Source organism: Bradyrhizobium sp. CCBAU 11386 (genome assembly GCF_028128955.1).
In the GTDB taxonomy this organism is placed as follows: Bacteria; Pseudomonadota; Alphaproteobacteria; order Rhizobiales; family Xanthobacteraceae; genus Bradyrhizobium.
This window is the reverse complement of sequence record NZ_LBKA01000221.1, coordinates 1-57671: the sequence shown is the minus strand read 5'-3', so window position 1 is coordinate 57671 and position 57671 is coordinate 1. Positions and strand designations below refer to the sequence as shown.

Annotated in this window: 55 protein-coding genes (1 of these 55 running past the window's edge); 16 read left to right on the top strand and 39 right to left on the bottom strand. The window is 64.8% G+C overall.

Annotated elements, in window-relative coordinates; translation table 11 throughout:
- Positions 1-617, top strand: the 3' portion of a protein-coding gene (locus tag XI09_RS19435; protein WP_271568266.1) for a lytic murein transglycosylase. 208 nt of this gene lie to the left of the window's left edge; 617 of the gene's 825 nt are visible here — the last part of the coding sequence; its start codon lies off the left edge, out of view; the stop codon is at positions 615-617.
- A 59-nt stretch (positions 618-676) separates the two neighbouring features.
- Here the strand turns inward: XI09_RS19435 and XI09_RS19430 are convergent, their stop codons facing one another.
- Positions 677-940 carry a hypothetical protein gene (locus tag XI09_RS19430; protein WP_271568265.1) on the bottom strand — a complete coding sequence of 88 codons (264 nt, stop codon included), beginning with the start codon at positions 938-940 and terminating at the stop codon, positions 677-679.
- A 725-nt stretch (positions 941-1665) separates the two neighbouring features.
- Here XI09_RS19430 and XI09_RS19425 point away from each other — a divergent pair.
- From XI09_RS19425 to XI09_RS19390, 7 genes are all read left to right on the top strand, one after another.
- Positions 1666-1818 carry a DUF1127 domain-containing protein gene (locus XI09_RS19425; protein ID WP_007590701.1) on the top strand — a complete coding sequence of 51 codons (153 nt, stop codon included), beginning with the start codon at positions 1666-1668 and terminating at the stop codon, positions 1816-1818.
- Between the two features lie 126 nt (positions 1819-1944).
- A complete protein-coding gene (gene trmFO, locus XI09_RS19420; protein ID WP_271568264.1) occupies positions 1945-3372 on the top strand; it encodes a methylenetetrahydrofolate--tRNA-(uracil(54)-C(5))-methyltransferase (FADH(2)-oxidizing) TrmFO in 1428 nt (475 codons plus the stop codon).
- A 7-nt stretch (positions 3373-3379) separates the two neighbouring features.
- Entirely contained in the window at positions 3380-4474 is a 1095-nt protein-coding gene (locus tag XI09_RS19415) for a serine/threonine protein kinase (protein WP_271568263.1), read from the top strand.
- A gap of 73 nt (positions 4475-4547) precedes the next feature.
- Positions 4548-5129 (top strand): CAP domain-containing protein, encoded by a 582-nt coding sequence (locus XI09_RS19410; RefSeq protein WP_271568262.1) that lies wholly within the window; start codon positions 4548-4550, stop codon positions 5127-5129.
- 206 nt (positions 5130-5335) lie between these two features.
- On the top strand, positions 5336-8935 hold the full coding sequence (locus XI09_RS19400) for a GAF domain-containing protein (RefSeq protein WP_333939128.1): 3600 nt from the start codon (positions 5336-5338) through the stop codon (positions 8933-8935).
- Positions 8932-9321 carry a response regulator gene (locus tag XI09_RS19395; RefSeq protein WP_271568261.1) on the top strand — a complete coding sequence of 130 codons (390 nt, stop codon included), beginning with the start codon at positions 8932-8934 and terminating at the stop codon, positions 9319-9321. Before XI09_RS19400 ends, XI09_RS19395 begins: the two co-directional genes overlap by 4 nt.
- Positions 9322-9433: 112 nt before the next feature.
- Positions 9434-10612, top strand: coding sequence for an aminotransferase class V-fold PLP-dependent enzyme (locus XI09_RS19390; protein WP_271568260.1), 1179 nt, complete (start codon positions 9434-9436; stop codon positions 10610-10612).
- Positions 10613-10629: 17 nt separating this feature from the next.
- Here the strand turns inward: XI09_RS19390 and XI09_RS19385 are convergent, their stop codons facing one another.
- From XI09_RS19385 to yajC, 6 genes are read right to left on the bottom strand one after another with little or no spacing between them, the layout of a single operon-like run.
- Positions 10630-11874, bottom strand: coding sequence for a threonine ammonia-lyase (locus XI09_RS19385; RefSeq protein ID WP_271568259.1), 1245 nt, complete (start codon positions 11872-11874; stop codon positions 10630-10632).
- A 45-nt stretch (positions 11875-11919) separates the two neighbouring features.
- On the bottom strand, positions 11920-12783 hold the full coding sequence (locus XI09_RS19380) for a phytoene/squalene synthase family protein (protein ID WP_271568258.1): 864 nt from the start codon (positions 12781-12783) through the stop codon (positions 11920-11922).
- Positions 12780-13163, bottom strand: a complete 384-nt coding sequence (locus XI09_RS19375; protein WP_271568257.1) for an Mth938-like domain-containing protein — start codon at positions 13161-13163, stop codon at positions 12780-12782. The genes XI09_RS19380 and XI09_RS19375 overlap by 4 nt, the downstream gene beginning before the upstream one ends.
- 60 nt (positions 13164-13223) lie before the next feature.
- A complete protein-coding gene (secF, locus tag XI09_RS19370; RefSeq protein ID WP_271568256.1) occupies positions 13224-14243 on the bottom strand; it encodes a protein translocase subunit SecF in 1020 nt (339 codons plus the stop codon).
- 10 nt (positions 14244-14253) lie between these two features.
- Entirely contained in the window at positions 14254-15858 is a 1605-nt protein-coding gene (gene secD / locus XI09_RS19365; RefSeq protein ID WP_271568255.1) for a protein translocase subunit SecD, read from the bottom strand.
- A gap of 47 nt (positions 15859-15905) precedes the next feature.
- A complete protein-coding gene (gene yajC / locus XI09_RS19360; protein WP_092181341.1) occupies positions 15906-16274 on the bottom strand; it encodes a preprotein translocase subunit YajC in 369 nt (122 codons plus the stop codon).
- A 181-nt stretch (positions 16275-16455) separates the two neighbouring features.
- On the opposite strand from yajC, the gene XI09_RS19355 reads away from it, so the two are divergent.
- Positions 16456-17460: an ATP-binding protein gene (locus tag XI09_RS19355; protein WP_271568254.1), complete on the top strand. Its 1005-nt coding sequence runs from the start codon at positions 16456-16458 to the stop codon at positions 17458-17460.
- 162 nt (positions 17461-17622) lie between these two features.
- Here XI09_RS19355 and XI09_RS19350 read toward each other — a convergent pair whose 3' ends face one another.
- Both XI09_RS19350 and XI09_RS19345 read right to left on the bottom strand, forming a co-directional pair.
- Positions 17623-19020 carry a LysM peptidoglycan-binding domain-containing M23 family metallopeptidase gene (locus XI09_RS19350; RefSeq protein WP_271568253.1) on the bottom strand — a complete coding sequence of 466 codons (1398 nt, stop codon included), beginning with the start codon at positions 19018-19020 and terminating at the stop codon, positions 17623-17625.
- A gap of 109 nt (positions 19021-19129) precedes the next feature.
- A complete protein-coding gene (locus tag XI09_RS19345) occupies positions 19130-19780 on the bottom strand; it encodes a protein-L-isoaspartate(D-aspartate) O-methyltransferase (protein WP_271568252.1) in 651 nt (216 codons plus the stop codon).
- A gap of 239 nt (positions 19781-20019) precedes the next feature.
- On the opposite strand from XI09_RS19345, the gene XI09_RS19340 reads away from it, so the two are divergent.
- Positions 20020-20391 (top strand): response regulator, encoded by a 372-nt coding sequence (locus tag XI09_RS19340; RefSeq protein ID WP_027546599.1) that lies wholly within the window; start codon positions 20020-20022, stop codon positions 20389-20391.
- 181 nt (positions 20392-20572) lie between these two features.
- Here the strand turns inward: XI09_RS19340 and surE are convergent, their stop codons facing one another.
- The 12 genes from surE to XI09_RS19280 all read right to left on the bottom strand — a co-directional run bounded on the left by surE (position 20573) and on the right by XI09_RS19280 (position 32639).
- Positions 20573-21340: a 5'/3'-nucleotidase SurE gene (surE, locus tag XI09_RS19335; RefSeq protein WP_271568251.1), complete on the bottom strand. Its 768-nt coding sequence runs from the start codon at positions 21338-21340 to the stop codon at positions 20573-20575.
- A gap of 187 nt (positions 21341-21527) precedes the next feature.
- The gene (locus tag XI09_RS19330) at positions 21528-21890 is read right to left on the bottom strand and encodes a hypothetical protein (protein WP_271568250.1); all 363 of its coding nucleotides are present in this window, start codon (positions 21888-21890) and stop codon (positions 21528-21530) included.
- A 93-nt stretch (positions 21891-21983) separates the two neighbouring features.
- The gene (gene serS, locus XI09_RS19325) at positions 21984-23315 is read right to left on the bottom strand and encodes a serine--tRNA ligase (RefSeq protein WP_271568249.1); all 1332 of its coding nucleotides are present in this window, start codon (positions 23313-23315) and stop codon (positions 21984-21986) included.
- Between the two features lie 137 nt (positions 23316-23452).
- The gene (gene tatC, locus XI09_RS19320) at positions 23453-24265 is read right to left on the bottom strand and encodes a twin-arginine translocase subunit TatC (protein WP_271568248.1); all 813 of its coding nucleotides are present in this window, start codon (positions 24263-24265) and stop codon (positions 23453-23455) included.
- Entirely contained in the window at positions 24262-24759 is a 498-nt protein-coding gene (gene tatB / locus XI09_RS19315; protein WP_271568247.1) for a Sec-independent protein translocase protein TatB, read from the bottom strand. Before tatB ends, tatC begins: the two co-directional genes overlap by 4 nt.
- Positions 24760-24848: 89 nt before the next feature.
- Positions 24849-25082: a twin-arginine translocase TatA/TatE family subunit gene (locus XI09_RS19310; RefSeq protein WP_011087519.1), complete on the bottom strand. Its 234-nt coding sequence runs from the start codon at positions 25080-25082 to the stop codon at positions 24849-24851.
- A gap of 165 nt (positions 25083-25247) precedes the next feature.
- Complete coding sequence (scpB, locus tag XI09_RS19305; RefSeq protein ID WP_271568246.1) at positions 25248-25988, bottom strand: SMC-Scp complex subunit ScpB; 741 nt, start codon at positions 25986-25988, stop codon at positions 25248-25250.
- A gap of 21 nt (positions 25989-26009) precedes the next feature.
- Complete coding sequence (locus XI09_RS19300) at positions 26010-26849, bottom strand: segregation and condensation protein A (RefSeq protein WP_092181313.1); 840 nt, start codon at positions 26847-26849, stop codon at positions 26010-26012.
- Entirely contained in the window at positions 26846-27874 is a 1029-nt protein-coding gene (gene nagZ / locus XI09_RS19295; RefSeq protein ID WP_271568245.1) for a beta-N-acetylhexosaminidase, read from the bottom strand. Before nagZ ends, XI09_RS19300 begins: the two co-directional genes overlap by 4 nt.
- A 46-nt stretch (positions 27875-27920) precedes the next feature.
- Positions 27921-29489, bottom strand: coding sequence for an SPOR domain-containing protein (locus XI09_RS19290; protein ID WP_271568244.1), 1569 nt, complete (start codon positions 29487-29489; stop codon positions 27921-27923).
- 141 nt (positions 29490-29630) lie between these two features.
- Positions 29631-31421 carry an arginine--tRNA ligase gene (gene argS / locus XI09_RS19285; RefSeq protein ID WP_271568243.1) on the bottom strand — a complete coding sequence of 597 codons (1791 nt, stop codon included), beginning with the start codon at positions 31419-31421 and terminating at the stop codon, positions 29631-29633.
- A 9-nt stretch (positions 31422-31430) separates the two neighbouring features.
- Entirely contained in the window at positions 31431-32639 is a 1209-nt protein-coding gene (locus XI09_RS19280) for a deoxyguanosinetriphosphate triphosphohydrolase (RefSeq protein ID WP_271568242.1), read from the bottom strand.
- Positions 32640-32750: 111 nt separating this feature from the next.
- On the opposite strand from XI09_RS19280, the gene erpA reads away from it, so the two are divergent.
- The gene (gene erpA / locus XI09_RS19275; protein WP_011087527.1) at positions 32751-33080 is read left to right on the top strand and encodes an iron-sulfur cluster insertion protein ErpA; all 330 of its coding nucleotides are present in this window, start codon (positions 32751-32753) and stop codon (positions 33078-33080) included.
- A gap of 4 nt (positions 33081-33084) precedes the next feature.
- On the opposite strand, the gene XI09_RS19270 is transcribed toward erpA, so the two are convergent.
- Positions 33085-35412: an ATP-binding protein gene (locus XI09_RS19270; RefSeq protein ID WP_271568241.1), complete on the bottom strand. Its 2328-nt coding sequence runs from the start codon at positions 35410-35412 to the stop codon at positions 33085-33087.
- Between the two features lie 133 nt (positions 35413-35545).
- Here XI09_RS19270 and xth point away from each other — a divergent pair, with 133 nt between their 5' ends.
- Positions 35546-36343, top strand: coding sequence for an exodeoxyribonuclease III (xth, locus tag XI09_RS19265; RefSeq protein ID WP_177233939.1), 798 nt, complete (start codon positions 35546-35548; stop codon positions 36341-36343).
- Between the two features lie 16 nt (positions 36344-36359).
- Here the strand turns inward: xth and XI09_RS19260 are convergent, their stop codons facing one another.
- The 9 genes from XI09_RS19260 to XI09_RS19220 all read right to left on the bottom strand — a co-directional run bounded on the left by XI09_RS19260 (position 36360) and on the right by XI09_RS19220 (position 44449).
- Entirely contained in the window at positions 36360-37181 is an 822-nt protein-coding gene (locus tag XI09_RS19260; protein ID WP_271568240.1) for a tetratricopeptide repeat protein, read from the bottom strand.
- Entirely contained in the window at positions 37168-38892 is a 1725-nt protein-coding gene (ilvD, locus tag XI09_RS19255; protein ID WP_271568239.1) for a dihydroxy-acid dehydratase, read from the bottom strand. Before ilvD ends, XI09_RS19260 begins: the two co-directional genes overlap by 14 nt.
- Before the next feature lie 811 nt (positions 38893-39703).
- On the bottom strand, positions 39704-40285 hold the full coding sequence (locus XI09_RS19250; protein ID WP_271568238.1) for a hypothetical protein: 582 nt from the start codon (positions 40283-40285) through the stop codon (positions 39704-39706).
- Between the two features lie 339 nt (positions 40286-40624).
- Positions 40625-41206, bottom strand: a complete 582-nt coding sequence (locus tag XI09_RS19245) for a hypothetical protein (RefSeq protein ID WP_271568237.1) — start codon at positions 41204-41206, stop codon at positions 40625-40627.
- A 177-nt stretch (positions 41207-41383) separates the two neighbouring features.
- Positions 41384-41605, bottom strand: coding sequence for a hypothetical protein (locus XI09_RS19240; RefSeq protein WP_271568236.1), 222 nt, complete (start codon positions 41603-41605; stop codon positions 41384-41386).
- An 87-nt stretch (positions 41606-41692) separates the two neighbouring features.
- A complete protein-coding gene (locus XI09_RS19235; RefSeq protein WP_271568235.1) occupies positions 41693-41950 on the bottom strand; it encodes a hypothetical protein in 258 nt (85 codons plus the stop codon).
- A gap of 115 nt (positions 41951-42065) precedes the next feature.
- Positions 42066-42278, bottom strand: coding sequence for a hypothetical protein (locus XI09_RS19230; RefSeq protein ID WP_271568234.1), 213 nt, complete (start codon positions 42276-42278; stop codon positions 42066-42068).
- Positions 42279-42431: 153 nt separating this feature from the next.
- Entirely contained in the window at positions 42432-42608 is a 177-nt protein-coding gene (locus tag XI09_RS19225; protein ID WP_167770894.1) for a hypothetical protein, read from the bottom strand.
- A 104-nt stretch (positions 42609-42712) separates the two neighbouring features.
- On the bottom strand, positions 42713-44449 hold the full coding sequence (locus XI09_RS19220) for an adenylate/guanylate cyclase domain-containing protein (protein WP_271568233.1): 1737 nt from the start codon (positions 44447-44449) through the stop codon (positions 42713-42715).
- Positions 44450-44774: 325 nt separating this feature from the next.
- Between XI09_RS19220 and XI09_RS19215 the strand changes: the two genes are divergently transcribed.
- A complete protein-coding gene (locus XI09_RS19215; RefSeq protein ID WP_271568232.1) occupies positions 44775-46961 on the top strand; it encodes a lytic transglycosylase domain-containing protein in 2187 nt (728 codons plus the stop codon).
- Between the two features lie 84 nt (positions 46962-47045).
- Here XI09_RS19215 and XI09_RS19210 read toward each other — a convergent pair whose 3' ends face one another.
- Together XI09_RS19210 and XI09_RS19205 are read right to left on the bottom strand one after the other, a co-directional pair.
- A complete protein-coding gene (locus XI09_RS19210; RefSeq protein WP_271568231.1) occupies positions 47046-47444 on the bottom strand; it encodes a hypothetical protein in 399 nt (132 codons plus the stop codon).
- Positions 47445-47607: 163 nt separating this feature from the next.
- Positions 47608-47976, bottom strand: coding sequence for a hypothetical protein (locus tag XI09_RS19205; RefSeq protein ID WP_271568230.1), 369 nt, complete (start codon positions 47974-47976; stop codon positions 47608-47610).
- Between the two features lie 712 nt (positions 47977-48688).
- Here XI09_RS19205 and XI09_RS19200 point away from each other — a divergent pair.
- The 3 genes from XI09_RS19200 to XI09_RS19190 all read left to right on the top strand — a co-directional run bounded on the left by XI09_RS19200 (position 48689) and on the right by XI09_RS19190 (position 52257).
- Entirely contained in the window at positions 48689-51121 is a 2433-nt protein-coding gene (locus tag XI09_RS19200) for a PAS domain S-box protein (RefSeq protein ID WP_271568229.1), read from the top strand.
- Entirely contained in the window at positions 51118-51783 is a 666-nt protein-coding gene (locus tag XI09_RS19195) for a response regulator transcription factor (protein WP_271568228.1), read from the top strand. Before XI09_RS19200 ends, XI09_RS19195 begins: the two co-directional genes overlap by 4 nt.
- 87 nt (positions 51784-51870) lie before the next feature.
- Entirely contained in the window at positions 51871-52257 is a 387-nt protein-coding gene (locus tag XI09_RS19190; RefSeq protein WP_271568227.1) for a response regulator transcription factor, read from the top strand.
- Between the two features lie 78 nt (positions 52258-52335).
- Here XI09_RS19190 and XI09_RS19185 read toward each other — a convergent pair whose 3' ends face one another.
- The 6 genes from XI09_RS19185 to XI09_RS19160 form a co-directional block, all read right to left on the bottom strand.
- The gene (locus tag XI09_RS19185; RefSeq protein ID WP_271568226.1) at positions 52336-53307 is read right to left on the bottom strand and encodes a tripartite tricarboxylate transporter substrate binding protein BugD; all 972 of its coding nucleotides are present in this window, start codon (positions 53305-53307) and stop codon (positions 52336-52338) included.
- A gap of 87 nt (positions 53308-53394) precedes the next feature.
- Positions 53395-54636, bottom strand: a complete 1242-nt coding sequence (locus XI09_RS19180; protein ID WP_271568225.1) for a threonine synthase — start codon at positions 54634-54636, stop codon at positions 53395-53397.
- Positions 54637-54671: 35 nt separating this feature from the next.
- On the bottom strand, positions 54672-54983 hold the full coding sequence (locus XI09_RS19175; RefSeq protein WP_271568224.1) for a hypothetical protein: 312 nt from the start codon (positions 54981-54983) through the stop codon (positions 54672-54674).
- Between the two features lie 12 nt (positions 54984-54995).
- A complete protein-coding gene (lpdA, locus tag XI09_RS19170) occupies positions 54996-56417 on the bottom strand; it encodes a dihydrolipoyl dehydrogenase (RefSeq protein ID WP_271568223.1) in 1422 nt (473 codons plus the stop codon).
- A 17-nt stretch (positions 56418-56434) separates the two neighbouring features.
- Entirely contained in the window at positions 56435-56668 is a 234-nt protein-coding gene (locus tag XI09_RS19165; protein WP_271568222.1) for a hypothetical protein, read from the bottom strand.
- 8 nt (positions 56669-56676) lie between these two features.
- A partial coding sequence (locus tag XI09_RS19160) for a 2-oxo acid dehydrogenase subunit E2 (RefSeq protein ID WP_271568221.1) occupies positions 56677-57671 on the bottom strand: 995 nt, incomplete at its 5' end.

The window sequence follows — 57671 nt, the reverse complement described above, 5'->3', positions numbered from 1 at the left end:
TGCTCAACCGCGACCGCTCGCAAAAGGTCTTCACCCAGACCTTCGAGGAGTTTTCCGGCCGCATGGTGCCGCCGCGCATGACGCGCGGCTCCAACATGATGAAGCAATACGGCTCGGTGCTGTCCCGCATCGAACAGACCTACGGCGTCCCAGGCGAGGTGCTGGTCGCGATCTGGGGTCTCGAGACCGATTTCGGCGTCAACACTGGCAAGTTCGCGACCATCCGTTCGCTGGCGACGCTGGCCTATGACTGCCGGCGCGCCGAGCAGTTTCGCGGCGAGCTGATGGACGCGCTGCGCATCGTCCAGCGCGGCGATCTCGCACCCGCCGACATGAAGGGCGCCTGGGCGGGCGAGCTCGGCCAGACCCAGTTCATGCCCTCGTCCTGGATGAAATACGCCGTCGATTTCGACGGCAATGGCAAGCGCGATCTCCTGCACAACGCGCCCGACGTGCTCGCCTCCACCGCCAATTATCTCGCCGGCTATGGCTGGCAGCGCGGCAAGGATTGGCAGCCGGGCAGCCCGAATTTCGCAGTGCTACAGCAGTGGAACAAGAGCGAGGTCTATTCCAAGACCGTCGCCTATTTCGCCACCCAGCTTGCACATGCCCCTTAAAGTCCCTCGACAAAACGCGTAGGGCCGATCGCCCGGCGACCGGCCCTCTCTTGAAGCGTTTACTTGCCCATGGTGGCGTGCATCGCCTTGTTCAGATGCGCGCCGCACGCACCCATTTTGCCGTTGAGCAGCGAGTCCTGCGCAGCCGCGATCTCCTTCTGCGCCTCGAACTTGCCGTCGCCGTCGGCCATGTTCTCGATCGCCGTCTCCGTCTTCTCCAGATTGGCCGAGCTGCATCCGCCCATGGCATGCTTGGCGGCCTGGGCCGGCGCGACGGCGAACGCGACGGCGGCAATGGCGATAACCCCGAGTAACTTCGTCATGATGTTACTTCCTTCTCTTGTTCTTGGGACAGACCCAGCGACATTGCCGGAATCTGCGCCAAGACTTTGCTGCCGACGCGGCAACTTGCCGCAATAAATTCCCCGCGAGAATTGCGTGATGTTGCGCGCCGCGCAGAGCCGCATGCGGAAATTCTGATTTTCATTACAACCTTGTAATCAAGCACTCACACCCTTGGCGTGTGTGCACCGCATCAACGACGAACGCGCGCGACTCCCGGCGATCGGCCCGCGACATCTGGCTTCGCCGCAAGCCGTTTCAGTGGCCCTTCCAAGGGAGCAGTGCGAATCGCCTCTCCCTCCTCACGCCGGCGAGCTCCCTCAGGTCGGCGGAACCCGTTCAATATTATGAATATATATTCACTCCTAAATTTCCTGATACATGCGATTCGCGCATGCGAGACTTGGGCTTACAAGCTGCCGGATCGTCTTGCAGGTCTCGAGAATGCAACTTATTTCCAGCACCACCGGAACCGCAGGGTTCCCCATAAATCCGTGATTTCACGGGGCTTTATCGCAGTCAGCAACGGCTAACGCCCGGCTGTTGGGCGGGACTGCCAAGAGGTTAATCGCCCCTTACCGATGCCATGCGTTCTTCGCTTAGCTGCATCGCAACATCGGAACTTTCGCACTGCACCACTCTCACCTATATTCATTTCAACGATGAGGCCCGGGCAAGGGCTGAATCGAACTACAGGAGACTACCAATGCTGCTCTCGCTCATCCGCATGATCCAGGCTTTCCGGGACTATCAGCGCAATGTTGCCGAGCTGTCCCAGCTCAGCGATCGCGAACTGGCCGACATCGGCCTCGATCGCTCGGACATCCCGCGCGTTGCCGCCGGTCAGTATCAGGGCTGATATCGTTCAGCCCTTCACCGGACGAACCGATAGCGCCCGCCTCGTGCGGGCGTTGTCGTTTCTGAAGACAGAAAACTCGATCTCGGCGATTCCACTGACCGCCGAAAAGCGCTACCTGTCCGCCCCATGACAGGACCCTATTCCAACATTGTGCACGTGATCGGCGCAGGCCTTGCCGGCTCGGAAGCCGCCTGGCAGGTGGCCAAATCCGGCGTGCCCGTGATGCTGCACGAGATGCGGCCCGACCGCATGACCGAGGCGCACCGCACTGACGGGCTCGCCGAGCTCGTCTGCTCCAATTCGTTCCGCTCGGACGATGCCGCCAACAACGCCGTCGGCCTGCTGCACGCAGAGATGCGCCGCCTCGGCTCGCTGATCATGCGCGCGGCCGATGCCAACCAGGTGCCCGCCGGCGGCGCGCTGGCGGTCGATCGCGACGGTTTTTCGGCGGCCGTCACCAAGGCGCTGAACGAGCATCCCCTGATCGAGATCGCCCGTGGCGAGATCGCAGGCCTGCCGCCGGCCGACTGGAGCAACGTCATCGTTGCGACCGGCCCCCTCACCTCTGCACCGCTCGCCGACGCCATCCGCGAATTGACCGACGAGAACGCGCTCGCCTTCTTCGACGCGATCGCGCCGATCGTGCATCGCGAATCCATCGACATGTCGGTCGCCTGGTTCCAGTCGCGCTACGACAAGGTCGGCCCCGGCGGCAACGGCGCCGACTACATCAACTGCCCCATGACCAAGGAGCAGTATGACGGCTTCGTCGCCGCGCTGATCGCCGGCGAGAAGACGGAGTTCAAGGAGTGGGAGACCAACACGCCGTATTTCGACGGCTGCCTGCCGATCGAGGTGATGGCGGAGCGCGGCCCCGAGACGCTGCGCCATGGTCCGATGAAGCCGGTCGGCCTCACCAATCCGCACGATCCCGCGACGAAGGCCTACGCGATCGTGCAGCTGCGCCAGGACAACAGGCTCGGCACGCTCTACAACATCGTCGGCTTCCAGACGAAGCTGAAATACGGCGAGCAGCAGCGCATCTTCCGCACCATTCCCGGGCTGGAGAAGGCCGAATTCGCCCGCCTCGGCGGCCTGCATCGCAACACCTTCCTCAATTCGCCCAAACTGCTCGACGGCCAGCTGCGGCTGCGCGCGCAGCCGCGGCTGCGTTTTGCCGGCCAGATGACGGGCTGCGAGGGCTATGTGGAGTCCGCCAGCGTCGGCCTGATCGCCGGTCTCTACGCGGCGGCCGATGCCCGTGGCGACACACTGGCGAGCCCGCCTGCTACGACCGCGCTGGGATCGCTGCTCGGCCACATCACCGGCGGCCATATCGAAACCATCGAGCCCGGCACGCGCTCGTTCCAGCCGATGAACATCAATTTCGGCCTGTTCCCGCCGCTTGCGAGCGCTCCGACCAAGAAGCCCGACGGCACGCGCCTGCGCGGCAACGAGAAGACGGTGGCCAAGAAGCAGGCGATGAGTGCACTGGCGCTCGCCGATCTCGATCGCTGGATCGCCGATCACCTGCGCATCGCCGCAGCCGCGTGAGTTGTCGATGAGCCTCCCCAAAGACGACGCCGCGACGCTCTCGGCGCGCTGGATCGAGGGCGTCCTGCTCAAGCGCGACGTGTTCTCGACCGTCGAGCGCGGCCGCTTTCGTGCCGACAACGGCGAGGTCGACGCGGTGCTGCGCCGGCTGGATGAGGTGCCGTGGTGGTCGTTCCTGCTGGCCAGCCATCTTTTCGCGCGCGAGAAGCATGCGCTGGCCCTCGCCAAGGGCCTGAATGTCGGTCCCGAGCTGCTGTGGGCCGGACGCCGCGCTCTGGTGCGCGGCTTCGTCGACGGCGTCGCGCTGCATCTGGCCAAACCGCATGGCGACCTCGCCTATTTCCGCTCGGCCAAGGCGGCGCTGCGCCGGCTGCGCCGCGCCGGCATCTGCCACAACGACCTTGCCAAGGAGCAGAACTGGCTGGTCGGTCGCGACGGCCGGGCCTATGTGACCGACTTCCAGCTCGCCGCCTGCTTTGCACGCCGCGGCCGGCTCTATCGTATCCTCGCCTATGAAGACCTGCGGCACCTGCTCAAGCACAAGCGTTCCTACGCGCCCGAAGCGCTGACGCCGCGCGAGCGCAAGGTCCTGGCGAAGAAGTCGTTTGCCGCGAGCCTGTGGCTCGCCACCGGCAAGAAGGTCTACCGGGCGATCACGCGCGGCCTGTTCAACTTCACCGACCGTGAGGGTGGCGGCCGCAGGCTCGTCAACGACGCGCCTGTGCTGGCGGAGCTGATCCGCAAGAATCCCGCCGTGCGCGACACCGCCATCGTCGCCTTTGCCGACCGCCGCTCCGGCGTCGGGCTCTATGCCTTCGTCGAAGCTGATCAGGCCATGCTGGAAGGCCAGCTCCGCAACGAACTCACGGCCGCCAAGGGTCCGAAACCGCCGGAGCACATCCAGGTGGTGCATGCACTGCCGCGCGACATCAGCGGCAAGCCGCGCACCGAGATCCTGCAGCTGGTCGCCATGAACCAGCTCGACCTGATCGAGCCGATGATGAAGAACGACCAGGACCGCGCCTTCCTCAAGGACATTCTGGAGCAGCGCAAGAACCTGCGCGACCGCTTCAATTTCGAGGCGGACCTGCCGGCGGGCTGACGGACGGCGTGCGCCTTGAAGCGTCCACATTGGCGATAGAGAAGCAGTCGGACAAAGCAGGCTTGGCGGGGTCATGGGCACTCGGGGGACGATGAGGCATCGTGTGGTTGGCGGCATGATCGCCGGCCTTCTGCTGTTGGCAGCGACGCCCGCAATGGCCGAACCCCCGGCCGAACTGATCTCCAGCTTCCGCCTCAAGCATGGCGAGGTTCGCGTCGTGCGCGATGCCACCCTCGACCGCATCGCCATGGACCAGGCGCGCGCGATGGCGGCGAAGGACGACCTCAGCCACGACGCTCTCGGACCGTTCAACCGCCGCGTCGCACCGGCCGGCGCGGGGCGCGCCGCCGAAAACATCGCCTATGGCTACGACAATTTCGAGAAGACGCTCGGCCAGTGGATCGACTCCTCCGGGCATCGCAAGAACCTCTTGCTGCACAATGCCTCCCGCGTCGGCATCGCCAGCGCCAGGAACGCCAGCGGCAAGCGCACCTATTGGGCGATGGTCATTGCCGGCGACTACGAGCCGAAGGGCAAAGGCAAGGGCAAGAAGAAGGACGGTGAGCCGCTGGTTGCCGTGAAGCGCGAGGCGGCGCCTGCCAGCAAGCCGAAGCCGAGCAACTGTCACATCAAGCTGCTCAGCCTCTGCATCTGAGGCGGGCTCCGCGCTCGCGTACCGTCTTGATTGCGGACATTGCTCCGGGGCCCGCCCCGCAATCGCCGGGGAGACGTGCAGAGCCCGTCGGTGCAACTTGCGATAAGGCTGGCCGAACGCGTTCCGAAGTGAAATAATCCACTCGAAACTGGCGCATATTTTGGCCCGATGCTGCAACGCATTCGGCGATATGGATTTGGTTTCCGATGCCCGCCCTCTCCCAGGACGTGGTGGCAGATTTGAAGCAGGAGAACGCCCGGCTATTGGCCGAGTTGCGCGCCGCGCACGATCGGGAGAATGCGACTGCCGACGTCCTGAAAGTGATCGCGACGTCGTCCTCCGACGTGCAGCCGGTGTTCGACGCAATCGCCACCAGCGCCAACCGGTTGATCGGGGGCTTTTCCACCACAGTATTCCGTTTCGTCGACGGAATTGCGCACCTTGCCGCGTTCACCCGCACGAATGCCGTCGCAGATGCACATCTCACACAGATGTTTCCGCGGCCCATTGCGGACTTTCCAAGCTTTCAACTCGCCTCGTTCGGAAAGGTTGTCCCCGTCCCCGACACCGAGGCCACCTCCGAACTGCAGATCCGAGACGTCGCCCGATTGCGCGGTTTCCGCGCGATGCTCTTCGCACCGATCATGAAGGGCGGAACTGCAATCGGCATGATCAGCGTCACGCGTCCTCAGCCGGGTAACTTTGCCGAGCACGACAAGCAACTGCTGCGGACCTTTGCGGAGCAGGCTGTCATCGCCATAGACAATGCGAATCTGTTCAGCGAAGTACAGCAGCGCACAAACGACTTGACTGAATCGCTTCAGCAGCAGACCGCGGTCGGAGACGTTCTCAAGACGATCAGCCGCTCGACCTTCGATCTGCAGCCGGTGCTCGATACGCTCGTTCAGACCGCGGCGCGCTTGTGCAACGCCGAGATGGCTTTCATCATGCGGCGCGAAGGCGATCTCTACCGCGCCGGAGCCGCGGTCGGTTACACCGCAGACTATATCGAGTTCATCAAGAACCACCCCATCGCCCCGGGGCGCGGCACGATCACGGGGCGGGCGGTGACGGAAAAACGTCCGGTCCAGATCTTCGATGTCGCCTCCGACCCAGAATATACGCTGCAGGAGGCGACGACGCTCGGCGGCCAGCATACAGCGCTTTGTGTACCGCTGCTGCGCCAGAACGAACCGATCGGGACAATCGTGCTCGCGCGCCAACGCACGGAGCTCTTCACCGAGAAGCAAATCGAGCTCGTCACCACCTTCGCCGACCAAGCCGTCATCGCGATCGAAAATGTGCGCCTGTTCGATGAACTTCGGCAACGGACAAATGACCTAAGCGAGTCATTGCAGCAGCAGACGGCGACGGCAGACGTGCTGAAGGTCATCAGCCGTTCCGCCTTCGACCTTCAGAAGGTGCTTGATACGCTGACGGAATCCGCAGCGCGCCTATGCAATGCGGATATGGCGGCGATTGCGCGCAAGGACGAGCGCGGCTTCTATCATGCCACCGGCTACAATTTTCGCGTGGATTGGGTCAAGGTCGCCGACGTCCACCGGCTTCAGCCCGGCAGAGGCAGTTTGATCGGCCGCGTTCTCCTCGAACAGCGGTCCATTCAAATCCTCGATGTGCTGGCCGATCCCGAATATGCCTACCTGGACATGCAGAAGGCCGCAGGCTTTCGCACGCTGCTCGGCGTGCCGATGATGCGCGAAGGTGAACCGATCGGAGTGTTGTTCCTGGGCCGCACAACGGTTCAATCCTTTTCCGAGAAACAGGTCGAGCTGGTTTCGACGTTTGCCGATCAGGCGGTCATTGCTATCGAGAACGTGCGTCTTTTCGAGGAAGTGCAGGCCACGAGCCGTGACCTGCAGGACGCCCTGACATACCAAACCGGAAGTGCCAGTATTTTGAAGGTCATCGCGTCCTCCCCGACCGAGATCGATCCGGTCCTGAACGCGATTGTCGAAAGCGCCTGTGAGCTCTGCGAAAGCTCTGATGCGGTCCTTCGCCTGAGAAGGGACGACCATCTTCAACTGGTTGCACATCACGGCCCGATAGTGCCCTCCCGCAGCACGTGGCCCATCAATCGCAAATGGACAGCCGGCCGCTCGATCCTCGACCGGAGTCCAGTCCAGGTGGGGGACATCACCTCGCCGGAAGGCGATGAATTTCCTGATGGACGAGAACTCAGGCGCGATGACGGCGTGCGGACTATCCTCAGTGTACCGCTTTTGCGCGAAGGCGAAGGAATTGGCGCCATCACCCTTCGACGCACCGAGGTCAATCCGTTCAACGCCAAGCAGATTGCTCTGCTTCAGACCTTCGCCGATCAGGCCGTCATTGCAATTGGAAATGTCCGACTGTTCGAAGAAGTACGGGAACGCACGCGCGAGCTTACGGAATCCCTCGAGCAGCAGACCGCGACTGCGGAAGTTTTGGCGACGATCAGCTCGTCCGCCGGCGAGTTGGAGCCGGTCTTCGACAAGATGCTGGAGAATGCGACCCGCGTCTGCGGAGCTCGATTTGGTACCATGAATCTCTATGAGGAAGGCGGCTTCCGCACGGTTGCACTCTACAACGCGCCGCAGGCCTATGTTGATACCCGCCTGTACCAGAGCATTCGCCCGCACCCCGGCAGCGGTCTCGGCACTGTGGAGAAGACTCATCAGCCCGTCCACATCGAGGACATCCGGAGCCAGCCGCCTTACATTGAAGGCAATCCCAACGTCCGCGCGCTCGCCGACCTTGCCGGAGCAAGAACCCTCGTCATCGTGCCCATGCTCAGGGAGGACGAGCTGATCGGGACGATCACGATCTTCCGCCAGGAAGTGAAGCCATTTACTTCGAAGCAGATCGCGTTGGTTGCCAATTTCGCGAATCAGGCCGTCATCGCGATCGAGAACGCTCGTCTGTTGAATGAATTGCGCAAACGCACAAAGGAGCTCTCGCAGTCTCTCGAAGAGCTGCGCGCGACACAGGATCGACTGATCCAGACCGAAAAGCTCGCCTCACTTGGCCAGCTAACCGCAGGCATCGCCCATGAAATCAAGAACCCGCTCAATTTCGTCAACAACTTCTCATCGCTCTCGTCGGAATTGATCGGCGAGCTGAACGAGAAGCTGCGCGCGACCGAGTTGGACGAGGCGGTCAGGCAGGAGATCGACGAACTCACGCAGGTTCTCCAGGCCAACCTCGCAAGGATCGTGCAGCACGGCGCACGCGCCGATTCCATCGTGAAGAACATGCTGCTGCATTCGCGACAGGGCTCTGGCGAGCGCCGCGCCGCCGACATCAATGGGATCGTCGAGGAAGGCCTCAATCTCGCCTATCACGGCGCGCGCGCGGAAAAGCCGGATTTTCACATTACGCTCGAGCGAAAGCTCGATCCCTCCGCGGGGATCGTCGGTGTGTACCCGCAGGAAATAACGCGGGTCTTTCTCAATCTGATCTCGAACGGCTTCTACGCGGCCATGAAACGCAAGGAAGTCGCCGGCGATGGGTTCGAGCCCGTTCTTAGCGCGACAACAAGGGGTCTCGACCGCGCCGTGGAAATCCGCATTCGCGACAATGGCACCGGAATTCCGGCTGATGTGAGGGAGAAGATATTCAATCCGTTCTTCACGACCAAGCCGGTTGGCGAAGGAACCGGGCTCGGCCTGTCGATATGTCACGACATTATCGTGAAACAACATGGCGGCAGCATTGATTTCAAGACCGAGCCGGGCGCCTATACGGAGTTCATCATCACGCTGCCACGCACTGCGGCCAGCGCCATGCAGACCGGAGACAAGGGGTGAGCGTGTACATTTTGGTGGTTGACGACGAGCCGGACGTCGAGGTGCTGTTTCGCCAGCAATTCCGACGCGATCTGCGCGCCGGCCGCTTTCTGATGGAATTTGCATCGTCGGCGCCAGCGGCGCTGCAGCGCGCCATGGAGTTCCGGGATGCGACGCTCATTCTGATCCTTTCAGACATCAACATGCCCGGCATGAGCGGGCTCGAGATGTTACCGATTGTACGTGCGGCCCGGCCCGACGTCCCCGTCATCATGATCACGGCTTATGGTGATACCGAAACCAAGCGCAAAGCGCTGGACAGCGGCGCTACTGATCTGTTGACCAAACCGATTGACTTTGCGGCGCTGCGCCAGGAGATCGAGGCGAGGCTCGGTCACGCCGCATGATCGTCATGTGGGCGCAGCTCGGTGCGCCTGCAGGTCCACGTCGGCCTTACCCGATCTTGCTCGCATGCGTCATTGTGTCTAACTCTGGGAACCCGATGGCAGAGGCTCTCACTTGATCGACATCGACCGAATACGTGCCGACACGCCGGCCGCTGACCGGCTCGCGTATCTCCACAACGCGGGCGCGGCTCTCATGCCGGCACCTGTCGTCGCGGCGATGAAGGGGCATATCGACCTCGAGAGCGAGATCGGAGGCTATGCCGCCGCCGACCGCGAGGCGCGCCGGCTTGATTCAGTCTATGGCTCGGTAGGCCGCCTGCTGAATGCCGCGCCCGATGAGATCGCCCTCATGGAGAACGCGACGGTTGCCTGGCAGATGGCGTTCTATGCGCTTTCATTTCGCAAAGGCGATCGCATCCTGACCGCCGAGGCGGAATACGCCGCCAACTATGTCGCGTTTCTTCAGGTCGCCAAGCGCACAGGCGCGGTCATCGAGGTCGTGCCGAGCGATCCCGGCGGCGAGCTCGACATCCACGCGCTCGAGCGCATGATCGACGAGCGCGTGAAGCTGATCGCCATCACCTGGGTTCCGACCAATGGCGGGCTGGTCAATCCCGCAGCGGCCGTCGGCAAGATCGCGCGGGCACACGGCATTCCCTATCTGCTCGACGCCTGCCAGGCGGTCGGCCAGATGGCGGTCGACGTCGAAGCCATCGGCTGTGACATGCTGTCGGCCACGGGGCGCAAATTCCTGCGTGGCCCGCGCGGCACCGGCTTTCTCTATGTCCGCCGCGATCTGCTGCAACGGCTCGAGCCGCCGATGATCGACCACTTTGCGGCGCCCTGGGTCTCGCGTGACCAATATCACCTCCGTGACGATGCGCGCCGTTTCGAGACCTGGGAGAACAACTACGCGGCGCGGCTCGGGCTCGGCGCTGCCGTCGACTACGCGCTCGATATCGGCATGGGTCCTATCGAGCAGCGCTGCCGCCTGCTGGCAGACCGCCTTCGGGGCGGCCTCGCCTCCGTTCGCGGCATCACAATTCGCGACCTCGGACGCACACCAGGCGCCATCGTCAGCTTCACGATGGACCGATATGAGGCGGACACGATTGTCAGCAGTGCCGCTGCCGCCGGCATCACCATCGGTGCTTCACATCCGTCGAGCACCCGCATCGACGCCGAGATCCGGGCGCTGCCGCCGCTCGTGCGCGCCTCCCCGCACTACTACAACACGGAGGCCGAGATCGACCGGCTGATCGGCCACCTCGCAGGCCTGACACCGCGATAGCGGGGCGGCCGCGCCGCTCAGGTGCAGCGCGCGCTCAATCCGGATGCACTGAGCCTCGCCATGACCTCGTCGAGATGCGCGCTGTCGCGGGTCTCGATCACGAGTTGCAGCAGCGTCGCCTTGGCCGGCAGGTCGGAGAAGGTCCGCTGATGCGAGACCTCGATGATGTTGGCGCCAGCCTCGGCCAGCAGCGCAGCCACCGCTGCCAGCTGCCCGGGCCGGTCGGGGATATCGAGCGACAGCTGGGTCAGCCGTCCCTCGCGCGCCAGTTCGCGGGTGAGGACGGAGGCGATCAGCCGCGTGTCGATATTGCCGCCGCTCAGCACCAGGCCGACCTTCTGGCCGGCAAAGCGGGACGGATCGGACATCAGCGCGGCGAGGCCGGCGGCGCCGGCGCCCTCGACGACCGTCTTCTCGATCGAGATCAGGGTCGCGACGGCGCGCTCGAGCTCGGCCTCGTTGACCAGCGCGATGTCGTCGACGAGGCGCCGGACGATTTCAGTCGTGATCTTGCCCGGCGACTTCACCGCGATGCCCTCGGCGAGCGTATCGCCGCGGGCCGGCAGATTGCCGTCATGGATGGCATTGTACATCGAGGGATAGAGCCAGGCCTCGACGCCCAGAATCCGCAGCGATGGCTTGATCGATTTCGCGGCGATGGAAATGCCGCTGATCAGGCCGCCGCCGCCGATCGGGACGACCAGCGTGTCGAGCTCCGGCACCGCCTTCAACATCTCCAGCCCGACGGTGCCCTGCCCCGCGATGACAAGCGGATCGTCATAAGGGTGGACGAAGATCATGCCGTGAGCTTCGCCGTGGCTCCGCGCGAACGCGGCCGCCTCCTCCAGCGTCGCGCCCGTCACCACCACCTCCGCGCCGTGGTGCTTCGTGTTCTCGACCTTCACCATGGGCGTGCCGACCGGCATCACGATGGTGGCGGGAATGCCAAGCCGCCTGGCGTGATAGGCGACGCCCTGCGCGTGGTTGCCCGCCGACATGGCGATGACGCCGCGCGCACGCTCCTCCGGCGTCAGTGCCGTGAGGCGGTTGAGCGCGCCGCGCTCCTTGAACGAGGAGGTGAACTGGAGGTTCTCGAATTTGAGCCAGATGTCACAGCCGCAGATATTGCTCAGCGTGCGGCTGTAGCTACAGGGCGTCTCGACGACGGCCCCCCGGATGGTCTCGGCGGCCGCGTGAATATCACTAGGAGCGACCGGAAGGCCGCTGAGATCGGAGGACGTGGTTTGGGACAAGTCAGCCATGGGACAGCATAGAGCATTTGCCCGGCTCGGGCGACAAGCCAACCGCTATTTGGTAAATTCCCGGGAACGTGAAGCCCGCCACAGCGTCCACAGCGTGCGCAGCCGCGACGAAGGCTGCGGCGTGAACGGATTGCGTCCCGGACGCGACAGGCGCTTCAGATCGGCCTGAGCCTGGCTCAGCGGCAGGAACGCCGGCCGCACGGACGACGGCAGCTGCGCCAGCAGCGACGAGGCCGTCGTCACATGCTGCCGGGCTTCACCCGCAAGCTGTTCGAGCACCGCATGGAGATTGGGCGTCTCCTTGCTGGCGAACACGTCCTCCATGTTGCAATTGTGGTTCGCCAGCAGCTGCTGCGGCAGGAACAATTGCCGGTGCGCGGCATCGCGCGGCAAATTGGCGATGACCTGCACGATGCCCTGCGCCAGCCCGGCATGACGGGCAAGATGCTCGACCGCCTCCGACGGCGACCCCATGATCCGCGCAGCGAGGGCGAACAACGCCGAACAGGTCGCGGCCAGATAGCCTTCCAGCGCCGCCATGGTCGGCATCGGATCGTTGTAGAGATCGAACTGGTGCTCGTCGGCGAGCAGCGACAGCGGCTCGACCGGCAGGTCGAAATCGCGGATCGCGCGGAGCAGCTCGGCCGCCACCGGATTGCCCTCGGCGCTGCCATGGGCATGGCCGGAAAGCATGTCGGTCCACCATTGCAGGCGGATTTCGCCGGGCAAGGGCTGGCTCACCTGGTCGCGGACCCGGACGATCTCGACATTGAAGGCATAGAGCGCGAGCAGCGCACGGCGCTCGGCGGCGGGCGCGAACAGGGTCGCGACATAGCGCGGAAAGTCGTGGCTGCGCACGAGATCGGCGCAGAAGGCAACGGAATCGGGCGGAGGTGCAGCGCTGCTCATGGCACGGCGATCAGCGCGGCCGCAACGCGGCGCCGTTCGCCGATCATGATGTTGTAGGTGCGCACGGCCGGGCCGGTCTGCATCGTGTCCAGCACCACCCTCACCGCCTTCAGAGCCTGCCGCAGCGCCGGCGGCGGCAGCCAGACCCCGGTTCCGGTGCCAATCAGGAGCGTATCGATGCTGTTGGCGGCTGCGAAGACCCGATCCAGCGAATAGCGGTCGATCTTCGTGGGGTCCGTCACATCCCAGGCCCAGATCGCATCGGGCAGACAGAGCAGCGATCCCCGATGCGACATGCCGGCAAAGGCGAAGCCGCCCTTGCCATAGGCCTCGATCGGCGCCGAGCGCGGGAAATGCGGTGCGTTGGGATCGCCGGTCATGAACTTGGTCCGAATGGGCTTACTGCCCTCGCAAACGCGTGCGAGGGCGTGCAGTTCGGATCATGCCTTGTTTTTCTTCGCCGGCGTAGCGGTATCGGGCGCATCTTCCCGATGCTCGCCGACGCCGAGATAGATCAGGATCGGCGCCGCGATGAAGATCGAGGTGTAGGTGCCGACCAGCACCACGCCGAACATCATCACCGCGGTGAAGCTGTGGATGGCGTGACCGCCGAACAGGAGCAGCGCCAGCAGCGCCAGCGTCACGGTGAAGTGGGTGATGATCGAGCGCGACAGGGTCGAGTTGATCGACTCGTTGAGAAGCTTCGGCATCGGCATCTTCTTGTAGCGCCGCAGCATTTCGCGAATGCGGTCATAGATGACGACGGTGTCGTTGAGCGAATAGCCGAGAATGGTCAGAAGCGCGGCGATGCTGGTCAGATCGAAATCGACCTGGCTGATCGACATGAAGCCGATCGTCAGCACGATGTCGTGCACGTTGGCGATCATGGCGCCCAGCGCGAACTGCCACTCGAAGCGGAACCAGAGATAGATCAGGATCGAGACGATCGCGAGCATCAGGCCGAGCATGCCGTAGGCCAGAAGCTCGCCGGAGACGCGCGGGCCGACCACCTCGACGCGGCGATAGTCGACGGAATCGCCGAGCGCGGTGCGGACCTTCTGCACGGCCGCCTGCTGGGCGGCGTCGCCGCCGGGCTGCTCCGCAACGCGGATCAGGACGTCGGCGGGGCCACCGAACTGCTGGAGCTGAACTTCGCCGAGATGCAGGGCATCCAGCGTCGTACGCATCGCCGCGATGTCGGCGGTGCCGGACCTGGCCTGCACCTCGAGCAGCGTGCCGCCGCGGAAGTCGATGCCGAAATTCAGGCCGTGGGTGAAGAACAGCGTGATCGCGACGATCGACAGCGCCGCCGAGATCGGGAAGCTGATGCGGCGGAAGCGCGTGAAGTCGAAATGCGTATCGTCCGGGACGATGCGCAGCGACGGCAACAGGCCGAACACCGCGACGACGGTGAGGATGGCAATGAGGACGCCGAGCCCGATGAGAACGGTGTGAGTCACGATCAGGCTCCTAGATCGGCACGCTCTGCGGCCGCTTCCACCGCACCCACCCGGCCACGATCAGCCGGGTCAGCGTGAAGGCGGTGAACACCGTGGTGATGATGCCGATACCGAGCGTCACGGCGAAGCCGCGCACCGGTCCGGTGCCGATGTAGAACAGCACCGCGGCGGCAATGAAGGTGGTGATGTTGGAATCGAGAATGGTCGCGAGCGCCCGCTTGAAGCCGGCGTCGATCGCCGAGATCGCGTTGCGGCCGCCGCGCAGCTCCTCGCGGATGCGCTCGTAGATCAGCACGTTGGAGTCGACCGCGATGCCGACGGTAAGCACGATGCCGGCGATGCCGGGCAGCGTCAGCGTGGCGTTGAGCAGCGACAACAGGCCGAAGATCATCGCGACGTTGATGGCCACCGCGATGTTGGCAAACACGCCGAACAGCCGGTAAGTCAGCAGCATGAACACGATGACCAGGATCGAGCCGACATAGGCCGCCAGCTCGCCCTTCTCGATCGAATCCTGACCGAGGCCCGGACCGACGGTGCGCTCCTCGACCACGGTGAGCGGCGCCGGCAGCGCACCGGCGCGCAAGAGGATCGCCAGGTCGTTGGCCGACTGCACGGTGAAATTGCCGGAAATCTGGCCCTGGCCGCCGGTGATCGGCTCGCGGATGACGGGCGCCGAGATCACCTTGTTGTCGAGCACGATCGCGAAGGGCAACCCTACGTTCTCTTGGGTGGCCTGCGAGAACTTGCGCGCGCCCGACGTGTTGAACTTGAAGCTCACGACAGGCTCGCTCGTGCGCTGGTCGAAGCTGGCCTGCGCGTCCGTCAGGTCGCCACCGGCGACCAGTACCTGCTTCTTGACCACGTAGGGTGTGGGCGGCGGCGAGGCACTCATCAGGAGCTCGGATTCCGGCGGCAACCGCCCCTGCTGCGCCTGATCCGGCGGCACGGAGGTGTCGACCATGCGGAATTCCATCTTCGCGGTCTTGCCCAGCAATTCCTTCAGGCGGGTCGGGTCCTGAAGGCCGGGCACCTGCACCAGGATGCGGTCGTTGCCCTGGCGCTGGATGACGGGCTCGACGGTGCCGAGTTCGTTGACGCGGCGCTCGACGATCTGGATCGACTGCTCGATGGTCTTGCGCATGCGGTCGAGCATCGCGGCCTGCGGGATGCTGAGGCGGATCACCCCGCCGCCGGCATCGGTCACGTCAAGGTCGCGCTGACCGCTGGATCCTATCAACCCGCCCAGCGGTTGGGACAGCTCTCGCAGCTTGGCGAGCGCAGGCTGCACGTCGGTTTCCTTGGTAATACGGACCTCGGCCGCGTCGTTGCGCACGGTGACGCCGCCGGTGAAGCCGATCTTGGCGTCGCGCAGCGTCCGGCGAACGTCGTCGCGGACCTGGTCGAGCCTTTCCTTCTTCACATAGTTGCCGTCGACCTCGAGCAGCAGATAGGAGCCGCCCTGGAGGTCCAGGCCGAGCACGAGCCGGCGCTGCGCCCAGGCCGGCCAGGTCTTCACCTGCGCCTCGGGGAAGAAGTTCGGGACCGCGCAGAGGCACACGATCAGCGCCGTCAGGATGATCCCGAGCGCCCTCCACCGCGTGAAATACAACATCGACTGGACCTGTCAGATCAGGAGACTTGAGAGACTCGCCGCAGCGCTCACTTCGCCGCGGTGTCGTCCTTGGCGCTTTCCTTCGCGCTTTCCTTGGCCGGCTCGCCCTTGGCGCGCACGCCGGAGATCATCTGGCGCATCTGCCGCACGCGGACGCCATCGGAAATCTCGAACTCGATCTGGTCGTCGTCGACGACCTTGGTGACCTTGCCGACGAGGCCGCCCGAGGTCACGACGGTGTCGCCGCGACGGATGTTCTTCACGAGGTCGGCGTGGTCACGGACCTTCTTCTGCTGCGGACGCAGAATCAGGAAGTACATGATCACGAAGATCAGGGCGAACGGCAGCAGCGACATCAACATGCTGTTGGTGTCGCCGGCGCCCGCAGCCTGGGCATACGCAGGGGTAATCAGCATTCGGACGATCCTCGTGAGAACGGGGGAAAGCCGGTCAGGCCCTCAAAGGCGACCGGCTCGGTCAAATTCGCGCGGACTATAGCGGCCACCGCCCCAATTGCAACGCTGCCAGACCGCCCTTTTGGCCACCTTGCGGCGCGCCGTCAGGCCCGATAAGGCTGCATTCTCAGGAACTTCGGACATGCCCAAAAAACCAAGCAAAAGCCCGGCCGGCAAAGGCCCCCGTACCCCTGCCAGGAAGCCTGCCCGCGTCGCGGCAAAACGCCCCACGGCAGCTCTCAAGGCAACCTCCAAGCCAGTCTCCAAGGCAGGCCCCGACCTCCCCCAGGAGCGCATCGTCCGCGCCCTCGAGACCATTGCGGCGCACCTCTCCGCCCAGGGCAATCCGGTCGCCGAACCCGAATCGTTCGAGCGGGCGGATGCCTATGTCTGGCACCCCGACGGCCGCCTCTCTGCGGTGCCGCGGGTCAGCCGCGTCGAGCTGTTCCTCCTCAAGGGCGTCGACCGGATGCGCGACATCCTGATGGAAAACACCGAGCGCTTCGCAGGCGGCCTGCCCGCCAACAACGCCCTGCTCTGGGGCGCGCGCGGCATGGGCAAGTCGTCGCTGGTGAAGGCCGCGCATGCCAGCATCAATGCGGACCGCAAGCCGGCCGACAAATTGAAGCTGATCGAGATCCACCGCGAGGACATCGAGACTTTGCCCGCGCTGATGGAGCAGCTGCGCGCCTCGTCCTTCCGCTTCATCGTGTTCTGCGACGACCTCTCCTTCGACGGCAATGACGCCTCGTACAAATCGCTCAAGGCCGTGCTCGAAGGCGGCATCGAGGGGCGGCCCGAGAACGTCATCCTCTACGCCACCTCCAACCGCCGCCACCTGCTGGCGCGCGAGATGATCGAGAACGAGCGCTCGACCGCGATCAATCCCGGCGAAGCGGTCGAGGAAAAGGTGTCGCTGTCGGATCGTTTCGGCCTCTGGCTCGGCTTCCACCGTTGCAGCCAGGACGAATATCTCGCCATGGTGCGCGGCTATTGCAGCCATTTCGGCATCGAGGTCGATGACGAGGCCCTGGAGCACGAGGCGCTGGAATGGTCGACCACGCGCGGCTCGCGCTCGGGCCGCGTCGCCTGGCAATTCGTGCAGGAGCTCGCGGGACGCCTCGGCGTGAAGCTGACGGCGAAGTAGCGGAAAGTATCGCCTCGCCCGCAACTGTCATTCCCCGCGCAGGCGGGGAATCCAGTACGCCGCGGCCTCTCCGTATCCCCTTGGCATCTCCAGAAACGAAATCGCCCGCTTTCGCGGGCGATGAATGCGTTCGTATGGCCAGCGCTATGGGGCGGCAGCGCCTCACGCCCCGTTCAGGAATTGAAGCGGGTCAACCGGACTCGATCCCTTGCGGATCTCGAAGTGGAGCTGCGGCGACGCCACCTCCCCGGATTGACCCGACTTGGCAATGACCTGACCGCGCTTGATGGTATCGCCGCGCTTCACCAACAGCTCACTCGCATGGGCATATGCGGTGACGTAGCCGTTGGAGTGCCGAACCAGGACCAGATTGCCGTAACCTTTTAGCTCGTTGCCGGAATAAGCGACGACGCCGTCTTCAGCCGCCTTGACCGGCGTCCCCTCGGGCACCGCGAGATTGATGCCGTCATTGGACTTGCCGTTGGTCTTGGCGCCGTAGCTCGTGACCACCTTGCCGCGCACCGGCCAGCGGAAGGTCGGCAGCGCGCCGGTGGCCTCCGCAGCCTTCGCCGGCGTCTCGGCGGGCTTCTCTTCGACATTGGCCGTGGCCTGGGCCAGGCGCGCGCTCTGCACCGGCGCGACGGCGGCCATCTTCGTCGCAGGCGCCGGAGCCGCCGCGACGGGCTGCAACGTACCTGCGACCGGGGCAGCCGCGACCGGAACCGCAGCAACGGGTACTGCGAGAGCGGCGGTCTTTGCACCCGGCACGGTCAGCCTGGCGCCGAGCTTGAGCTTTGCGGACGGATCGAGACCGTTGGCGCGAGCCAGTTCAGCCGCCGAGATATGGTTCTTGCGGGCAATGCTGGCGAGCGTGTCGCCGCGGTTGACGAAGTGCGTGCTCGGCGGCGCGGCAACGGCCGCAACCGGCTTCGCCGCCGGCGCCATCGCGGGAGCCGCCGCGACGGGAGCCATTGCCGGCGCGGGTGCAGCCGCGGTCGCGCCCGGATGCGGGATGATCAGCTGCTGGCCGGGCGAGAGCGTGCGCGGACCCTTGTAGCCGTTGGCGGCGAGGATCGCCTGCGGCGTGACGTGATAGCGCTTGGCGAGCACGTCGAGCGTGTCGCTGGTGCCGACGATGATCTTGGTGCCGCCGGCCGGTTGGGCGGCCGCGACCGAGCGCGACGGCACGGTGGCCGTGGTCTCCAGACGCGGCTGCGCCGGGGGCGCGTAGGAGCCGACGCCACGCCCGCCACCGGACACCCCGCCACCTGCCGCAACGGGATAGGATTGCGGCGCGGACACCGCGGGCGGCGGCAAGGGCTGCGACTGATAATAGCCGGGCTGCGTCTGCGGCCGCGAATATTGCGGCAGCTCACGCTGCGGCGGCGGCGCCTGCTGCACCGAACCGGTCGATTCAGTCGAGAAGGGATTGGAGAAGTTCGACTGGGACAGCCGCGACGACATGTCGGCGCTGCACCCTGCGAAACTGACGGCGATCAGCGCCAGCACCGCGACCTGCGGTACGCGGCGCGAGTAAAGCAACTCGGCGACGACAGACATGGTTACTCACTCGTACGCAACAGAACTGGTCTTTTAAGTAAACACGCGCCGAGTAAATAACGGCTTAACCCTCCCAATAAGATGTTGGCAGCACAGCCAATCCGGAAATCTACAGCTCCCGCGCCACGCCGGGCAGTGCCGGCACGAAACGGACCTCGACGAGTTCCTTGCGGTCGACCCCCTTCGCGCTGCGGGTCAGGCGGATCAGCGTCTGCACCCCCTGGTGCGGCCCGACGGGCGCGATCAGGATGCCGCCGACCTCGAGCCGCTCGACCAGGTTCTCCGGAATCCGCTCCATGGCGGCGGTGACGATGATGCGGTCGAACGGGCCGATGTTGGCAGGCAGGTTGAGACCGTCGCCCAGCATCACCTCGACATTGTGATAGTTGAGCTTCTCAAGCCTGGCGCGTGCGGCGTCCGCAAGCTTGCGATAGCGCTCGACCGTCAGCACGTGACCTGCGAGCCGCGACAGCACGGCGGCCTGATAGCCGGAGCCCGCGCCGATCTCGAGCACGCGGTGCTGCTTCTGGAGCTGGAGCTGCTCGGTCATGTAGGCGACGACGAAGGGCTGGCTGATGGTCTGCCCGCACGCGATCGGCAGCGCGCTGTCACGATAGGCCCCCTCGCGATCGGCCTCGTCGACGAACAGCTCGCGCGGCACCTCCTCCATCGTTCGCAGCACCGCCTGATCGCTGATGCCCCGACGCCTCAGCGTGAGCTGAAACATCATCTTTTCCGGCGGGTGCTGATGGGAGGTCATTGCTACCAGTACTATCTCGTCAGGTCCGGATCGTCGCTTGCGGAGCTCAAGGCTGCGGCAGGAATCCTGTTCCTGCTCAGGAACTCATGATAGCCTTTCGCTGAGGTATTTGACCACAAATTGGCTTGCAGCGGACTGGCCGCGAAGGCCATTTTCAGGTGTCCGTTCGCCGAAACGCGCATTGCGTCGATTCGCGTTATCTGCGAACGTTTTCTGGAATGGGCAAGGACTCACCGACAATGACCGCGACAGGGCTTTCCGGCCGCTCTGTATTCCTCGTCGAAGACGAGGTGATGATCAGGATGATGGTCGCGGACATGCTCGAAGAGCTCGGCTACAAGATCGCAGCCGAAGCCGGCGATATCCCCGAAGCGATGCGGCTCGCCGAAGCGACCCAGTTCGACATCGCCATCCTCGACGTCAACGTCAACGGCAAGGTGATCTCCCCGGTCGCCGACCTGATCAAGGCCAAGGGCTGTCCGTTCATCTTCGCCACCGGCTACGGCTCCTCCGGCCTGCCCGAGCAGTATCGCGACCGGCCGGCGCTCCAGAAGCCGTTCCAGCTCGACGCGCTCGGCAAGACCATCGAGGCCGCCCTTCGCGGCGGCTAGCTTTCCCGTTGCTCGCGCCCTCCTTCACTTTTCCCCGGCGGGGAGAGGTCGGATTGCGCAGCAATCCGGGTGAGGGGCCGCGGCGTTCAGTGAGATTGCAACCCCTCACCCGGATCGCATCTTTCGATGCGATCCGACCTCTCCCTTCGGGAGAGGTGAAGAATACCGCATGCTTTGGCTACTATTTCAGGGCCGCACCCAGCGCTTCGGAAAACGCCTCGTTGGTGCGGTCGAGCCTGAGCGGCGTGACCGAGACGTACCGCTCGCGCAGCGCCGCCAGATCAGTGCCCTCGGCGGGCGTATCCATCATCGCCGCGCGCTCGAAGCCGATCCAGAAATAGGGATTGTTGCGGCCGTCCCTGCGCTCGTCGATCCTGAGGAAGCCGAGATTGCGCTTGCCCTGGCGCGTGACGCGAATGCCGAGCACGTCCTCCGGCGCGCAGGACGGGAAGTTGACGTTGATGACGGTCTCCTTCGGGATGCCGGCGGCCATCACCTTGCGCAGGATGTCGGGGCCGAACTTGCGCGCGGTGTCCCACGGCGGCCGCTCGCGGGTCTCGACGCTGAACTCCTGCGACAGTGCGAACGACGGCAGCCCCAGGATGGTGCCCTCCAGCGCGCCGGCGATGGTGCCGGAATAGACCACGTCCTCGGCGACGTTGCGGCCCTTGTTGACGCCCGACAGCACGAGATCTGGCGGCATGGCGCCCAGGATATGGCGCGCGCCCATGATGACGCAGTCGGTCGGGGTGCCGCGCACGGCGAAGTGCCGCGGCCCGACCTCGCGCAGGCGCAAGGGGTCGTTCAGCGACAGCGAATGTGACACGCCGGACTGGTCGAGCTCGGGCGCCACCACCCAGACGTCGTCGGACAATGCCCGTGCGATCTCTTCCACGACCTTGAGGCCGGGAGCGTGAATGCCGTCGTCATTGGTGCAGAGAATGCGCATGCGAAAGGTCGATTCCTGAAGGGGTCTGAGCCGTCTTATCCGGCTGGGACCGATCAGGCAAACCGGCCGCCGCGCAGATCTCATCTGTGATCCCGCTCATTGCCGCAGCGCAGCAGCCGGCCGACGTCGGTTCCCGGGGCCTGCTTCCGGATGACGCCGACCTATTCGAGCCCGATGCCGTATTCAACTAGCAACGGATGCGCCATTGCGGCAGGAAGCGTGCGAGCCTGCCCTCGGCACGCAGCTTCATCGCCGGTACGACCGGACTCACGACAGGAGCCTCGATCACGCCGAGCGCCTCCAGCTGCGCAACGATCGGATCTGACGCCGGCGTCTGCGGAAAACGCTCGCGTGCCACCGTCAGCGCCTTGTCGAAATCCGTAGCATTTACGCCGGGCTTGGCTCGCCGGCTCTGCACGAGATCCTCGTCCCAGAGCCGCGCGATCTCGATGTCGAGCACGCCGCGCAGGCGCTGATCGACAGCCTGGATGCCGGTACCCGTCACCGCCCATTGTCTGCCGATCCAGAAGATATCGCGGTGCAAGGCCATGAACGGTGGATTCGCATTGACGGTGGCCGTCAGGATAACCGGCCGCCTGATCTTCGCAACCAAACGTTTCTGCGTTTCGGCGAGCAATACGCCTCAGTCGCGCGAGATCACCTTCAGACCACCCATGTACGGCTGGAGCACGCTGGGGACGGCGATCGAGCCGTCCTCCTGCTGATAGGTCTCCATCACGGCGATCAGCGCGCGGCCGACCGCGGTACCGGAGCCGTTCAGCGTATGCACGAAGCGCGGCTTGCCGTCCGGCCCGCGCGAGCGCGCATCCATGCGGCGCGCCTGGAAGTCGCCGCAGACCGAGCAGCTCGAGATCTCACGGAACATGCCGCCATCGCCCTGCCCGGGCATCCAGACCTCGATGTCATAGGTTTTTTGCGACGAAAAACCCATATCCCCTGCGCAGAGCGTCATCACGCGATAATGCAGGTCGAGCTTCTGCAACACCTGCTCGGCGCAGGACAGCATCCGCTCCAGCTCGTCCTTGCTCACGTCCGGCGTCGTGATCGAGACCAGCTCGACCTTGCTGAACTGATGCTGGCGGATCATGCCGCGGGTGTCGCGCCCGGCGGCGCCCGCCTCGGCGCGGAAGCACGGCGTCAGCGCGGTGAGCCGCATCGGCAATTGCTTCTCGTCGAGGATCGATTCGCGCGCGAGGTTGGTGAGCGAGACTTCGGCGGTCGGGATGAGACCGAGGCGCTCTGTCTTCAGCCGCTCATGGTCGGGTGAGGCGAGCAGCTCGCCCTTGATCGCCCAGAACTGATCGTCCTCGAACTTCGGCAACTGTCCGGTGCCGAACATCACCTCGTTGCGCACCAGGAGCGGCGGGTTGATCTCGGTGTAGCCGTGCTCGGTCGTGTGCAGGTCGAGCATGAACTGGCCGATCGCGCGTTCGAGGCGCGCCAGCCCTTTCTTCAGCACGACGAAGCGCGCGCCGGAGAGCTTTGCCGCCGCCTCGAAATCCATGTAGCCGAGCGCGGTGCCGAGATCATCATGCAGCTTCGGTGCGAACGCGCAGTTGCGCTTGTTGCCGAACACGTGGTGCTGCACGTTGCCGTGCTCGTCGACGCCATCGGGCACTTCGTCGAACGGAATGTTCGGAATCGCGGACAGCTCTTTCGTGAGCTCTTCGTCGGCGGTCTTCGCGGCGGCCTCGAGCTCCGGCATCGTGGTCTTGAGCTCGGCGACCTCGGCCATCAGCTTGGCCGCGCGCGCCTCGTCCTTGGCCTTCTTGGCGTCGCCGATTTCCTTGGAGGCCGCGTTGCGCCGCGCCTGCGCCTGCTCGGAGGCCAGGATCGCCGCGCGCCGCCTCTCGTCGATCGCGAGCAGCGCGGCCGACAACGGCTTCAGGCCACGCCGGGCGAGACCGGCGTCGAAGGCTTGCGGATTGTCGCGGATCGATTTGATGTCGTGCATGGCTGATTTCCCGTCATGGCCGGGTTTATCCCGGCCATCCACGTGTCTGCCGCCTTAGATCAAGTCGTGGATGCCCGGGTCAAGCCCGGGCATGACGAATCATAGGCTGAGCGGCGATATGATAGAGCGAAAGTGCCCTACTCGGCCGGATTGGCCGGCGTCGATACGTCGGTGCCGGTCGCGGCCTGCGAGGCCGCCGCCTTCTTCTCCACCATCGCCACCGCGATGATCGAGCCCTCGTAGAGCGCCAGCAAGGGGATCGCGAGCGAGCACTGGCTCAGCACGTCAGGCGGGGTCAGCACGGCCGCGATCACGAAGGCGATCACGATGAAATAGCGGCGCTTCTCGCGCAGCATCTTCGAGGTGACGATGCCGATGCGGCCGAGCAGCGTCAGGATCACCGGAAGCTGGAAGGCGATGCCGAAGGCGAAGATCAGCGACATCATCAGCGACAGGTATTCGCCGACCTTGGGCAGGAGCTGGATCTGCGCGGTCTCGTCGCTGCCGGCCTGCTGCATGCCGAGCGAGAAGCGGACCAGCATCGGCAGCACGACGAAATAGACCAGCGCCGCACCCAGCACGAAGAAGAACGGGGTTGCGACCAGATAGGGCAAGAAGGCCTGCTTCTCGTGCTTGTAGAGCCCGGGCGCGACGAACTTGTAGATCTGCGTCGCGACGATCGGGAACGAGATGAAGCCGGCGCCGAACAGCGCGAGCTTGAGCTGCGTGATGAAATATTCCAGCAGCGCCGTGTAGATGAATTTCGAGTTCTCGGGACCTGCGACCCACACGAACGGCCAGACCAGCACGTTGTAGATCTGCTTGGCGAAGAAGAAGCAGAAGATGAAGGCCACGCCGAAGCCGAGCAGCGCCTTGATCAGCCGCGAGCGCAGCTCGATCAAATGGTCCATCAGCGGGGCTTTGCTGGCCTCGATATCGGCGTCGCTCATGACGCTTTGGCGTCCTTGATCGCTTCGGATGGCGCGGTGTCCTGCGCAACGACCGGCGCCTGCTCGACCTCACGGGTGATGGCGAGCGGCTCGTTTACCGCTGCATGGGCTTCCGCTTCCACGAAGGTTTCCGGCGTCGGGGCTTCCGGGCTTGTTGGAGTCGCCGGCGTTTCAATGGCGGTCGTCGAGGACGTCTCGGCCGGCTTGTCGAGCGCATCGACGCGGAGCGCGTCGCTGACGTCCTTCTGGAGCGAGGTCAGCGGATTGAAGCCTGTGGCGGCTTCCTTGACCTCGTCAAAGCTCTTCTTGAGGTCGGCCATCTCGGCCTCGCGCATCGCTTCCTGGAACTGGCCCTGGAATTCGGCGGCCATCTTGCGGGCCTTGCCCATCCACTGTCCGACCATGCGCAGCACGCCCGGCAGCTCTTTCGGGCCGATGGCGATCAGGGCTACGACCCCGATCAGGACCAGTTCACTCCACCCGATGTCGAACATGAGGTCTTCCGTTCACGCCAGCAGCAAGCCGGCCCAATCCCTCGCGCGCAGGATCGGGGCCGCTACCCGCGTCTCGCGTGCTCTCTGGCTCAGACGGCCTTGCTGCCGACGTCGGAGCGTGCCGCGGTCGGCGCGGCATTGTGCTCGATGGACTTGGCCGGCTCAGGCTTGTCAGCGGGCTTGTCGTCGTCCTGCATGCCCTTCTTGAACGCCTTGATGCCCTGCGCCACGTCGCCCATCAGATCCGAAATCTTCCCGCGGCCGAACAGCAGCAGGACCACTGCGATCACCAAGATCCAGTGCCAAATGCTGAGTGAACCCATCCTGCAACCCTCCAAACGCGCATGGCCGAGGACCCGGCCGATCTTCACCGGAACGTAGGCTTCGCAGGCCTCAAAAACAAGGACCAAGGCAGCGCCAATTCGCTGTTGGCGTTACGTAATCTTGCTAGTGTTAACCGGTCGCAGGGGCCGCAGAGGGACGGGACGTCAGTCCTCGCTGCCGCCCTCACCGCCGCCCTCCGGCGTCTCGGGCTCGACCGCAGGTGCCAGCGCGAGATCGAGGTCCTCGCCCGGTTCCAGCGGATCCTCGTCCTCGCGCAATTGCGGGTCATCGGACGGCGTCGGCACGCTGAATCCGGTCGGCAGGCGCGAATCCAGCAGGCCCGTGCCCTTCAGTTCTTCCAGGCCCGGCAGATCACCCAGCTGTTCCAGGGTGAATTGCGACAGGAAGTCCTCGGTGGTTCCGAAGGTCAGGGGACGGCCGGGCGTCTTGCGCCGCCCGCGCGGCTTGATCCAGCCGGTCTCCAGCAGCACGTCGAGCGTGCCCTTCGAGGTAACGACGCCGCGGATCTCCTCGATCTCGGCGCGCGTCACCGGCTGGTGATAGGCGATGATCGCCAGCACCTCGATCGCCGCGCGCGACAGGCGGCGGGTCTCGGTGCTTTCCCGCGTCATCAGCCAGGCGAGATCGCCCGCGGTGCGGAAGGTCCATTTGTTGGCGACGCGCACGAGGTTCACGCCGCGCGAGGCATAATCGGCCTGCAACTGCTCGAGCGCGGCCTTGACGTCCACGCCATCAGGCATGCGCTTGGCCAGCGTCGCGGTATCCAGCGGTTCACTCGACGCAAACAGCAGCGCTTCCAGCAGCCGCAATTCTTCAGGACGTGCCTGGGATTCGTTCTCCATCGGCTCGGCCTCGTCTACCCGCACTTCAGCCAGGCTTGCCATGGCAGATTCTCCTTCTTGCACTTAAGCGACCGGCGCATCGGGCGCAGGAGCTGCGTCAGGGACCGGTTTGGGGCGCCCCTTCCGGAAATAGATGGGCGCAAACGCCTCTTTCTGGTTCAGCTCGAGCTGACCTTCCCGCACCAGCTCAAGCGCGGCGGCGAAGCTCGAGGCGAACACCGTCGCCCGCTGCGTCGGATCGGCGACGTGCCGGATCAGGAAGTCGTCGAGCACGCCCCAGTCATCTTGCTCGCTGATGCTGCCGACCAGCCGTTCCAGCGTGGCGCGCGCCTCGGCGAGCGACCACACCGTACGCTTGGCCAGATGCACGCTCGCCAGCACACGTGACTGGCGCTGTGCGGCATAGGCGGTGAGCAGGTCGTACAGCGTCGCGGTGTATTTCGGATGCTTGATCTCGGCGATCTGTTCAGGCTCGCCGCGCGGGAAGATATCGCGCTGCAATTGCGGCCGGTTCATCAGCCGGTTGGCGGCTTCGCGAATGGCTTCCAGCCGACGCAGACGGTTGGCAAGCGCGGTCGCCATCTCTTCAGCGCTCGGCCCTTCCGCGCTCGGCGGCTCCGGCAGCAGCAGGCGCGACTTCAGGAAGGCGAGCCACGCCGCCATCACGAGATAATCGGCAGCAAGCTCCAGCCGGATCTTCCGCGCGGCTTCGATGAAGTGGAGATACTGGTCGGCCAGCGCCAGGATCGAGATCTTGGCGAGATCGACCTTCTGCTGCCGCGCCAACGCGAGCAGGAGGTCGAGCGGGCCTTCATAGCCCTCGACGTCCACCACCAACGCCGGCTCACCCTCGGCGAGCTCTGCGGGCCGCCCGGTTTCAAACGATAGGATTTCTGCGGTCATGCGGATGCCGTGTTTGCCCGTGCGATCAATGCGTCCAGTTCGGCGCGTGCGGCCGCCCGATCGAGTGGCTGCGGCGCCTTGCGCGCCGCGAGCGCGGCTGTCGCCCGCTCCAGCGCCCTGCCCGACAGTTCAGGCGTCTGGCCGGCGACTTCGCGCATCTCCTCGATGTTGCCGTTGCAATGCAGAGCCATGTCGCAGCCGGCCGCGAAGATGGCGCGGGTCCGATCGGCAATGCTTCCCGCCAGCGCGTTCATCGACACGTCATCACTCATTAACAAACCCTGGAACCCGATTGCGCCGCGAATCACCTGAGCAATCATTGTCGCAGATGTCGTCGCCGGATGGGCGGGGTCGACCGCGCTAAACACAACATGTGCAGTCATGGCCATCGGCAGGTCCGCCAGCGGCTTGAACGCCGCGAAATCGGTCCGCTCCAGTTCATCTCTGGGCGTGTCGACGGTCGGCAGCTTGAAATGGGTATCGGCGGTGGCGCGGCCATGGCCGGGAATGTGCTTGAGGACCGGCAGCACGCCGCCCTGCTCCAGGCCGTCGGTCACCGCGCGTGCGATCGCTGCGACCTTGCCGGGTTCGGTGCCATAGGCCCGGTTCCCGATGACGGCATCGGCGCCCGGCACCGGCACGTCAGCCAGCGGCAAGCAATCCACGGTAATGCCGAGGTCAGCGAGATCGGCCGCGATCAGCCGCGCGCTGAGGCGCGCCGCGGTGAGCCCGAGCGCCGAATCACTGTCGTACAGATTCGCGAATACGGCGCCCGGCGGATAGACCGGCCAGTGCGGCGGGCCCAGTCGCTGCACCCGTCCGCCCTCCTGATCGATCAGGACGGGAGCGTCGGGCGCGTTCGCAACCGTCCGCAATTCTGCAACCAATGCAGCAACTTGAGCCGGCGTCGCGATGTTGCGCTTGAAGAGGATGAAGCCCCATGGGCGCTCGGCACGGATAAACTCCCGCTCGGCGGCGGTCAGTTCCGTTCCGGATACGCCGGTAATGAAGGCCCGCGTGCTCATAAGGGCCGATTAACCCTGCCCCGCGAGGGGGTCAAGGAATCGGCCGTTAATTCCTCTGGACGAAGCAGGCCGACAGGCCAGCGGACTTGAGGCTGTTGCAAGCCTGCGTCGCTTCCTCGGCCGAGCCATAGGGCCCGGCGAAGGCGCGATAGACGATTCCCTTGCCCTTGTCGGTGAGATCGACCCGCTTGATCACCGGCGAGCGCGATCCGAGCACGCTGCCATATTTGCTCTGAAGCACCCGGTACGACGCGGCGGCGCTGTCCTCGCTCTGCTGCGAGGAGACCTGCACAACGTAGCCGCCACCGCCGTTGCTGGCGGGCGCGAGCTGCGTCGGGTTGGTCGCCGCCATCCGCTGCGGCGGCTCGGCTGCGGGCGCCGATTGCGGTGCCAGCGAGAGCGGCTGGTTGGCGCTGGCATTGGCCGAGGTCGGCGGCGTGCGCGGCGCGGCCGGTGCAGCCGGTGCGGCGACCGGCTTCGGCGGAGTTGCAGTTGCCGGCCTGGCGGCAGCGGCCGATTGCGGCGCGGCGCTATCGGTCTGATCGCCCCTCACGGCCACGGTCCGGATCGCGCGCGGCGAATTGTTCGGCAGCGTACCGTTGCTTGGAATCGGACCCGCGCTCGCCGGCGGAATCGTGGACGGCGAGACGCTCGCCACCGGCGGCGGATTCGCATTCGGGTTCAGTGGCGGGAACACCACGCGGGGACCGCCCGCCTTGGCATTGACGTCGACAGGCGTTTCCTCGCGCGGCACGATCTTCTCGGTGCCATCGCCGACGACCATGCGATCCGGCACCTTGGCCGAGGAATCCGTCGGTGCGGGCACGATCTTGGTCGGCGTATTGTCTGCCTTGATGATCGGCGGCTCGCCGCTGCGGGGCGAACCGACATAGGTCTTGTAGGCAAAGGCCGCGCCGGTCCCGACCACGGCAAGCGCCAGGATCGCCGCGACCGTCATCATGCCGCCGCGCTGCTTCTTCGGCTCGTCGAGATCGGCCTCGGGATAGTCGCTCTGGAATGCGTAGGGATCGTCCGGATAGGCCGGATCGCGCTGATAGTCCTGCTCGCCCGTCTCCAGCTTGCCGTAGAGCGCATCGTCATAGCGCGACGGATCGGGCTGCGCGTATGGCTCCTGGTAGGCCTGCTCCTGCTGATATGCCTGAGCTTGATAAGGCTGATCCTGATAAGCGTGATCCTGATAGGCCTGCGGCTGATGGAAATCAGGCTCGGGCGCGGTCGGCTGGACTGAATAGCGATGCAACGGATGAACCGGGTTTACGGAGACGGGATAGTCAGGCTCCGGCGCGGGTGCCGGCTGCGGCTGCACGTTGGCGCGCCGCATCCATGAGGGCGGCCCGGGCGGAGCCGACGGGGCCTGCTCGGCATAGTCCTGCTGGTAATCGTCCTGGCGATAATCGTCTTCCTGATAGCCCTGGGCGGGCGCCGGCGCTGCCGGCGGGCGCGCGGTGGGCCGCCCCTGCGCTGCAAATGGATCGGTCTGTCCGATCAGACGGGCGAGCTCGGCCAAGGGATCATTTTCCGCCTTCCCATGCTGATCGCCGCCGCGACCATAGTCATCGGAAGGAAACGGTCTGTCCTGATATCGTTCGGCCATCGTGATGATGCGTCCCTTCGGGAAAGCCGCGCGCCCCCTCGACCAAGGCACGGCTTTCAACCCACAAGGCTGTCAACCAAGTCTAAGCGGTCCGGCTTCTGCCGGTTACCCCCGAATTCCCCTTAAGTAGTTCGCCCCAAACTACCGCATCTCGTCCGGGGCATGGACGCCGAGGATGGCGAGGCCCGATGCCAGGACCGAGACGACGCCCTGGACCATGGCCAGTCGCGCCTTTGTTAGATCTGCATCATTATTGATAATGAAGCGTAAATAGGGCAAATCGCGCCCCTTCGTCCAAAGTGCGTGAAATTCGCTCGCTAAGTCATAGAGATAAAAGGCAATACGGTGCGGCTCATGGGCCGCGGCGGCGGCTTCCAGCATCCGCGGATAAATTGCGAGGCGCTTGAGAAGGTCGAGCTCCACGGGGTCCGACAGCCGCTCCACGGCCGACTCACCGAGCCAGGCGATGCGCTTGGCGGTATCCTCCGGCAGGTCCGGGAACACCTCGGCCCGCGCGTTGCGGAAGATCGAGTGACCGCGGGCGTGGCCGTACTGGACGTAGAACACCGGGTTATCGCGCGACTGTTCCATGACCTTGGCGAGGTCGAAGTCGAGCACCGCGTCGTTCTTCCGGTACAGCATCATGAAGCGGACGGCGTCCTGGCCGACTTCATCCACCACCTCACGCAAGGTGACGAAGTCCCCGCTCCGCTTCGACATTTTCACCGGCTCGCCGTTACGCAGCAACTTCACGAGCTGGACGATCTTGACGTCGAGGGCGCCCTTGCCGGAGGTGGTCGCCTTCACCGCCGCCTGCATGCGCTTGATGTAGCCGCCATGGTCGGCGCCCCAGACGTCGATCATCTCCGCAAAACCACGGTCGAACTTGTTCTTGTGGTAGGCGATGTCGGAGGCGAAATAGGTGTAGGAATTGTCCGACTTGATCAGCGGACGATCGACGTCGTCGCCATAGGCGGTCGCCCTGAACAGCAACTGCTCACGGTCTTCCCAGTCCTCGACCGGCGCCCCCTTCGGCGGCGGCAGGCGGCCTTCGTAGATGTCGCCCTTGGCACGCAGGAAGTCGATGGTCTCGGCGACCTTGTTGTTGCCGCTCTCGATCAGCGAGCGCTCCGAGAAGAACATGTCGTGGCGGATATTGAGGGCGGCGAGATCGTCCTTGATCTCGTCCATCATCATCGCAATCGCCTTGGCACGCACGGTCGGAAGCCATTCAGCTTCCGTCATCGCGCGCAACTTGTCGCCATGCTCCTTCGCCAGCGCCTGCCCGACCGGCTTCAGATAGTCGCCCGGATAGAGGCCTTCCGGAATCGCGCCGATATCCTCGCCCAGCGCCTCGCGATACCTCAGGAACGCGGAGCGCGCGAGCACGTCAACCTGCGCGCCGGCATCGTTGATGTAATATTCGCGGGTGACGTCGTGGCCGCCGAACTGGAGCAGGCTCGCCAGCGCGTCGCCGAACACGGCGCCGCGGCAATGGCCGACATGCATCGGCCCGGTCGGATTGGCCGAGACGTATTCGACATTGACCTTGGAGCCGCCCTGAACGCGGCCGTAATCGGCGCCCTCGCGCAGCACCGTCCGCAGCGCTTCGGCCCAGGCGGCGGGCTTCAGCGTCAGGTTGATGAAGCCGGGACCGGCGACATCGACCTTGGCGATCAGCGCGTCGGCCCGCAGCCGCTCGGCGATCTGCTCGGCGAGATCGCGGGGCTTTGCCTTTGCCTCTTTCGCAAGCACCATAGCGGCGTTGGTCGCCATGTCGCCATGGGAGGCATCGCGTGGAGGCTCGACCACCACGCGCGAGAAATCGATGCCCTCGGGCCAGCTGGCATCCGCCGCGAGCGCGCGGCAGGCGGCGTGCACGCGTGCGAGCACGTCGGCGAACAGGTGCAGGGATGAGGATGTGTCGGGCATGGCCGCCGCCTAACGCAAATCCGGGGTCGAGTCAAAGAGCCGCTGATGCTCGGTCAGGGCGAAACGGTCGGTCATTCCGGCAATGAAATTGCCGATCCGCCGGGCCCGGTCGCCCTCATTGTCCGCCTCCGCCCCCAGCAGCCATTCCGGCGGCAGCTCGGCCGGCGATTTCAGGTATTTCGCGAACAGGTCGAACAGGATCTGTTCGGCCTCCCCCATCACCCGCATCACCCGCTTGTGGCGGTACATGTGCTGGTAGAGGAAGCGCTTGATGGCGGCCTCCTCCTCGGCGACGTCAGCGGGAAACGCGATCAGCGCCCGGCTCTGCTGGCGCACGTCCTGGGCCGATTGCGGCTTGATGGCGGCGAGGTTCTTCTGCGCCTCCGCAAACACCGCGCCGATCAGGTGCGAGATCAGCTCGCGCACCAGCTCGGCGCCGCGCCTGACATCTTCGAGATCGGGATAATGCGCCGAGGTTTCGGCGATGATCTCGGCTGTGAGCGGCATCACCTTGAGATCGTCGAGATCGAACAGGCCGGCGCGCAGACCGTCGTCGATGTCGTGGGCGTCATAAGCGATGTCGTCGGCGATCGCCGCGACTTGTGCTTCGAGCGAGGCGAAGCTCCATAATTCGAGATCGTAGACCTTGATGTAGTCGGCGATGCCGACGGGAATGCCATGCTCGCGATAGTGTCCGACCGGCGCGCCGCTGCGATCGGTCAGCGGGCCGTTGTGCTTGACGATGCCCTCCAGCGACTCCCAGGTCAGATTCAGCCCGTCGAATTCGGGATAGCGGTGCTCCAGCGCCGCGACGACGCGCAAGGCCTGGGCATTGTGGTCGAAGCCGCCGAACTCCTTCAGGCAGGCATCCAGCGCCCGCTCGCCGGCATGTCCGAACGGCGGGTGGCCGAGATCGTGCGCGAGCGCCAGGGTTTCCGTGAGGTCCTCGTCGAGCCCGAGCTGCCGGGCCAGCGCGCGGGCGATCTGGGCCACCTCGAGCGAATGGGTCAGCCGGGTGCGGTAGTGGTCGCCCTCGTGGAACACGAACACCTGGGTCTTGTACTTCAGGCGGCGGAACGCGGTGGAGTGGATCACCCGGTCGCAATCCCGGCGGAACGGGCTGCGGGTCCGGCTCGGGGGCTCGGCGACCAGCCGGCCCCGGCTGCGATCGGGGTCGCAGGCATAGGGCGCGTGGGGGGCTGCCATTCCGACGGACACGGCGAATTTAGTCCCTATCCATTTGATTCTGCGTATGGTGGCACTTAACTATGCCGGATGCGGGATACCAAATGAATTGGGTATGACGCCGCCGACGATCGGAGACCTGAAATGACGACTGCCGTGACCATCAGTGACCGGGCCGCACGCCGGATTGGGGAGATCCTCAAGGGCGAAGGGTCAGGCGCGATGCTGCGCATCTCGGTCGAGGGCGGCGGCTGTTCCGGCTTTCAGTACAAGTTCGATATCGACCGCGACCGCACCGACGACGATCTCGTGATCGAGCAGGACAATGCGGTGGTACTGGTCGATTCCGCCTCCCAGCCGTTCCTGGCGGGGTCGCAGGTCGATTTCGTGGATGACCTGATCGGCGCCTCGTTCCGCGTCAACAATCCCAACGCTACCGCGTCCTGCGGCTGCGGGACCAGCTTCTCGATCTGAGCGCTTACGCGCCGGTGATCTGCCTTTCTTCCTCGGTCCACTCGACCTCGACCGGCATCAGCTCCGGCTGAAGCGGCGCGTCGTCCGACGCCACGTGGTCTAGTGCCCGCAGCAATGCCGCGACCAGCGCGGGCTTGCGCAGCGGCTTTGCCAAAAAGTCCGACATGCCCGCCTCGCGGCAGATCTTGACGTCTTCGGGGAAGGCGTTGGCGGTGAGTGCAATGATCGGCAGGGCTTCGAAGCGGCCGCCTTGCGCGCGAATCGCCCGGGTTGCCGCAAGACCGTCCATATCGGGCATGCGCACGTCCATCAGCACGACATCGTAGTCGCCCTCCGAGGCCGCCGCGACGGCCTCGACGCCATCGGTGACGACGCGCAGCTCGACGTCGAAGGCACCGAGCATCTTGCTCACGACCATGCGGTTGACGGCATCGTCCTCGGCGACCAGCACCCTCAACGGCCGGTCGAGTTCGGCGATACGCACCTTGAGCTCGTCGGCCTCGTCGCGGCCGGCCGCCTGGTCGGACGCCGGCGCCTGGCTCCAGGGCAACACCAGGGTGAAGCGGAAGGTCGAGCCCTCGCCCGGCGTCGAGGTGACGCCGATCGTGCCGCCCATCTGCTCGATGATGCGCCGGGAGATCGCAAGCCCAAGCCCGGTGCCGCCGAAGCGCCGGCTGATCGAGGCGTCGGCCTGCGCGAAATCGCTGAAGAGCTGGCCGAGTTTTTCGGGGGCGATGCCGATGCCGCTGTCCGTGACGGTCCATTCGACGGTCGCCAGCAGGTCGCGCCGCGCCTGGCAGGTGGCCGAGATCGTCACCTCGCCTTCGTCGGTGAACTTCACCGCGTTGGACGCGAGGTTGAGCAGCACCTGCCGGATGCGCGCGACGTCGCCGCGCAGCGTCGGCGGCAGGTTCGGATCGAGCTCGACCTTGACCGTGAGCCCCTTGCTCTTGGCGCTGGCGCGCACGACGGTCGCGACCGTCTCGACCAGCGCCTGCGGTGCGAAGTCGATCGCCTCGAATGCGAAGCGGCCGGCCTCGAGCTTGGACAGATCGAGGATGTCGTTGAGGATACGCTGCAGATTGTCGCCGGACTCGCGGATCGTGATGACGGCCTCGCGCTGCTCCGGATCGAGCTTGGTTTCGAGCAGCATGCTGGCAAGCCCGAGCACGCCGTTCATGGGCGTACGGATCTCGTGGCTCATCACGGCGAGGAAGTCGGACTTGGCGCGGCTCTCGGCCTCGGCCTTTTCCGCGCGCCAGCGCTCGGTCACGTCGCGGCCGAAGCCGCGATAGCCGAGGAACTGGCCGTCGCGGTCGTAGGCCGGCTTCGCGGTGAGCGACCACAGCCGTGCCTCGCCGCCGGCAACGACCTTGAGGTTCATCTCGTGCAGTGGCTCGGCATGTTCCATCAAGCCGACGACGTTGTAGGCCGCGCTCTTGTCCTCGGGGCAGAGCATGTCGAGCACGTCGGCGAAATGCGAGCCCTTCAGCAGCGGAAGCGGCAGCTGCGCGACATCGGCGAAGCGCTCGGGCACGTCGACCAGGTGTCCCTCGGCGTCGGTCTGCCACAGCCAGTCGCTGGCGTTCTCCTGGAAATCCTTCAGCAGCAGCGAGATGATCTCGGTCTGCCGCTCGAGCTCGAGCTGGGACTTGAGATTGCCGAGGAACAGGTTGCCTTGCGAGACGATGTTGCGCGCCATGAAGAACGCGAACAGCAGCAGGAACACCGCGGTCACCAGATACGGCCCGGCGCCGCACAATAGCAGCGCACCGACGCAGCCGACCGTCATCGTGGCGAGATAGACGAGGCCGACGCGCGGGAAGGTCGAGAGCGTGAACGCGCCGCCGGACATCATGCCGACCATCAGGCAGGCCAGGAGCAGCTGGCTGGTCGGCTCGATGTGGCTGAACAGTGCGAGTGGCAGCGTGGCCCAGATCGCGGCGAGGAAGAATGCCTGCCGCAGCATATGCCGTGCGGCGCGGGGCGAAGCCTCCTGCGGCGGGTTCCGGTACGACCGCCGCCATGAACGGACCGCGAGCGAGGCGGTGGCAGCGAGCGTCAGGCCCCAGATCGCGAGGAAGTCGTTCCAGCCCCTGCCCCAGAACAGGATCAGCACGATGGCGACGTTGAGCATGGTGACGGCCATCGTCACCGGGATCAGCCGCGTCACCGCGTCGATCTGCTTGGCGCGGATCCGGCCAAGCTCGCGCTCGCTGAGATCGGCGACCAGGCCGTCCTCGATCTCGAAGCCACCGAGCCAATACAGGAACGCGCCGACCAGCCCGTCGCGCGGCTCAGCTCGTTGTGAAGTTTCGACCCGCCAACCCATCCATGGAACCTTTTCCGTATCAATGGCCTGAGGCCCGCTTAAGCCGGGTTAATTTTGTGGGAGATTTTGCGGCGTCCTTGACGGGGGCGTTTGCATTTTGTTCTAACGGGTGCCCCTGCCCGGAGCCGTCGGAATGCCCATCAGAGTAGCCACCTGGAACGTGAACTCGGTCCGGCAGCGGATCGATCTGCTCCTGACCTGGCTGAAGGAGTGCCAGCCGGACATCGTCTGCCTCCAGGAGATCAAATGCGTCGATGAGGCCTTCCCGCGCCTGGAGATCGAGGCGCTCGGCTACAACGTGGTCACGCACGGGCAGAAGACGTTCAACGGCGTCGCCCTGCTCTCGAAGCTCCGCTTCGACGAGACCAAGTCGGGGCTGGCCGGCGACGACGAGGATGCGCATGCCCGCTTCCTCGAGGGCGTGGTGACGCTCAAGCACGGGGTGCTGCGCATCGCCTGCCTCTATCTGCCCAATGGCAATCCGGTCGGGACCGAGAAATATCCCTACAAGCTCAAATGGATGTCGCGACTTCTTGAATATTCGAAGGAGCGCCTCAAGACCGAGGAGCCGCTGATCCTCGCGGGCGACTTCAACGTCATCCCGCATGCCCGCGACGTCCACAATCCGGCGGCATGGACCGAGGACGCCCTGTTCAAGGCGGAGACGCGGGAGAGCTTTCAGTCCCTGCTCGGCCTCGGCCTGACCGATGCCTTGCGGGCCGTCACCGACGATCCGGGGCTCTACACCTTCTGGGATTACCAGGCCGGCGCATGGCAGAAGAACCATGGTCTGCGCATCGACCATCTGCTGCTGTCGCCGCAGGCCAGCGACCGGCTCGCCAATGTCGGCATCGACAGCTATGTGCGCGGCTGGGAGAAGCCGTCGGACCACGTTCCGGTATGGGCAGATCTGGATCTGGAGGCGGCGTAACGCCACCTCTTGGGGATCACTCCCGGCGGCCCTGCACCCACTGTTCCAGCATTTGCAGGCACATGGCGCGGTCGTCGTCGGAGGCCTTGGCGAAGGCGCGGTTGTAGCTTTCCTTGATCCAGGTCTCTTCGGCGCCGGCGCTGTCGCGCGCCAGGGTCAGCCACATCAGGCCGCGCGCGGCCTGCCGCGGCAGGCGGTCGCCGTTGAACAGCATCTGGCCGAGCAGCGCCTGGGCCTCGTGCTGGCCCTTCTGGGCGGCGAGCCCGAGCCAGCGCGCGCCATAGCGGAAATCCTCGCGCGAGGCGTCCGGCGTCTTCAGGTACAGCCGGGCGAGATCGTACTGGGCATCCGCATTGCCGAAATAGGAGGCCGCATAGGAGAACATCTCCCGCGCCCGGTCCTGGTCCGGCTTGATCTTCGAGTTCGGGATACCGCTGAGATAGTAGCGGCCGAGCGCGACGAAGGCATTGGCCACGATCTGCGCCTGCGGCGCCGAGGGGCTGTCCTCGGCATGCGCGTTGGCGATCCGGCTGAAATATTCGAAGGCGCGCACGTCGTCCTGGGCCACGCCGTCGCCATTGGCGTACATGCGGCCGAGCTTCCACTGCGCGATCGGATGGCCGCCCTCGGCGGCATATTGCAGGGCGCTGAGCGACGTTTCCTGGGTCGCCGGCGGCACCTTGCCGCGCACCGCACCCGCGGCCCCCGGCAAGGTGGTCACGACAGGGATGGTCGCGTCCTTCTGGTTGACCGGCGCGCCGTCGAAGGCGAGCGCCGGCGCGACCAGCGCACTGGCCCCCAAAACAAACGCAACAATGGCACGCCTAGATGTCCGCATAGCACTGTTTCTCGTGCGCACCGCCCGGATGGGTGACTGCCCCCCCGACCGCTGGTCCAACCTGCTGAGCATATTTCCAGAGCGCGCCCGTCGTGTGATTAGTCGCGCGAGCGCTCCATTTGGTCTTGCGCTGGGCAAGCTCCTGGTCGCTCAATTTTACGTTAAGGGTACCGGCGTCCGCATCGATCTCGATGATGTCGCCATCCTCGAGCAGCCCGATCGGGCCGCCGATGGCGGCTTCCGGCCCGACATGGCCGATGCAGAAGCCGCGGGTAGCGCCGGAGAAGCGGCCGTCGGTAATGAGCGCGATCTTGCCGCCCATGCCCTGTCCGGTCAGCGCCGCGGTGGTCTGGAGCATTTCCCGCATGCCGGGGCCGCCCTTCGGCCCCTCGTAGCGGATCACGATGACTTCGCCTTCCCGGTAGGTGCGCTTCTGGACCGCCTCGAAAGCATCCTCCTCCCGGTCGAAGCACCTGGCCGGACCGGTAAACTTGAGGTTGGACATTCCCGCGACTTTCACGATCGCACCTTCTGGCGCCAAATTGCCCTTCAGACCCACCACACCGCCAGTCACGGTGATCGGCTTGTCTGCCGGGTGCACCACGTCCTGGTGCGGATTCCACTTCACGCTTTTGAGGTTTTCGGCGATCGTTCGACCGGTGACCGTAATGCAGTCGCCGTGGAGAAATCCGTTGTCGAGCAGCGTCTTCATCAGAAGCGGGATGCCACCTACTTCAAACATGTCTTTGGCGACATAACGGCCGCCCGGCTTCAAATCCGCGACATAAGGTGTCTTTTTGAAGATTTCGGCGACGTCGAACAGGTCGAACTTGATGCCGCACTCGTGCGCGATCGCCGGTAGGTGCAGCGCAGCATTGGTCGAGCCGCCGGAGGCCGCGACAACGGCGGCGGCGTTCTCCAATGCCTTGCGGGTGACGATGTCGCGCGGCCGGATGTTTTGGGCGATCAGCTCCATCACCTGCTCGCCCGCGGTCATGCAGAAAGCGTCGCGGATTTCATACGGTGCCGGAGCACCAGCCGAGTAAGGCAGCGCCAGGCCGATGGCTTCCGAAACAGTCGCCATGGTGTTGGCGGTGAACTGCGCGCCGCAGGCACCCGCGGAGGGGCACGCCACGCGCTCGATCTCGTCGAGATCCTCGTCCGACATGGCGCCGACCGAGTGTTTGCCGACGGCTTCGAACATGTCCTGCACGGTGACCTGCTGCCCGCGGAAATTGCCGGGCAGGATCGAGCCGCCATAAATGAAGATCGAGGGCACGTTGAGGCGCACCATCGCCATCATCATGCCCGGCAGCGACTTGTCGCAGCCGGCAAGGCCGACGAGGGCGTCATAGGCATGGCCGCGGACGGTCAGCTCGACCGAGTCGGCGATGCATTCGCGCGACGGCAGCGAGGAGCGCATGCCGTCATGGCCCATGGCGATGCCGTCGGTCACGGTGATGGTGCAGAACTCGCGGGGCGTGCCGCCGGCATGCGCGACGCCCTTCTTCACCGCCTGCGCCTGGCGCATCAGGGAGATGTTGCAGGGGGCGGCTTCATTCCAGCAGGAGGCGACGCCGACGAAGGGCTGGTGGATCTGCTCCGTGGTCAAACCCATAGCGTAGAAGTAGGACCGATGGGGCGCACGCGCAGGGCCTTCCGTCACGTGACGGCTCGGCAGCCTCTGCTTGATGTTGGTCTTCGCGTCCATCGCAAACCAGTTTCCCCGGTCAACCCTTTCAGACCCGAAAAATCAGACCCAAGATTTGAATCGACCTTGGGATTTCCCGTCGCCTCGAGGACTGCCGCTGCCTCCGAAACATTAGAGTGATTTTATTCATGTTCGGGTGTGGCTAAAAAGCGGCGGTGATGCGAACGGCTGGCGATGAGGGTTTAATCCGGAAGGAGTGTTGCGCGGACAGCACAATCGTTACCGGGAAGACACGGGTCGGCTTACTGGGATACCCTCGCGAAGATGACAATCCACAACTTCAGATTTTGCGGCGGGTACGGCGCGCCCCGGCGCGGTCTCATGGCGGGAGCGTGCCTCACCTGAGTCGCGCCCTCACACTGCGAGCACCGTCATCCTTCGAGGCTCGTCCTGCGTCGCAGAACGAGCACATCCAGCGACAATGGCTTCGCCATTGCACGAGGATGACGGCGAAGGATTTGAGCGTGCTGCATCAACCAAGTCATTGCGAGCGCAGCGAAGCAATCCAGAGTCTTTCCGCAGAGGGATCCTGGATTGCTTCGCTGCGCTCGCAATGACGGAGTATGAGGCATCGGCTTCGTCCTCCAAATACAACTGTCATTCCCCGCGAAGGCGGGGAATCCAGTACGCCGCGACCTCTCGGCTAAACCACAACTGTTTCGGAGTACTGGATCGCCCGCCTTCGCGGGCGATGACAGCGAGTGTATGGTCGCAGACACGCCTTCCCGTTCTCGCGACGGATTTCGCCCGAGCTTTGCTTGATCTTTTCGTCCTCTAAGCCAAGAGGGCGCAGGGAAGGCCGGGTGCTGACCTAGCACCCGCGGTCTGCTGCGCAAAAGGCACACGCAGAAAACCGCACAGCAGCATACAGGTGTAGCCAATCACTCGGCCTTCCCTGCGCAGTGGTTGGACGGCTTATGCCGTGCTCTCCCGGGAGCCGAGTTCCTTCTGGCCTCCCTCGCCCTCGCGGAATTCGCCGACACCGCGCCGGTTGACGCTCGTGTCGCATCCGCCAAGCCCCCCCCCCCCCCCCCCCCCCCCCCCCCCCCCCCCCCCCCCCCCCCCCCCCCCCCCCCCCCCCCCCCCCCCCCCCCCCCCCCCCCCCCCCCCCCCCCCCCCCCCCCCCCCCCCCCCCCCCCCCCCCCCCCCCCCCCCCCCCCCCCCCCCCCCCCCCCCCCCCCCCCCCCCCCCCCCCCCCCCCCCCCCCCCCCCCCCCCCCCCCCCCCCCCCCCCCCCCCCCCCCCCCCCCCCCCCCCCCCCCCCCCCCCCCCCCCCCCCCCCCCCCCCCCCCCCCCCCCCCCCCCCCCCCCCCCCCCCCCCCCCCCCCCCGCCCTGTCGACGGAGCCGGAAACTTGCTGGCGAGACGAACCTGACAGCGCCGCTCGTCTGGCACGAAGTGTTGGGCTCACGGAGAGCAATCCGCCCTGCCCTTAACTTCTCGCGCCCGACACTGCCGCGTCCACCGCAAGCCCGGCTCGCGAAAAATGACGACACATGATCGCCCCTCAAGGTCAAGCCGGGATGGGCGACACATACGACAAATCCGAATTTCGGTAAAGTGGAATATTTTAGCGAAGGCGGGTTGACAGCCCATGCAGGTGTTTTGCCCGTCGGGTCACAAGGCCTGTAGCCCGGATGAGCGCAGCGACATCCGGGGTCTTGCCACAAGCTACAACGGCCCCGGGTATCGCTGCGCTCACCCGGGCTACGGGAAAGCGGAACGCGCTGGCGCTCAGGCCGACATCGCCCCCTTGCGCCCGAACGGATCGACCAGGCGGACGATCTCGCAGGCGGCGACGAGGCCGGCGAGCCAGACCGCACTGGTCAGCCCAATCCGCGCCACGATGGCCGCAGTGAAGGCACCCTCTCCGCCGAGGACCGGCGTCGCGGCGAGCAGCACGAGCTCATAGGCCGCGTAGGCGGCGACGAATGTGATCGCCAGCATCAGCGGCGTGCGGCCCTGCGGCAGCATACGAAGGACCGCCGATGAGGCCGCGGTCGCGACGAGCGCAGCAGCGCCAATGACAAAGCCCCAGGCGATCGTGCTGCCATCGATCGGATAGTGCAGCGCGCCGAAGCCGATGCTCTGGTTCACGAGCCAGGCGCCGGTGACGACGAGCAGCGCCCGACGCAGCGGCAGCATTGCGGCCGCAACGACGGCGAAGGCCGCAAACGGCGTCGCGCAGGCGAGCGCGAAGCTCGCGAGTGCGCATGACACCGTCAGCAGCGCAAAGCCGAACATCGGCGCAAGGCGCGGCGCGACCGGGTGAAGGCGAAAACGGTCGGCATGGGGCGAAAGCTTGTCAGTGGCCATCCTTGGTCTCCTGACGCCGATCCTAGCACATTTGTCGAGAGTTGAACCACACGATCCACCTCGCGACGCGACCGGCGGACTCAGCGAACCCCAAAAGCGCGATGAGATCGATGAATCGTCATCGCGCTCTAGGTTATTGTTTGAGGAAAACCGCTTCGCACTTTTCCGGATCATGCTCTAGGAAGATTTCCGCGCCGCGCGCGTCGTGACCACCGCCCGCTCGCCGGCATCGACCAGCTGACCGATGCCGGTCCGACCTGCCAGCGCGCAGCGGACGATGTTCTCGGCGACCGACCTGCGGAACGCATGATCCTCGCCCACGGGCCGATTGCGGCAAATCCGATCCAGCGCCAGCTTCATGTTGATCCGTGTGCGGGTGTCGAAATGCTCGTTGATCATTCGCCCGGCCTCGATAGGTGATGTTGTGGCAGAAACGTCCGACGATCGGCCGGGTTCCCGAACAGGATCGAGCAATATGCCGGCCGCCTAGGTGCGGCCTCTCGGGCGCTGCGCCTGGGCCAAGGCCACAGTGACGTCGCGCGGCGGGATGTCGATGCGCCTGATCGGCGTCAATTCGCGCGAGGCGGAGACGATCGCGGTCTCCTCGCGGCGACAGCGCGGGCACACGAAGCGGACCTCGCTCGGGGACGCCGACCAGCTCGAGCGTTTGACGTTGGCCGCCATCGGCCATGCGTCGCAATGCGCGCACGACACCAGAAACCGGCCGGGATCGAGCATACCCATTCCATCGGACTCCGCGTCCTGCCTGCTCCCATCAATGATTATGTCAGGTGAATCGTTCCGGTGTCCCGACACCGTCAGCCCCTCGACGCCCGAGGGGCCGGCGATCCCTGGCCGCTCAGTGCGCGCCCTTGAGCGTGCAGGACGTGGTGCAGGTGACCGTGTTGCCATGGTCGCACGCCTTGCAGGCGGCCACGCACTGGTTCATGTCGCGGGGATTGTAAGAGCTGTAGTTCCGCATGGGGCAGGCTGCGGTCGAGCCGGTGATGTCCTGCTCCTGGTTGCAGGCCGCCGTCATGAGCGCGAGGATGAGCACCGCAAGAAGACGCATGGGATTGCCCCGTAAGACACCGGCAAAGCAACATCAGCGGAACACACTGCATCGCAGCGAGCCCCGGCATTCCCACCGCGAGCCATCGCGAATCGCGACGCTCGCATCCTCAAAGGATGCGTATCAAATGTTAAGATCGGATTGCAGCCGCCTTCAGGCCGCAGCCCTGGATGCGACCGCGGCCCGCGTCTCGCGCGCCAGCTGATAGTAGTGCTCGGCAAGCTTGAGATAGAATTCGCGCTTGGTGCTGTCGGTGGCGAGCTTGGCGATCAGCTCGCATTCGGCCGTAAGCGTCTCGAACCGTTCCAGCCTGTCCTCAAGTTCTGTCATCGGCGTGTCCCCATCAAACGCCTCAAGGACGGCCAACCTAAGCCCGGGAAATACGTCACGGCGAACATCGTTATCGAGTAGAATCATTTTTTCCCGCGCGGGGCTTACTTCTGCTCCAGCCGCCAGGCGCCGTCCCACCCCTCGTCCGGCGGATTGGCCTCGAACTGCGCGATCCGGGCGAGCAGCGTGCGCGAGGGACCGTCGCCGGGGACGGCTTCGAGCGCCGCGTTGAAGGCGGCGCGGGCCTCGTCGAAGCGGCGGGCGCGGTAGGCGGCGAGACCTTCGGCATAGTGCGTGCGCAAGCCGTCCTGCGCGGCGGTGAGCGTGCCGGCCCTCGCCATCACCTCGAAGATCGCCTGCGGCGCGCTCTGGCCGGCGACCGCCAGACGATCGATCTCGCGCAATTCGAGGCGCTCACCGATCGCATCCGCGGTCGCCTGCGCGATCAGGATGCGGGTGCCGTAGACCTTGTTGACGGCCTCGAGCCGCGAAGCGAGGTTCACCGCATCGCCCATCACGGTGAAGCTCATCATCAGCTCGGAGCCGATGCTGCCGGTGAGGACCTCGCCGGTGGCGATGCCGATGCGCAGATCGCAGGGCGCGGGCATGGCGCGGATGCCGAGCAGATCGGGCAATTGCTTCTGGAGCGCGGGCACCTGGTCTGCCATGTCGATGGCGGCACAGCCGGCCAGGAGTGCCGGCTCGTCCTCCTCGATGAAGGGCGGGCCCCAATAGGCCATGATGGCATCGCCGATATATTTGTCGATGACGCCGCGATTGCTCCTGATCGGGACCGACATCACCGTGAAATAGTGGTTCATCACCTTGACGAGGCCGCGCGGGGTCATGCCCTCGCTCATCGAGGTGAAGCCGCTCATGTCGCAGAACATGATGGTCATCACCCGGCGCTGGCCGTCGATGGCGACCTCCGGCCGGTCGATCAGGCCCTGGACCACCTTGGGATCGATGTAGCGACCAAACGTCTCGCGGATGCGCTCGTTGTGGCGCAACTGCTCGATCATGCGGTTGAAGGCGGCCGCGAGCTCGCCGATCTCGTCCTGGGTCGAGACGGCGATGGTCTTGTCGAAGCGCCCGGCCTCGACCTCGCGGGTGCCGGCGAGCAACAGCCGCACCGGCCGCGTGATGCCGCCAGACACCAGCAGCGCGAAGGCAAATCCGACAATCGCCGCGAGCAAGGTCACGATGCCCGAAATGACGATTGCCTGCCGCTGGTGGCTCATCACCTGCGATGTCGAAGCGAAGACCTGTGTCAGCATGTCGGCGCGGATCGCATCGAACTTCTGATTGAACTGGTCGCGGATGGCGTCGATATGCTCCAGCGTGCCGCGGGCTTCTGCCATCTGCTTGGCGTCGACCAGCTTGAGCAGCTTCGCGTGGTCCTCGTTCAGATCGCGGCGCAGCTCGGTGACGGCAGTCTCGATGCGGATCTCGATCCGCGCCAGCGCGGCATTGTCGGACGGCGTCCTCGGATCGTCGATGATCGCGTTGATGAGCTTGCGTGCGCCCTCGGCCTCCTCCTCGATCTTGCGGTCCGCCTCCTCGAACTCGCGCAGGCGCGCAGCATAGGCCTCCTCGTCCGAGGACGCCTGCATCTTCATCATGACCATGCGCCGCAGCGCCACCGACCGCTCCAGCGAGCGGATATTGGCGCGCGCCAGATCGCCATAGGCCGGGATGTAGCGGTTGGTCAGCTCGTCAAGAAGTACTCCGACCTGGCTCGACATCACCATCGACAGGATCGAGGTGACCAGCATCAGGACGATCAATCCGAGGGCGATGCCGACGATCTTGCGCCGGATCGACTGGTTGAAAATCGGCATAGGTTCGGGGCAAAGGCTGAAAGGACAGGTTGGGGAACTCAATACACCGGATTTCAGCCCGGGAACACGCGCAATCTGGCCATCGCGGCGTCCTGGACCGTGCGCAACCGTCGCGCGAGCCTTATTCGTTAACAAAGGCTAAAGACCCGGCTCTATCCCCCGTTGCAAGAGTTCCCGCATTCCATCCGTATTTTGCCGCATTGTTGCGACAGCGTGGCAAATGCGAGACGATGCCGTGGCATCGTTTTCGATGTTACTTTGATTCTCGAGCCGCATGTCGTCGCGGACCTTGGTTTGTACTGGTTTCGCAGGGGGGGACCACGGAATGAACCAGTGCCTACGCTCGCTCGCGTGTGTCGTTGCCATGGCCGCCTTGGCTCTCCTTCCGACGGAGCTGGCGGCGAAGAGCAGTCACAAACCGTCCGCCTCGAAGAAGACGCATGAGGCGAAAGCCGGCAAGCAGCGCCATGCCGCGGCGAAATCGCGTCACGGCAAGCACGCCGAGGCGAAGCGCAAGTCGAAGAAGCAGGACGACGAGCCGTCAGACAAGCCGGCGCCCCTGCCGCTGACCGGCGACCTCGGCGCACTCAAGGACGCGATCGATCTCGCGCGCAAGGGCAAGACCGATGACGCGGGCGCGGCGCGCGACCGCATCGCTGACCCCGCCGGCCAGAAGCTCGCCGACTGGTTCATGCTGCGCCATTCCGAGAGCACCGCGAATTTCAAACGCTACGCCGCCTTCCTCGCCGCCAATCCGGACTGGCCGAGCAGCGCGCTTCTGCGCCGGCGCGCCGAGGCGCGGCTGTGGCAGGAGAAGACCGACGCGGCCACCGTGCACAAATTCACCATGGACCGCCCGACCAGCGCCAAGGGCAAGTTCGCGCTCGCCCGCGTGCTGCTCGCCGAAGGCGACGCCGACAGGGCTGCCCGTCTCGTCCGCGAGGCCTGGCGCACGGACGAATTGTCGGAGCGCAGCGAGGAAGATTCCTACGAGGCGTTCCGCGATCTCCTCACCGCCGACGACCATCGCGCCCGCATGGACAAGCGGCTCGGCGCCAAGGACTATGCCGGCGCAAGGCGCGTTGCAAAACGGCTCGGCGAGGATGCGCTCGCGATCGTCAAGGCCTGCGCCGCCGTCACCGGCAAGGCCAACAAGGCCAAGGATTATCTCGATGACGTGTCGACCGAGGCGCGCCGCGATCTCGGCTATGTGCTGTGCCGCGCGCAATGGCATCTCCAGAAGGACCGCATCGACGACGCGGCCGAGGTGATCCTGGCCGCCGCGCCCGACACCATGGCAGCGCAGGACACCGACGCCTGGTGGCGCGAGCGTCGTTTGCTGGCGCGAAAACTGCTCGACCAAGGCAAGTCCAGGACCGCTTACGACGTGGTGCGCGCGGCGGCCGTGCCGGCGATGGAGGTCTATCGCGTCGACTACCACTTCATGTGCGGCTGGATCGCGCTGCGCTATCTCGACGATCCCAGGACGGCGATGATGCACTTCGCCGCGATCGACGAAGGCTCGGCCAATCCGCTCGCGCTGTCGCGCGCCCATTACTGGCGCGGCCGTGCCGCGGAAGCGATGGGGGTGACGGCCGATGCGCGCCAGAGCTATCAAGCGGCGTCGCGCTACCCGACCGCCTATTACGGTCAGCTCGCCCGCGCCAAGCTCGGCCTCGACCGCATCGAGCTGCGCCCGCCCTCGCCCGTACTGGCCGCAGCCGACACGCAGGCCCTGGATGAGCGCGTGCGCGCGGCCGACATGCTCTATGGCATCGGCGAGCGCGACACGGTGTTCTACTACGCCGAGGATTTTGCCAAGGAGAGCACCGACGTTGCCGCCCTCGAAGGCCTCGGCGAGCTGGCCGGACGGCGCAACGATGCGCGCGTCATGCTGGAGGTGGGCAAGTCGGCGCTGGCGCGCGGGTTCGCGCTCGACCATTACGCCTTCCCGACCATCGGCATCCCCGAGCACAAGCAGGTCGCGCCCGCGATCGAGACCAGCGTGATCTATTCGGTGGCGCGCACCGAAAGCTCGTTCGACCAGCGCGACAAGTCGCCCGCCAATGCGGTCGGCCTGATGCAGGTGACGCCGGAAGCCGGGCGCGACACCGCAAAACGCTTCGGCCTGACCTATGACTGGGACAGGATGGTCTCCGATCCCGTCTACAACACGCAGATGGGGGCGGCCGAGCTCAGCGCGCTGTTGTCGGAATATCGCGGCAACCAGATCATGACCTTCGCCGGCTACAATGCCGGCCGCGGCCGCGTGCGCGAATGGGTGCAGGCGCGAGGCGACCCCAGGGATCCCAAGGTCGATCCGGTCGACTGGGTCGAGCGCATCCCGCTGTCGGAGACGCGCAACTACGTCCAGCGCGTGATAGAGAACGTGCTGGTCTACCGTGCGCGGTTCGAGAGCAGCGGCATGGTCGCCGCGAAATCCGAGCAGCGCGTCACGACGCAGGAAGTGAGCGCGGCACCAACGGCATCGGCCGCAGCCCCCTCGCCCTAGCCCCGCGACCGCCGGGGCTGGACGCGGCGCGGGGTTGGACGCGGTGACTGCGGCCGACGACTCTGCGCGGCCTGTGTCGTTCAGCTAGCCGTCACCTCCTTCCGTGGTCAGAAGGTCGTGGGCGCGCAGATATGCCTCGGTCAGCGAGCGCGAGAGCGCGCCCATCTGCATCATCCAGCTCCAGCTCGAAATCGCCGTCAGCACCGTGATCACCTCGAGCGAGCTGCGGTAGGGCCACAGCAGTTCCATGGCCGTCTGCTGATCTCGAAGGTAGCAATCGTAGTCGCAATAACGTTCTTGCTTGGACACATGCCGGACGTAACTCGAACCCAGCGGCCGGGCGCACGCGCTGCAGACGGCGCCGTGGCAGGGACGATCCTGATTGACGAGCATGAATCTCAATGCCGTGTCCTCTCCTGCCGGCAGGCGCACCCGCCGATGCGCCTCGCCCACCTGTCTGCTCAAGATGCCGCGCGCGTACACCCCTCGATCAACGGTGCAGCTTCGTGATGAAGCGCGTAGCATTCGTAACCGCAGTAGGGCAGCCGTGTCCTGACATCGCGCAAGTAGCTGCCGCTGATCTCCTCGCAGCACCATAGACAGAGCGTCTTGCGGAAAGGGGTTCGGCCGTTCACCAGTATGAACCTCACGTGGCACCTCCAAGCGCGAAGCAGTAGACTGTGTCGACCAGAGAGGCGGACGGCGGCGGAGCGCAAAGATGGTTGCGGCCGTCGGGATTATCTCTGTTTCGCTCCACCTTCTGGGACGGAATGAGGATGTACTTTCCGTCTTCCCGGCGCCGTGCGTAAATCCTGCCGTCGACGTACCGTATCTCTGTCGGATAGCAATCCGCGCTGTTGCAGCAGCTCAGAACCGGATTGTCGGGCATGTGCCAGCTCGAATAGAACTTCTCGTGCAGGAGCTGATCCTGGGGCGGATGATGACGATGTGCATCCTGTCCAAGCTCCTCGGCCTCCGCTCCGGTCATCGACGGAAGCGACAGCGCGATCGTCAAGAGAAGCTTGCAAGCACGGTTCAGCACGCAGCCTCCCGTTCAGAATTGCGGACTTCACGCCGCCTGGAATCGAAACAGCCATCGGCGGTCGCGCTCGCGGCGCGCCCTGAAGCGATCGAGACACTTTCTGGAGCACAGCGGCGTTCGCCAGGAATAATATCGGATCAGGCCAAACTTGCCGTTACAGACAGCGCAGCCCTTTACAACGGTACCGCGCTCGGAGTGTTCAGGGCTATCGCACATCATGCTCTCCTCCTGTCTTATCATCGTGGCTACGCTCGTACGCTGGTGCACGGCCATCCACGCTCGTTATTGGAAATGCGGCCTCTCAATCGCGACCCGCCAATCATGCGGCAACTCGGAGCAACGGACGCAGAGCTTGACTCTATGAGCAGCACATCGAGCTAATTGCCGGCTTGTGCCTTGCATATCGCGTCCCCTCGAATGGTCGTGAGACTAGTCCGCACGCAACGGACCGCTCAATTGTACGGAAGTAAATGTGCGCCATGATTAGGAATGCGCGAGCTATACGTAGGTTTGTCCCGTAGTTTTCCGGCCCTTCGCCGCGCCTTCAACGAGACGGCGCAAAGCCGGCAGGCTGCACGGCGACCGCGAGTTTCGGTGGGCTGATTCCACTTTAGTCGGAAGGAATTGCTCCCCTTGTTGCAAAGTGCTCTACTTGCCTTGGCCCCAGCGAGCCGGGACGCCTGCGATGATGCCTGGCCAGATCGCGAAATTTGGGAATTCGGCCGCACAATTCCTGCTCGGCGGCCTTGCGGCGCTTCGATCATTCGGCAATGGCGCGAAGGACCAGCCCGCGGTCGCAGATGACTCGCGGCAGGACGCCGTCGATCTACGCGACGCCGTGAGGCAGTGGCGTGAGGTGTTCGAGCACAATCCGGTCATGTATTTCATGGTCGATCCGGCCGGAACAGTGCTCAACGTCAATACGTTCGGCGCCGCACAACTGGGCTACACGGCGGCTGAGCTGATTGGCCAGTCCGTGCTCAACGTCTTCTTCGAGGAGGACCACGACTTCGTCCGTCGATGCGTGGCGCAGTCCCTGGAAACCCTGCACCAGTCGCATACCTGGGAGATTCGCAAGTTCCGGAAGGACGGCTCAGTCCTTTGGGTCCGTGAAAACGCCAAGGCGATGCTGCGCGGCGACGGAACGCCGATCGTGCTGGTTGCCTGCGAAAATATCACCCAGCGCAAGGAAGCGGAGGATGCGCTGCGGCAGAGCGAGGCCTACCTCGCCCAGGCGCAGGAACTGAGCCGCACCGGCAGCTTCGGCCTGAACGTCGCGACAGGCGCGATCGTCTGGTCGAGGGAGACCTTTCGCATCTTCCAGTGCGACCTCGCGGTGAAGCCGACCTTGGATTTTGTCTTCCAGCGCATCCATCCCGAAGATCGCGATACGGTCAGAAGGACCCTCGATCGGGCCTCCCGACGCGCAGAGAATTTCGACCATGAGTATCGCCTGCTGATGCCGGATGGATCAGTCAAATACCTCCATTCCGTGGCGCGCGCGCTGAGACATGGATCCGGGCGCATCGAGTTCGTCGGGGCCGTCACCGATGTCACGGTTGCAAAGGAGTCCGAACAAAGGCTGCGGCGCAGCGAGGCCTATTTGGCCGAGGCCCAGCGGCTCAGCCATACAAGCAGCTGGGCCTGGGATGTGCGCCGTCAGGAGTTTGCCTACCGATCGGCCGAACTCTACCGCCTGTTCGGATTTGAGCCGAACCAGATCGATGTACCGGCACGGGCTTTCCAGGAACGTATCCTCCCCGAGGATTTCCAACGGATCGTCGAGGTCGAACGTCAGGCCCTCCGGCGAAAGGAATCCTTTGAAATCGACTTTCGCATTGCGCGCCCGGACGGCTCGATACGACGAGTCCATACCGAGGGACATCCCGTCATCGGCAGTGATGGCGAAGTGATGGAAATCATCGGTACCCACGTGGACGTCACCGAGCAGATCGCCGCAAAAGAAGCGCTTCAAAGGGCATTTGACGAGCTCAAGGCATCCGAGCAGCGATTCCGCGACTATGCGGAAACCGCATCGGACTGGTTTTGGGAAACCGGGCCGGATCACCGCATCACGCAGATGTCGGAACACGCCGATCCGGCCAATGCTGCGCCGACGGCCTTGATCGGCCTGACGCGTTGGGACATTCCGCCCGATGCCGAGCTCGAGCCCGGGAAGTGGGAGCAGCATCGCGCGACGCTCGATGCTCACCTCCCGTTCCGCGATCTGGTTTACCGCGGCAGGGATCGCAACGGCTCTCCAATTTACGTGCGCACCAGCGGCAAGCCCTTGCATGACGCGGACGGTCATTTTCTCGGCTATCGAGGCGTCAGTAGCGATGTAACGGCGGCGATCCGCGCCGAACAGGCTGAAGAAGCGCTGCGCAAAGCACAAGCCGAGCTCGCCCATGTCACGCGCGTCACGACGCTTGGCGAGCTCACCGCGTCGATTGCCCACGAAATCACCCAGCCTCTTGCCGCCGTGATCTCCAATGCGGACGCCTGCATGGCTTGGCTCGATCGCGACCCCGCCGACTTGAAGGCCGCGCGCCGTTCCGCAGAATGGATTGTCGAGGACGCCAATCGGGCCAGCGAGGTGATCCGCCGGATCAGGGCGCTCGCGAAGAAGACCGAGATCGAAGTGGTTCCACTCGACATCAACCAGGTCGTCAGGGAGGCGGTGGCGCTCGTTCGGCGCGAGCTCGCGACCCATAGGGTGTCGGTGCGAATGGAGTTGGCGTCCAACCTGCCGAGGATTTGCGGCGACCGGATCCAGCTCCAGCAGGTGCTGATCAACCTGGTGATGAACGGCATCGAAGCCATGCAAGCCAATGTCGACCGCCCGCGCGAACTGGCGATCCGCTCGAGCCGCACGGACGACGACGGCGACTGCCTGCTTCTCACCGTGACGGACCGCGGTGTCGGCCTCGGCAAAGACGTCAAGGAACGCATCTTCACCCCCTTCTTCACGACGAAATCGGGCGGTCTGGGGATGGGACTCTCGATCTGCCGATCGATCATCGAGGCTCATGCGGGCCGCCTTTCGGCCTTTCAAAATGAGGGGAGCGGCGCAACACTCCAGATCGCCCTGCCCTTGCCGCACAAGGACACGTCGTGACCGACCATGCCAAGCAGGCCCAGGCGAGCGCAGGTGAACCGATCGTCCTGATCGTCGATGATGATCCGTCGATGCGCCGCGCGCTGACCAATCTCTTTCAATCGGTCGGCCTTAAGGTCGAGGCCTTCAGTTCAGCGGCGGAGATCATGGAAGCCAAACCGCCTGCAGTCCCCAGTTGCCTTGTGCTCGACATCCGCCTGCCAGGATTGAGCGGCCTCGACCTCCAGGCGGACCTCGCCAAGGCCAATATTCACACGCCCATCATCTTTATCACCGGTCATGGCGATATTCCCATGACCGTGAGAGCCATGAAGAGCGGTGCCGTCGATTTTCTGACCAAGCCGGTGCGCGACCAGGACATGCTGGATGCGGTGCAGGCGGCGATCGAACGGGATCGCAGGCGGCGCGATGCCGAGAAGTCGATCTCAGGCGTGCGATCCCGTTTCGAGGGGCTGACTGCGCGCGAGCGCGACGTCCTCGCCCTGGTTGCATCCGGCCTGATGAACAAACAGGTCGCCGCCGAACTTGGATTGGCCGAGATCACCGTGAAGATCTATCGCGGGCAGATCATGCGGAAAATGGAGGCGAAGTCATTGGCCGATCTCGTCAGAATGACCGACGCGCTCGGAATCCCGCGCAATAGGGGTCATCTGCAAACCTAAGTATGCTTTCCAATCTCGCTCCGGGGGCCCACTTTCCGTAAGCGGCTGAACCGCGGCCGGCGGCTCCCCCGTTCAGGAGCGATCATATTGTCAGTGCCTTCGATCATTTCCGTCATTGATGATGATTCCTCCGTTCGCCTCGCGACGAACAACCTCCTGACATCGCGCGGATACACGGTCTACACCTTTGGCTCCGCTCACGAATTTCTCCAATCCGCCGAACTGGACACGACCTCCTGCGTGATCGCGGACGTGCAGATGTTGGCTATGAGCGGTGTCGAGCTGTTGACGCATATGCGCAGCCTCGGGCGCATCACGCCCTTCATCTTCATGACGGCTTTTCCCGACGACGCCGTGCGCGACCGCGCGCTGAAGGCCGGCGCGACCTGCTTTCTCGCGAAGCCGTTTTCCACGCCGGCTCTGCTTCAATGTCTGGATGCGGCCCTGTCGAGGTCCGGTGAAGGCAAGATGTAACCCGGCCGCACCTGCCCCTGATCGCTCCTCAGGCTGCGGCGACTCATCGTCGTGGCGACATACGTAGAGGCGAGGCGCTCAATCCACCTTGATGTTGGCCGCCTTGATGATCGGCCACCACTTCGCGATCTCCGCCTTCTGGCGGATGCCGAGGGCTTCGGGCGTGAGTTGATCCCGCGGCGTCATCTCCAGGCCCTGGCTTTCGAGCTGCTTCTTCACGGCGGGATCGTTCAGCGCTTCCACGGCCGCGGCATTCAGCTTGGCCACGATCTCCTTCGGCGTGCCCTTCGGCACCCACATGCCCGACCACAGCGTCATGTGGAAGCCTTTCAGGCCCGCCTCCTCCGCGGTCGGGATGTCGGGCGCCGAGGGCAGGCGCTTGTCGTCGGTGATGGCGTAGGCACGGATGGTGCCGGCGCGGACCTGGTTGATGGAGTTGGAGGTCTGGTCGACGATGACGTCGATCTGGCCGGCGATGAGATCGTTCAGTGCGGGCGCGGTGCCGCGATACGGCACGTATTGCAGCTTGATGCCGGAGACGCTTTCGAAATAGACGCCGGCGATGTGGCTGCCGGAGCCTGCACCGGCCGTACCGGCCGTGGGGGACGACGGGCGCGACTTCAGCCAGTCCAGCAGCTCCTTCAGCGAGGTCGCGGGCACCGCGTTCTTGCTGACCACGATCATCGGATTGCTCGGCAGCAGCACCACCGGCTCGAGATCGGCAACGAGGTCGTATTTGAGCTTGTAGACGGCGCCGTTGGCCACATGAGTGCCGAGATGGCCGAACGAGATGGTGTAGCCGTCCGGCGGCGATTGCACGGCGCGGCTGACGCCGATCGAGCCGCCGGCGCCGGTGACGTTCTCGACCACCAGGGGCTGGCCGAGCGGCGTCCGCATCCGTTCGGCGAGCACGCGCGCCATCGCATCCGACGGGCCGCCGGCCGCAAAGGGAACGATGATGGTGATGGGATGCGAGGGATAGTCGTCGGCGCGCGCGGCGCCGGCGAGAGCGAGAATACTGATCAGCGCGGCCCAGACGGCCTTCGTCATTGTTCTCTCCCCAGCAATGTCATTCTTATTTTTGCCTCTTCCCGCGTACGGGAAGAGGGATCATTCGTGAAGAGACGAAATGACGCGCTAGAACTGCGAGAAGTCGATCGGCTTGTGACGATCCAGCGTGCGGGTGACCGGCGGCAGCGGGTATTTCAGGCCGGTCGCGCAGTTGAACAGCATCACGCGGTCGGTCTTGCTGACGCGGCCATCAGCAAGGCTCTCCTTGTAGGCGGCGTAGGTCGCGGCGCCCTCGGGGCACAGCAGCAGCCCCTCCTCGCGCGCGACCTCGCTGAGCGCCGCCGAAATCTTGTCGTCATCGACCGCGATCGCAAAGCCCTTGCTCTCGCGCACCGCGCGCAAAATCAGGAAATCGCCGATCGCCTGCGGCACGCGGATGCCCGACGCGATGGTGTGGGCGTCCTCCCAGCGCGTCGCATGCTCGGTGCCGGCCTCGAAGGCCCGCACCATCGGCGCACAGCCGGAGGCTTGCACCGCGACCATGCGCGGGCGTTTTGAGCCGATGAAGCCGATCTTCTCGAGCTCGTCGAAAGCCTTCCACATGCCGATCAGGCCGGTGCCGCCGCCGGTCGGATAGAAGATCACGTCGGGCACGTCCCAGCCGAGCTGCTCGGCGAGCTCGAGGCCCATCGTCTTCTTGCCTTCGATGCGGTAGGGCTCCTTGAGCGTGGAGGTGTCGAACCAGCCGACCTTCGCCTTGCCCTCGCCGACGATCTTGCCGCAATCGTCGATATAGCCGTTGACGCGGTAGACGGTCGCGCCCTGGAGCTCGATCTCGCTGACGTTCACTTCCGGCGTGTCGGCCGGGCAGAAGATCGTGGTCTTGATGCCGCAGGACGTTGCATAGGCCGCGAGCGCCGCACCGGCATTGCCGTTGGTCGGCATCGCCATGTGCTTGATGCCGAGCGCCTTGCCCATCGACACCGCCATCACCAGACCGCGCGCCTTGAACGAGCCGGTCGGCAGCCGCCCCTCGTCCTTCACGATGATCTCGCCGCCACCGAGCTTCTTCCCGAGCTTCGGCAGCCGGATCAGCGGCGTCGTCACCTCGCCAAGCGAGACGATGTCCTGGCATTGGCGCACCGGCAGCAGCTCGCGGTAGCGCCACATGTCGCCGGGCCGCTGGCTGAGTGCGTCCTTGGTCAGCGCCTTCTTCACGCCCGCGAGGTCGTAGCGCACCAGCAGCGGCTTGCCGGCTTTCGAGAGGTTGTGGACCTGGTCGGCGGCGTAATGATCGCCTTCCATCGCGCATTCGAGATGGGTGACGAAGGTCGGGCGTTCGATGGTGAGATTGTCGTTGTCTTTCACAACTGTTCTTTCGTTTGGGGTTTGCAGTTACGTCTTCAATAAGAACCACCGCGCGGGGTTCGCCCCGCAGCGTCGGGGTACTTTGCATCGACCGCGATGTTATCGTCCCTGCACAGACCGGAGTAGCCCCAAATAAGCAGGTGATCGCCAGGACGGGCGCTCGATTCCAGGTGACGTACAAACTCTTCGTATTCGTCGAAGATTAGCATCAATGGAGCGGAACTGCCCGCGTACAAACGGTGTTCCAGAATAATCGGCTCACGTTCCAGAATATCCCGAACCTTGGCCAGAAATTCCGGCGCAAGGATATTGTTGCCCGCCTCCGACCAATCGTCACGAGCGGCCATTGCACGTCCCACTTAGATGTTCAGGACCCGTCCATACGCATCCAGCACGGCTTCCTTCATCATCTCGGACAGCGTCGGATGCGGGAATACCGTGTGCATCAGCTCTTCTTCCGTCGTCTCCAAATTCATGGCGACGACGTAGCCCTGGATCAGCTCGGTGACCTCCGCGCCGACCATGTGGGCGCCGAGCAGCTGGCCGGTCTTCTTGTCGAAGATCACCTTGACCAGGCCCTGGTCCTCGCCGAGTGCGATCGCCTTGCCGTTGCCGACGAAAGGGAAGCGGCCGACGCGGATTTCGCGGCCGTTCTCCTTGGCCGTGGCTTCGGTGAGGCCGACCGAGGCGACCTGCGGATTGCAATAGGTGCAGCCGGGGATCAGGTTCTTGTCCATGGGGTGCGGATGCAGGCCCTTGATCGCCTCGACGCAGATCACGCCTTCATGCTCGGCCTTGTGCGCGAGCATGGGGGGACCGGCGACGTCGCCGATGGCGTAGATGCCGGGGATGTTGGTCTTGCCGTAGCCGTCGATCACGATGCAGCCGCGGTCGGTTTTGACGCCGAGTTTTTCGAGACCGAGATTCTCGATATTGCCGACGACGCCGACCGCCGAGATTACCCGCTCGAACTCAGTCGTGACCAGCTTGCCCTTGCCGTCGTCGATGGTGGCGACGACGCTGTCGGCCTTCTTCTCCAGCTTCGTGACCTTGGTCGAGGACATGATCTTGATGCCCTGCTTCTCGAAGCGCTTGCGCGCGAGGCCCGCGATCTCCGCATCCTCGACGGGCAGGATCTGCGGCAGCACCTCGACCACGGTGACGTCGGAGCCCATGGTGTGGAAGAACGACGCGAATTCGATGCCGATCGCGCCGGAGCCGACGACCAGCAGCGACTTCGGCATCTTCTCCGGGACCATCGCCTCGAAATAGGTCCAGATCAGCTTCTTGTCGGGCTCGAGCCCCGGCAGCACGCGCGGCCGCGCACCGGTCGCGACGATGATGTGCTTGGCCTGGTAAGTCCCCTCGCCCAGCGCACCCTTCGGTCCCTCGACGTCGGACTTCTTCACCGTGACCTTGCCGGGCGCGTCGATCGAGGCGGCGCCCCAGATCACGCTCACCTTGTTCTTCTTCATCAGGAAGCCAACGCCGTCGTTGAGCCGCTTGGAAACGCCGCGCGAGCGCTGCACCACGGCCTTCGGGTCGAACGACACTTTCTCCGCCGACAGGCCGTAATCCTTGGCGTGCTGCATGTAGTGGTAGATCTCGGCGGAGCGTAAGAGCGCCTTGGTCGGGATGCAGCCCCAGTTCAGGCAGATGCCGCCGAGATAGGATTTTTCGACGATCGCAACCTTGAACCCGAGCTGGGCAGCGCGGATCGCGGTGACATAGCCGCCGGGGCCGGAGCCGATGATGATGATGTCGAAGGATGTATCGGCCATGGCGGCTCCCGTTCAACTCAAGCGGTCGTTGCGCCGCGGGCGCGGCGATTGAGGATGTAAGTTCTGATCAGCCATTCCAAGAGAATGACCGCTGCCATGACGGCGAAGATGGTGAGCGCGATCGGCGCCCAGATGTTGCGCGACAGCGCTTCACCGGCGAAGAAGGCGGATTCAACGATGTCGCGGCCGAGTGGACTGAGCGTGAGGATCAGCGAAACCAGCATCGAGATCCAGGGCCAGCGCGTCCTCATGCGCCATCTCAGACCATCATCATGACGGGATTTTCGATCAGCTGCTTGAACGCGCCGATCAGCTCGGCGCCGAGCGCGCCGTCGATGGCGCGGTGATCGCAGGACAAGGTCACGCTCATCATGTGCGCGATCTCGATCTTGCCGCCGCGCACGACGGGGCGCTCCTCGCTGGTGCCGACCGCGAGGATGGTCGCATGCGGCGGGTTGATCACGGCGGTGAAGTGGCTGATGCCGTACATGCCGAGGTTGGAGACGGCGGTGGTGCCGCCCTGGTATTCCTCGGGCTTCAGCTTGCGCGAGCGGGCGCGCGCGGCAAAATCCTTCATCTCGTTGGAGATGGTGGAGAGCGTCTTGGTCTCCGCTTTCCGGATGATCGGCGTGATCAGGCCGCCGGGCATCGCCACCGCAACGCCGACGTCGGAATGGTGATGCTTGACCATGCCGCTTTCGGTCCAGCTCACATTGCAGTTCGGGATCTTCTGGAGCGCGACCGCCATCGCCTTGATGACGAAGTCGTTGACCGAGATCTTGTAGAGCGGCTTCTTCTCCTTGTCCTTCGGAGCTGCCGCATTGATCTCCTCGCGCGCGGCGAGCAGCTTGCCGATGTCGCAGTCGATGGTGAGGTAGAAATGCGGGACGTTCTGGATCGACGCGGTCAGGCGCTGCGCGATGGTGCGGCGCATGCCGTCGTGCGGGACGATGTCGTAGGAGCCCGGCTCGAACAGCGACAGGATCTGCTTGTCCGACATGGTCGGCGCGATCGCGGGCGCACCTGACGGCGCCGCGGCGGGCGCCTTGAGGCCCTTGCCGGACTTGGCCTGCTCGACATCGCGGGCGACGACACGACCGTGCGGGCCGGTGCCCGTGACCATCGACACGTCGATGCCGGCGTCCTTGGCGAGGCGGCGCGCCAGCGGCGATGAGAACACGCGGCCGCCCTGGCCGTTGCTCCGAGCAGCCGGCGCGGCAGCCTGCGGCGCAGGTGCGGCGGCGGGCGGCGGCG

Coding starts and splice junctions, on each gene's coding strand:
- XI09_RS19330 (WP_271568250.1), bottom strand. CDS start 21,890: ATGGCCTTGCACCGCGATATCTTCTGGATCGGCAGACAATGGGCGGTG.
- XI09_RS19300 (WP_092181313.1), bottom strand. CDS start 26,849: ATGACCGCAGAAATCCTATCGTTTGAAACCGGGCGGCCCGCAGAGCTC.
- nagZ (WP_271568245.1), bottom strand. CDS start 27,874: ATGAGCACGCGGGCCTTCATTACCGGCGTATCCGGAACGGAACTGACC.
- XI09_RS19185 (WP_271568226.1), bottom strand. CDS start 53,307: ATGACGAAGGCCGTCTGGGCCGCGCTGATCAGTATTCTCGCTCTCGCC.
- XI09_RS19225 (WP_167770894.1), bottom strand. CDS start 42,608: ATGACAGAACTTGAGGACAGGCTGGAACGGTTCGAGACGCTTACGGCC.
- XI09_RS19240 (WP_271568236.1), bottom strand. CDS start 41,605: ATGATCAACGAGCATTTCGACACCCGCACACGGATCAACATGAAGCTG.
- XI09_RS19345 (WP_271568252.1), bottom strand. CDS start 19,780: ATGACCTCCCATCAGCACCCGCCGGAAAAGATGATGTTTCAGCTCACG.
- XI09_RS19235 (WP_271568235.1), bottom strand. CDS start 41,950: ATGGGTATGCTCGATCCCGGCCGGTTTCTGGTGTCGTGCGCGCATTGC.
- XI09_RS19380 (WP_271568258.1), bottom strand. CDS start 12,783: ATGAGCAGCGCTGCACCTCCGCCCGATTCCGTTGCCTTCTGCGCCGAT.
- XI09_RS19350 (WP_271568253.1), bottom strand. CDS start 19,020: ATGTCTGTCGTCGCCGAGTTGCTTTACTCGCGCCGCGTACCGCAGGTC.
- XI09_RS19375 (WP_271568257.1), bottom strand. CDS start 13,163: ATGACCGGCGATCCCAACGCACCGCATTTCCCGCGCTCGGCGCCGATC.
- XI09_RS19215 (WP_271568232.1), top strand. CDS start 44,775: ATGAACCAGTGCCTACGCTCGCTCGCGTGTGTCGTTGCCATGGCCGCC.
- XI09_RS19340 (WP_027546599.1), top strand. CDS start 20,020: ATGACCGCGACAGGGCTTTCCGGCCGCTCTGTATTCCTCGTCGAAGAC.
- tatB (WP_271568247.1), bottom strand. CDS start 24,759: ATGTTCGACATCGGGTGGAGTGAACTGGTCCTGATCGGGGTCGTAGCC.
- XI09_RS19200 (WP_271568229.1), top strand. CDS start 48,689: ATGATGCCTGGCCAGATCGCGAAATTTGGGAATTCGGCCGCACAATTC.
- scpB (WP_271568246.1), bottom strand. CDS start 25,988: ATGGCAAGCCTGGCTGAAGTGCGGGTAGACGAGGCCGAGCCGATGGAG.
- XI09_RS19430 (WP_271568265.1), bottom strand. CDS start 940: ATGACGAAGTTACTCGGGGTTATCGCCATTGCCGCCGTCGCGTTCGCC.
- serS (WP_271568249.1), bottom strand. CDS start 23,315: ATGCACGACATCAAATCGATCCGCGACAATCCGCAAGCCTTCGACGCC.
- erpA (WP_011087527.1), top strand. CDS start 32,751: ATGACGACTGCCGTGACCATCAGTGACCGGGCCGCACGCCGGATTGGG.
- XI09_RS19425 (WP_007590701.1), top strand. CDS start 1,666: ATGCTGCTCTCGCTCATCCGCATGATCCAGGCTTTCCGGGACTATCAG.
- XI09_RS19165 (WP_271568222.1), bottom strand. CDS start 56,668: ATGAGGACGCGCTGGCCCTGGATCTCGATGCTGGTTTCGCTGATCCTC.
- lpdA (WP_271568223.1), bottom strand. CDS start 56,417: ATGGCCGATACATCCTTCGACATCATCATCATCGGCTCCGGCCCCGGC.
- surE (WP_271568251.1), bottom strand. CDS start 21,340: ATGCGCATTCTCTGCACCAATGACGACGGCATTCACGCTCCCGGCCTC.
- tatC (WP_271568248.1), bottom strand. CDS start 24,265: ATGAGCGACGCCGATATCGAGGCCAGCAAAGCCCCGCTGATGGACCAT.
- XI09_RS19310 (WP_011087519.1), bottom strand. CDS start 25,082: ATGGGTTCACTCAGCATTTGGCACTGGATCTTGGTGATCGCAGTGGTC.
- argS (WP_271568243.1), bottom strand. CDS start 31,421: ATGCCCGACACATCCTCATCCCTGCACCTGTTCGCCGACGTGCTCGCA.
- XI09_RS19290 (WP_271568244.1), bottom strand. CDS start 29,489: ATGGCCGAACGATATCAGGACAGACCGTTTCCTTCCGATGACTATGGT.
- XI09_RS19355 (WP_271568254.1), top strand. CDS start 16,456: ATGCCCAAAAAACCAAGCAAAAGCCCGGCCGGCAAAGGCCCCCGTACC.
- ilvD (WP_271568239.1), bottom strand. CDS start 38,892: ATGGACGCGAAGACCAACATCAAGCAGAGGCTGCCGAGCCGTCACGTG.
- secD (WP_271568255.1), bottom strand. CDS start 15,858: ATGTTGTATTTCACGCGGTGGAGGGCGCTCGGGATCATCCTGACGGCG.
- xth (WP_177233939.1), top strand. CDS start 35,546: ATGCCCATCAGAGTAGCCACCTGGAACGTGAACTCGGTCCGGCAGCGG.
- XI09_RS19400 (WP_333939128.1), top strand. CDS start 5,336: ATGCCCGCCCTCTCCCAGGACGTGGTGGCAGATTTGAAGCAGGAGAAC.
- XI09_RS19270 (WP_271568241.1), bottom strand. CDS start 35,412: ATGGGTTGGCGGGTCGAAACTTCACAACGAGCTGAGCCGCGCGACGGG.
- XI09_RS19230 (WP_271568234.1), bottom strand. CDS start 42,278: ATGCGTCTTCTTGCGGTGCTCATCCTCGCGCTCATGACGGCGGCCTGC.
- XI09_RS19220 (WP_271568233.1), bottom strand. CDS start 44,449: ATGCCGATTTTCAACCAGTCGATCCGGCGCAAGATCGTCGGCATCGCC.
- XI09_RS19410 (WP_271568262.1), top strand. CDS start 4,548: ATGGGCACTCGGGGGACGATGAGGCATCGTGTGGTTGGCGGCATGATC.
- XI09_RS19175 (WP_271568224.1), bottom strand. CDS start 54,983: ATGGCCGCTCGTGACGATTGGTCGGAGGCGGGCAACAATATCCTTGCG.
- trmFO (WP_271568264.1), top strand. CDS start 1,945: ATGACAGGACCCTATTCCAACATTGTGCACGTGATCGGCGCAGGCCTT.
- yajC (WP_092181341.1), bottom strand. CDS start 16,274: ATGCTGATTACCCCTGCGTATGCCCAGGCTGCGGGCGCCGGCGACACC.
- XI09_RS19245 (WP_271568237.1), bottom strand. CDS start 41,206: ATGGCCACTGACAAGCTTTCGCCCCATGCCGACCGTTTTCGCCTTCAC.
- XI09_RS19385 (WP_271568259.1), bottom strand. CDS start 11,874: ATGGCTGACTTGTCCCAAACCACGTCCTCCGATCTCAGCGGCCTTCCG.
- XI09_RS19260 (WP_271568240.1), bottom strand. CDS start 37,181: ATGCGGACATCTAGGCGTGCCATTGTTGCGTTTGTTTTGGGGGCCAGT.
- XI09_RS19415 (WP_271568263.1), top strand. CDS start 3,380: ATGAGCCTCCCCAAAGACGACGCCGCGACGCTCTCGGCGCGCTGGATC.